The organism is Paenibacillus xinjiangensis (assembly GCF_059686975.1).
In genome coordinates this window covers 1-57,671 of the sequence record NZ_JCAALS010000036.1, presented here as the reverse complement: position 1 = coordinate 57,671, position 57,671 = coordinate 1, and the positions used below count along the sequence as shown (strand labels likewise).

Sequence of the window (57,671 nt, the reverse complement as noted above, 5' to 3'; positions counted from 1 at the left end):
CACTCTAAAGATCATTGCTCCAACAGACTGAATGATTAAGATCAAGAGGACAACAACCCCTCCTCCTATAACGGAGCCAGCAGTCGCATAGCCATACTGTGAGAACTCGAATGCTTCATCGATTACAAGAGGCATAAGAACATAATTGGCTGGGTGCAGCATGGAGGCTGTCGCCAAATCAAACACGCTCGTACCGAATGCAGCTAATGTAGCGATTAGCAATGATTGCCTCACAATAGGCAGAACAATCGTAAGCATACGGGTAACGGGTGATGCTCCTTGAACGGATGCCGCCCTCAGCAGGGAAGGAGATAAATTAGCGAAAGCCCCAAGCTGAACCCGAACAGCATAAGGAATAGCTCCGGCAACTGCCGCCAACACAAGTAAGGCTGGAGTTCCATATAGATGTAAGCCGATTGGCTCCAGCCATTTCTGATTCCAGATGAATATATAACCGATGCCAAGCACGACACCGGGAACAGCTAAGGAGACGACTGTAAAGATTTGAATTGCGCCCTTCATCTTAAAATTAGTGAATGTCAGCACATAGGCGATAACAAATCCAAGAATCATACTGACTACTGCTGCTGAACCTGCAATCATGAGCGAATGCTTCAGTCCCTCCATAATAGAGAGCTTCGCGTGATCCAGCCTATCGCCGCCACCCAGAATACTCGCGTAATGGTCCAATGTAAGGTTGCTCCAGGCAAAACCGCCTCCTAGCCTCTTCATGAAGGAAACCCCGGCACTGGTTCCTATAGGTACTCCCAAGCAAAGAAGGAGAAACAGTACAGTTGCTATATTGATTAGCCACGGTCTTCTCGGCTTCTGCTTCACGATTCGAACAGCACGGCTATTTAGAAAGTCGACCCGTGATTTACGAATTGCGATAACGAGGAGCATCATAGCAAGTCCTAATATGAGCACCAGGTATAAGGCCAGTACGCCTGCCATATCGAATCTGACAGGTGACTGATTTATCGCGGAATAGATCGAATAAGGCAATGTCGGATAACGATACACGGTCGCCAGAGCAGCCGGCAGCCCAAAGTCACCTATCGTATCAATAAAGACGAGTGTCCATCCGGCCAAATAAGCGGGTAAAGCAAGTGGAAGCTGTATGGTGCGCCAAACAGTAAACGGTCGTGCGCCATTAAGCCGAGCGGCATTGCCGAATTGAGACACGTTCCACTCCATGGCGGCCATGACCGCCAAGTATGCCAGAGGGAACTTCGTCAGAGCCATAATAAAGACAAGTCCAGTCGGTTGAAAAATAAACGAGCTGACCCATGACCAGCCAAACCAGCTATGTGCGAGTCCTCCGGGGCTAGCGAACAATACCCAGCCCTGCGCGATCATAAAAGAGGGGGCAATGAGTAAGATCCAAACCGAGATATCCAGCCACCTGCCCGCTGCATAATCCCATTGCGAACGAATGGCAGCCAGCAAGCCCCCCAGTATGGTGCCTACAGTAGCCGCACCTAGGCCAAGCACGAGTGAATTTATTAATGAAGCCTTCCACAGCGGACGTTCAAAAATTTCAAGCAGGATAGAAAAACCGTTAAATTGCGCTTGTCCGAAGAAGATTCCGGGGACTATTGCATTAACAATAACGGCCAACAACGGTAAAAAGATAAAAAGAAAGAGGAGGAGGGTAATTCCCCCTCCCATGCGTGCTTCCTTATTCATATGAACTCCCCTAATTTACATTTTGATCGGCAAACCAGGCTTTAATCTCAGTTTCATACTCGGCAGCCCATTCCGCCGGAGGAAGGATAAACACTCCATCCTGTTCCCTTTCCTTGCGCATGACTGCGCCTTTGCTTAACGGTGTGAAGAAACTGGCATTCGTGCTTTCCATTGTCGTCAGGTAGCTTTGTGTTTCCGGCTTCAGCATATACTCAACGAACGCCTTGGCTGCTTCCATATTGTCCGTATACTTGTTAATTGCAATAACACGAAGGCTTCCTGGAGCACCTTCCTCTGGCCATATGACACCGACTGGTTCTCCATCCAGCTGCATTTGATATGAATTATGCTCCTGCAGTGCAGCGACATGAATCTCCCCGCTGATTAAGGCATTGCTGACAGGACCATTCTTCGGATACACATACAAACGATCCGCAAACCGTTTATTGTAAATGTCCTTCCCCTCTTCTACCCCCCACTTATAAAACAGTGCTGATACTAACGGATAAGCAGGAGCTGCGACAGCTGGGTCAGCATGTCCAACAGGCCCTTCATAAGCAAAGAACTCTTCCCATGTCTTCGGCGCTGTTTCCTCTGTCAGGATATTCTTGTTGTAGGCAATAAGCGCTGAAGCGTGAATGCCGATTGGTGTATAGGCATAATCCTCCGGCACTAACGCTTGCCCGTATTCATTCAGGTTGCCAATATTCTCAGGTACCCAGTCAGTTAGTAAAAAACCGCGTTCAGCCAAATTGCGAATAGAGCCATGTCCATCCATCATGAGCACATCCCATTGAGGGTTGCCCTGTTCTGCCTCAATCTTCGCGAGGGCCGCCCCGCCGCCGTAGTGGACCGCCTCCATACTGTAGCCGGTAGCCTCCGAAAATTGAGGTGCGATTTCGTCAACGAAATCATTGCCGTACAGTTGAATCGTCGATCCCGGTGTGAACTCCTTCTCCACTGCCATTTCATTCGAAGTATTAGTCTCTACAGCATTCGACGATGTCTCTGAAGCCATTGTAGGAGAATGACCTCCCCCGTTATTTCCTTCTGATGCACAACCTGCCGTAATCAATGCCAACACAGTGAATAAACAGATGAAGACAAATGACAGTCTAATGTTTCTATTCCTCATAATAACCTCCGTAAAATTTAATTTATGCCTGCATCCCTTAACCTTACGCCTCTTACTTTAGTGAAGTACAATCATCCTGAGATTATGCGTGAGTAAAGGGATTATCAAGTATTATCTATCGTATTTTGTATTCCATATATATAATCTATAATTAGACACAGTTCATGGAGATGGGGGTTGTATCGATGAATTTACAACAGCTTAAGGTATTCGTGCTCGCAGTCAAGCTGCAAAAGCTATATCTCGTTGCCAGCGCGCTTGGCATTCGCCAGCCTACCGTTACGTTTCATCTAAACAAGCTGCAGGAAGATCTCGGCGTACCATTATTTGTAACAAAGTCATATCACGTTATTAAATTGACAGAAGCCGGAAGAGCATTGTTTCATTACGCAATAAGTATTACATCGCAAACAGAGGAAATTAAATCGTTGATGGAAGAGTTCCGCGAGCTGCGGGGAGCGCGTCTGTCGATCGGCAGTACACATACACCTGCCACCTATATTCTCCCGCCTTTTCTCGCGGCATTGAAGAGGGAGTATACCAACTTGTCCATTTTGTTAGACGTTAAGCCAGCTCCTTTCATCATCGATAAGATCAAGCAATTCGAGTTGGATTTCGGTTTTATTACACATGTCGATTTTGAGGATAAGGATTTGATCGTGCAGCCGTTAAGGGAAGATGACTTAGTCATTGTTGTCCATCCTGAGCATCCCCTTGCCCGAAAGAAGGATCTTGTTCCTAAAGATTTAGCGGGGTATGCGCATGTTTCGCACGAGGAAGGCTCAGTCAGCCGCAAGCTATTCTGTCAGTGGGCCAGTCGGAAGGAGGTAAAGCTGTTCATTACGATGGAAGTTTCAGGCTCTGAGGCCATGAAGGAAGCCACTAAGCATCAAGTTGGCTATGCGGTATTATCCGAAAGCTCGGTTCAGCGCGAGGTGGAGAATAGAGAGCTGTGTACGGTTCCGATTCCGGAATGGACGTTTCATCGGCGAATTTATTTAATCAGAGAGCGTAATAAGCTTCTCAGTCCGGCCATGGAGATATTCCTGGAAAGGGTCGTTTCACAGATGATTTAGTAAAAATTGGAGCACCAATCTGAATAGTAACGTTTGATCAGATTATTCACTTCTACAATCATTGGTAAGCCACCATCACACTTTCGAATACATTATTAGTAAGCGAATTCGCTTCTCTATCTTAGTGATGGAATAATAATTCCCTATGCCATTTGTCATCACTTTTCAGCGCCCAGCAAGCGATTAATGCCAGAAATTTCACCGTCACTAAGGCGAAAAATAAGGGCACCGCAATAGGGGTGCCCTTAACTAAATGAAAAAAGAATTATTATAAAGATTTCTGTTCCATCCCCACTTCAAACTGCCGACCCCATTGCTCCAAAAAATCCATAAGCGGCTTCAAACCCTTCCCCAGATCGGTCAATTCGTATTCGACCTTCGGGGGGATTGAGGGATACTCCTGTCGCAACAAAATACCAGCTTCCTCAAGCTCTCTGAGTTGTTCCGCAAGCACTTTATGTTGAATGCCCCTAAGCTCTTTCTTGATTTCTCCGTATCTCTTTTTCCCTTCCAAAAGACGACAGATGATGGTCAATTTCCACTTGCCAGAGATCGTGTGAATAGATAATTCAATGGGACATTGAAACTGTCTTTGATTGATTCTGTACATACTCTGCATGATCCCCTTCCTAACCATCCGGTTAGTAGTAAACAAAAAAGTGCGTACTTCTCTAACGAAACTATAACGATTATGATGGGATATGTAAACTCAACCTGACCGGTCGAATGGGGAGCTGAACAAAGGAGAACAAGATGATGCCAAATAAAACAATGAATGCCGTTGGTTTTTATAAATATTTTCCGATTGATCATCCCGAGAGTCTATTAGACGTCACGCTGAATAAGCCGATTGCTGTCGGGAGCGATCTTCTTGTCCGGGTAAAGGCAGTATCGGTCAATCCGGTTGACGTCATCGTCCGAGCCCCGAAAGATACCGTCGAAGATAAACCGAAGGTAATTGGATGGGACGTGGCCGGCATTGTCGAGCAGACGGGACCAGATTGCAAAATCTTCAAACCTGGTGACGAGGTATATTATGCTGGCAGTTATATAAGGGATGGAGGTAATAGCGAATTTCATCTGGTGGATGAACGAATTGTCGGCAAGAAGCCGGCTTCGCTCGATTACGCTGAAGCAGCGGCGCTTCCGTTAACGACAATCACCGCGTGGGAGTCTCTATTCGATCGTTTGGGCATCCCAACTGACACCGAGCGAAATCGCGGCAAATCTCTGCTCATCATCGGAGCTGCGGGAGGGGTTGGTTCCATTGCCATTCAGCTTGCAAAATGGGCAGGACTTACTGTAATCGGAACTGCGTCTCGTCAGGAGTCGTCCGAGTGGATACTCAGGATGGGAGCCGATCATACGATCAATCATCGACAGCCATTGTTGCCGCAGCTGCAATCGATGGGTCATGAACATGTTCATTATATTTTCAACTTAAGCAGCACAGATGTTTATTGGAACCAGATGGTTGAGTCGATTGCTCCACAAGGCAAAATCTGCGGAATTGTGGATGCCTTAAGCCCAGTAGATTTAACTCAGTTGAAGTTCAAAAGCGCGACGTTCGTCTGGGAGATGATGTTCACCCGGCCGATCTATCAGACAGAGGACCAGATCGAACAGCACAAATTGCTGAATCGAGTGGCAGAGTTGATTGACGCCGGCATCTTACAGACTACACTTACCCAACGCCTGAAACCAATCGATGCAGTTACGATGCGACGCGCTCATGCTATTGTTGAATCAGGGTCATCCATCGGCAAAGTCGTGGTTGAACATTTCCAGTCTTGAATGCTTAACCTATTGTGGTACGTTTATCAGCACTGTCTGTAACGGCAAGATTGCAAAAGGCCATCCTATGCGGGATCCTATGCGGGATCCTATGCGGGATGGCCTTTTTTTGCTCCAATCTCTATCTTCTATTCTGCCAACACCACTTCATAAGAAAAATTTCTTAACTTAAGTCAATGTGGTCTCCTTCAATTGAGCTTATAGTATAAAAAAATCATGGAGGTTTTCACAATGGATACAAAGCAACAAAATATTCGAAACAAATCGGCTATCATTGCAGGACTTTCTTTGCTGCTCATGACCATAGCCGCAGCTTTCTCTTATGGATATGTCCATCGTTCATTAGTTGTACACGGGAACCCTATGGACACTTCAAAATCATCCAATCATCCGGTTCTTTATTTCATATGGGCATTCTTGGGTGGCTTGTGATTATCTAATTACTACTGCTCATAAAGCACCTGACGTCTGTACGAGGCCACCTGAGTAACATTCTTACCATCAGGTAACCTACGACTTGTTGATTCTGTCTTGAATCGACTCACAAGTAGAGATAGTCATGGTACGGAATGTAGGCACTACTTCACATCGGAGTTCATGGAGCCAGCCTTGACTCCGTTTTGCCTTCGACGAACCCGAGCACAACCCAAAGAAGTACATCGCCATATGAGCGATGTACTCCAAGCTACATACTGCTGTGCCGATTAAGCCTTCTCTTCGTCGCCCGTTGCAACTGGGTTCCTACTATCCGAACTCCAATCGCTCCAGCTGTCGGTTATGCTCTGGAAGTGGTTGCATTAATTCAATAAATACGCTCCTTGCATACCTTTATTACAATCCAAGCATTGGAAGTTGTTTTCGGGAATGATAAGTGAGAGACAATGAAATGCATTGTTTTAATTCATCTATCGGTATTTCCTCGTTATCATCGAACACAATTGCCCGATTGCCCTCATAGTTGAATATATCACTAAAAACTTCCTTGAATGTAGCAATAAGCTTTGTTTTACAGTTAAAATACATGGCATACTGCTGTGGATTTGACTCTTTCCAAGCTATTCTGATCGTGCTTCCACGTTTTGTGACATAGCTAGGCTCACCCCATTTCAAAGTCTCTTCCAGGTGATCAATGCCTTCTATTGCTAGTGCTGTATCCAGAATTAATTGGCGTAGAAACAACAACCTCTGCTGAATATGGTTCGGGTAATGTTCGAACACGGCTGCTACCTTAGCGTTTTCAATCACACCTATGGTGATCAGACCTTTCCTAAAAATTTTCAAGAAACGACAACTCTGCCCGATCCCTTCCCCTTTTTTTTGAGGGTGGACGGTGCAAGGGGCTACTGGCGTATGGCGATATATATTTCCGCCTGCCCGTCGTTCGGATTGATATTCGGGCCATAATACTCAAAATCGCCTGTGAATGCCCGGGCATTGCCGAGTTGCTGCGACCATTGCCAAATATCGGCCCAAGCCCGCTGCACCACCTCTATAATCGGTCCCCGCTCCGTGACGAATACTGCGTATTTCGCAGAGGGAACTGTGAACGTCGAGACAGACTCGGGATATTGACCCTGCATATTGTCCCGTACATGTACGCCGACCATCACTTCATATTGTCCAGCATCGCCTTCTTTGTAGTTGAAGTAACAGCTATAATGGCCAGATTGTTGTAGATGAAGGGCCAGATGTTCGCCAATATGTTGTGAGTGGAATTGTTCAAACAACTTACCAATCTTGCCTTCGCCGCTTAATTCGGCTGCATTTGATGTGACAGTGCTAATTCCGGCCAGCGTGAAAGAGGAATGTTCCTCGAAACGGGCAGGTTCAATTTTTCTGCAATTTGCCTCGTCTGCGGGCAGCGAGCTTTCAGATGGAGTCGTACTGCTCAGTGCCATTGACTTGAATTCGTTTTGTTTCATCCCTAATCATTCTCCTTATAGTTGAATGAGTTTAGTATAAAACATCTAACATGACAACTATTTGTCATGTTTCTTTATTAATTCTATATATTATTGCAGCTTGTTCTACGCGACTAGCGATGATCTCTCGCAGATGGGGAGGCTCAAGCACCTCCGCATGATGGCCCAGGCCGAGAATGAATCTATACAACCATTCATCTTCCGGATAAGCCTTCCTCACTTGCCAGCTGCCGTCATCTAAGGGCAAAAGCTCCTCGACACCAAACCATTCCTCCGCTAAATGACGAGAGTCAGCACGGAAACGCAAGACGAATTCTGTCGCCTTTAACGGATTGCGCGGGCTCTGACCAGTGGTACCCTCTTGCATTGGGAAATCTCTTCGAACGAATATCCTCTCCGGAACGATCTCCAGCTCTTTCATTCTTTTTAGCTTGAACAGCCGGAACTGCTCTTTCGCCTGGCAATAGGCTTTCAGGTACCATTGTCTTCCTTTCATGATGAGCATATGTGGTTCTACAATTCTGTGTGATATCAGACCTTCGGCATTGGAATAGATGAATCCCGCTATTCGGCGGTGATCTACCGCTTCTTTTAACAGTTGTAGTTTAGGACGCAGCCTCTCGTTGCCATCCCAGGGCGAATAGTCGATCAGCACACGGCTGGCCTTATGTTGGAATTCCTCGGAATATTGGGGCGGGACAACGCTATTGATTTTCTCCAGTAGCTGTAGATGCTGTTCGTTACCATATGAGGTGGAGATACTTCGCAGGGCGGTGACGATGGTAGCGAGCTCGTCGTTAGTCAGCACGTTGCGGTCCAATCGGTAGCCTTCCGCCAGCCCGATACCTCCGTTCATTCCCTGGTAGGTGACGATGGGAATTCCGGCCCCATTAATTGCTTCGATATCCCGATATATCGTCCGTACGGACACCTCGAACCGTTCTGCGAGCTCTTTGGCCTGCACCATACGACGATTCAGCAGCAAAATAATGATGGATAAGAGTCTTTCCAGTTTCATTGTATGTACCCTCCATCAACAATGGATAAGTAATTGTAAAACACATTTATTCTATTAATATATTTGAACTTGAAACTTCATTCATTTCAACAACTACAAAAGGATTATATCATGCCAGTGGACCTATACAGAGAATTAATAAGGTCCCTTTCACCCTTGGCATTCATTGGCTAGCCCAATTTCACCAGGTTATCCGCGGTGCGGAAAGCTAAGGCCATAATCGTCAGCACCGGGTTAACACCGCCGTTGGTCACGTGAACGGATCCATCACTCACCCACAGATTGTCGTATCCGTGCACGCGGCCAAATGGGTCGGTGACGGATGTCGCAGGATCGTTCCCCATGCGCAGTGTACCTGCCTGATGCTGTCCTGCGCTTAACCCTTCACCCGGCTTGGTTTGCCAAACCTCACGCGCTCCGGCAGCCCAAAGCCACTTTTCCGCCTGCTCTCCCAGCACAGCCGCAGCTCGAAGGGACTCGGGATGAACGCTGCCCGAAAGGAAAGCGACCGGTATGCCAAAACGGTCCTTAACCGACTTCGACAGCAGCACCCTGGACTCAGCGTTTGGAATCTCCTGAATCGGGCCTTGAATTTGGCTCGTGCGCAAGTAGCTGTCGCGCATCGTTTCCTTGCCTTTAATCCCCCATCTTGCCGCATTCTGCGAAAGCGCCCGATACCAGTGAATAAGAGGCAGCCGAGTAAACTCGTTTGCGAGCAGCCCTCCGCCGATAATTCCCATATTGCTATGTTCAGAGTTGAAAGTCGCTATGCTGACCCCTGGACCAAAGCCGTCTAGAACCAGCTCGTCAAAAAGCCCATAAGCGCCAGAATAAACATGGCCTTGAAGGTTTCTTCCAACTTGGCCGTTCCGATTGCCGATTCCGTCTGGCTCCGAATCGCTTGCGGAATTCAGAAGGAGTCGCGCACTTTCGATCGCTCCCGCGGCAACGACAACATGCCCTGCCTGTATTAGCCGCCGATGGATCGAACCCTTCGATTGCTGTACAAGTCGGACTGCGGTCGCATGCCTTCCTCCTTCAGTGTCGATGTGCTCCGCCATCGTATCGCAGATCAGATCGCAATTGCCTGTAGCTATCGCTCTTACCAGCATAGTGTTATGCCCACCGTTTTTGCTGTTCGTCGGACAGGCAAATCCGACGCATTGACCGCATCTGCAGCAAGCCTGCCGGCCATCCCTTTCAACGGAGTTGATAAGGAGCGGTACCGCCCCGAATTGCCATCCCAGCTTTTGGGCAGCGCGGGCCAACCGTTCAGCTTCCAGCGTCAGAGGCATAGCCGGCATGGGATAAGCATTTTGACGCTTGCCTCTCCCAGGATGGGCATTCCCATCACCGGATACCCCAACCTCCCATTCTGCACGCTCGTAATAAGGTTCAAGATCTTCATAACGGATCGGCCAGTCACTTAACGAGCTCCCTTTTGGTATCCCGTAACGGCTTGCCATACGGAAATCATCCGAATGAAAACGCCACGCCTGCGCCCCATAAACCCGCGTTCCTCCCCCAACCGTCATCGCATTATTGTGGTAATCGCCTTCAAAAGGCAACGTAATTCGCTCGCCACCATTCGCGAGTGCAATCGTGCGAGGGTTACCTTCCAAATCCGGTCCTGTATTATGCCCATACTTGCTAAACCGGTGATTCCGCAGGTGATCCCTGCCAACCTGATCGTAATTCAACCAGCTGCCGCGCTCGACGACAAGCACCTGCATTCCCGCTTCGGCTAGGACAGCCGCTGCTATCGATCCCCCTGCTCCGGATCCGATCACGATAGCATCATACCGGTCCCGCAGCTGCTCAAGTGATTTTTGCGGCAAATCGGCTTCAGGAGCCGGCGCAGCCATTCCGGCCACATGGCCGGGACGAAAACCTATCATTTCCCATGACTGCCCTTTTATATTACCTCCCGCTTCCGGGCTTCCATAATAACCTTCTGCTGTTATATTCAATAACGTATCAAAAAATAGCTTTGACGAAACAGGCCAGTCCCGGTAGGCATCAAGCTCCGCTTCCTTGAGCAGTTGATCTTGCTCATAGTCCCGCAAATCTGAAAACGGCTTCCCATGAAGCGTTATTGCTTCCTTCTGCAATGAGCGGAGTCCGGGTTCAATCACCTTCGTCCAGACAACAGCATCTTTCGCGGCATAAAGCTCCAAATAGGTTAAAACTCCCCCTCCGCTTGCTGACTGCCAATCATCCTCAGGAATCATTCGGTCCGTAATCGCTTTCAAAAGAGTATTTGCATGAAATTGACTCATTCCCTTAACCCCTCCCTGTTTCTAGCTACCTCTTCATAATAATCTGTTCTGCTAGCTTTTCAAAGCCTATCTCTAGCTAATATCCACGTTCACTTCTTGCCCAACTGCTCCTGCACAAAAGCTCCAATTTTAGAATATGAATCTCGCTCTTCCGAATAAGCGGCATTGCATGATGTAACGGAGGAGCTTATCGCGATATTCAGCAGCATGGACAATGAACTTATGCAAGAAAGATGTACGGACTTTCACGATATTCGCACTCGGGTATGGTCATACTTGACCGAAACGCCAAGACCCGATCTGCTCGCAATCACAGAGCCGGTAATCGTTATCGGCACCGATATTACTCCTTCGGTAACCGCCAAGCTGAACCCCGCACATGTGCTCGGATTTGCTCTCGAGAAGGGAGGAAAAACGTCCCATTCCGCCATTATAGATGGCTGCGAAGGCATTCTCTATGTGAATCCAGAGCTGGAAACTAGCCAGTATTATGAACAATTGATTAGAAAAGATACGGAACGCTTAGCTCTGTTCCAACGCTACAAGGATGAGCCTACCGTTACCGCGGATGGCCATACGGTCGAGCTCGCCATTAATATAGCGCGTCCGCACGAAGCAGCCGCAGCAGTCCATATTGGCGCAGAAGGCGTCGGTCTGTACCGGTCTGAATTCTTGTTCATGGATCGGCATGCAAGTCCAAGTGAAGAGGAACAGTTTCAAGCCTATAAGGCAGCCGTACTGGCTGTGCGCGAGGGCCAACCGGTCATTATCAGAACCCTGGACGCCGGCGGTGACAAAGCTATTCCCTATCTGCAGAGAAACAAAGAAGAAATCCTTTTCTCGGCCTTCGCGCCATTCGACGCTGCAGGAGCTTCGCGAGGCGAATCTGCTGCTGAATGAGGCAAAGTCCGAACTGGACAGCCAAGGCATCTCTTATGCTGCCGATATAGAAGTCGGCGTCATGATTGAAATTCCTGCCGCAGCGATGATTGTCGATCAATTGGCTAAGGATGCCGACTTCTTCAGTATTGGAACCAACGATCTCGTCCAATATATGATGGCGGCAGATCGAATGAATGAACAAGTCGCCTACTTAGCACAACCTATGAATCCAGCTATCCTGTGAATGATTGACTATGTCATTCGATCCGCTCATCAAGCAGGCAAATGGGTAGGCATGTGCGGAGAATTGGCGGGGCAGCTCTCTGCTATCCCAATTTTACTGCGACTTGGTCTAGACGAATTGAGCATGAGTCCTTCCATGGTGCTGCCTGCCAGAGAATTGATTTCTCGGCTCAGCTATGTGGATATGCAGGTGCTCGCACAGCATGTGCTGCAGATGGAATCCGCCGAGGACATTGAACGTTACGTAACCGCACAACTGGAGACATAAAGAGAGCTTAGTCATGATCTCTGCAATAATGAAGATTTCTGCCGGAGCCACGAGCTTGGGGCCGTTGCTTCTGCCGTGAAGTCCAAAAGCTCAGCATTGTGCACGCGAAAATGGGATGCGGCTCACCACCAATACGTGAGCGCATCCCAATTACTATAAAAGATTTCTTAATCTGCACAATATGCAGCTGATTCCTTCTCTTCCGGCTGAAACCGAAGGTCTTGCGTATGCACGAGGGTAATCTCGTCTTTCGCCTCCAGCCATGCCGTAGGCAGGCGTGGCGAATGAAGTGAGCACGTTGACTGTCACGCCAACCGTGATGGATGCAGGAGCATTGGTTAAGGTGAACGGCACGGCTACGCCTAATATGAGCCAAGCACTCTTCGTTCGAAGGACGAATTAGCACCATAGCTAACCCTTCTTTCACTGTAGTTGCATAATCTCCTAAACAAATAAAAAACCGCCGAATGGCTTCGGCGGCTTACTTAAACATACGCATGATGACGCCCGATCGGTACGATCAGCGGAGAATTGGATACGGGATCGCCGATGACCGTGCAATCGAGTCCGAAGACATCCTTAATTAAATCGCTTGTGATAACCTTAGATGGTTCGCCTTCCGCTACCAGCTTACCTTCGCGGAGCGCGAAAATATGATCAGCATAGCGTGCGGATAAGTTGATGTCGTGCAGAACCATGACGATCGTCGTACCGTGCTTCCGGTTCAGATCGGTGAGCAGATCTAGTATCTCGACTTGATAAGTAATATCCAAGAAGGTCGTCGGTTCGTCAAGAAACAAAATGTCAGTCTGCTGGGCCAGAGCCATCGCGATCCAGACGCGCTGGCGTTGACCGCCCGACAGCTCGTCGATATTGCTATTAGCCAGCTCTGTTATCTTCATAATCTCCATCGCTTCCGCGACGGCCTCATAATCCTTTTTGGTCCAACCGCCCAGCCAACTCTGGTGCGGGAATCGGCCTCGACCGATCAGATCCGCGACACTGATTCCTTCCGGCACAATGGGGGATTGCGGAAGCAATCCGACAATCTTGGCTAACTGCTTGGGCGGGTATTGATCAATGGATTTGCCATCGAGCAAAATGCGGCCGGATTCCGGCTTGATTAGTCTTGCCATAGTCTTGAGCAGGGTGGACTTCCCACAGGCGTTGGCTCCGATTATGACGCTTATCCGATTGCTTGGAATGGAGATGCTTACTCCATGGACAACCCTTCTATGTTCATAGCCCGAGACGACATGCTCCGCCTGGAACTGATGCTTCGGCTTCATGTTAGAAATCCCCCTTTCGATTCATTCGGATAAGCAGATAGATTAGATAAGGCGCTCCGAGGATTCCGGTGATAACGCCTACAGGGAATCTGGTCTCGAACGCAAATTGTCCAATTAAATCGGAGGCCAAAACCAAGATAACGCCGACAAGACCAGCCGGAATTATGGTAGAGTAGCCCATGCCGACCAATCTTCTTGCGATCGGTCCAGCCAGGAAGGCTACGAAAGCAATTGGGCCTGTGGTAGCCGTAGCGACGGCAATCATGCAAACTGCGCCAAGGATTAGAGCTATTCGAGTTCTGTTTGTATTGATTCCAAGCGAAGTGGCCGCTTGTTCGCCCAGCTCAAGCAGACTAAGATTCTTCCCTAACAAGACAACGATAGGCGTACATAGGAGTACCGTTATGATAATCGGCGGAAGCTCATCCATCTGCGATCCGTTGAGGCTGCCGCTTAACCAACGATAAGCGGTACCGATGTCATGCTCAGCGCTTATCCGCAGCAGATAAGAGATAACAGCTCCGAGCATCGCATCAAGGCCGATACCAATCAGAATCAATCGCCCGAGCGCAAAGGATTTTCTTAGGGACAACAGGTAGAGAATCATAACCGTAGCCAACCCGGCAAGGACAGACGCGATGAAGATAACGGTTTCGCTCGTATGTAGAATCACGATACAAAAAACAGCCGCCACACTAGAGCCGGTAGTAATACCGAGTACGTTCGGGTTCGCAAGCGGGTTGCGCAGCATGGTCTGGAAGACACTGCCGGACAAGCCAAAAGCGAAGCCGGCGAACAGTCCCGCCAGCATTCTAGGGAGCCGAATCGTTTCAATCGCGAATGATGCGCCTTTAATTTTCTCTCCCGCCAGTACCCGAATAATCTCGTCCACTGAATAGATTGTATTTCCAAAATAGAGCATCAAACCGCAAAGTATACAAGAAATGGCCGCAAGAATGCTCGTGACCAGCACATATCGACGGCGTCTCTGACGTCTGCCCGACATAATCAAATTTATCGTATTATTCATCATAAGGTACGCACTTTCGATCTCATCGCTAATAGAATTAGAATCGGAGCTCCGACGAAGGCGGTGACGATGGCCACCTCAAGCTCCCCTGGTCTTCCGAGGATTCTGCCTACGACGTCGGATCCCGTTAGTACAATAGCTCCAACCAGCGCCGACATTGGAATCAGGAAACGCTGATCAGGACCGAGTATTAACCGAATCAGATGTGTTGAGAGCAGCCCGACAAAGCCGATTGGTCCTGCGAGGGCGGTTACCGTACCACACAACACAACCCCAGCCAACGACGAGACTAACCGCAGCATACCCGTCCTCACACCCAAGCCGGTCGCCGTCTCGTCACCCAACGCCAATGCATTCAACGCAGGAGCCGTGATTATGGCAATTAGAATACCGAGCAGGAACAAGGGGGAGAACGTCGCAATATCACTCCAGCTAGATCCCCCAACGCTTCCCACCTGCCAACGCCGGATTTGGTCCATGACGTTAGAGCGTGGAATGATAATGGCGCTTACAAGCGAAGAAAGAACGGCACTGGTGGCCGCCCCCGCTAACACAAGCTTGACAGGCGTAGCTCCGCCTCGTCCCAACGAACCTATTCCCAGCACGAATAATGCAGTAATCGCTGCCCCGATACAGGCAAATATGATGTACTCATTCGCCGTTCCAATATTTAAAAATGCGATTCCGCCAACAACAAATAAGGATGCGCCTGTGTTCACGCCGAGAATGCTCGGATCTGCAATCGGATTGCGGGTGACCGCTTGCATCAAGGCGCCTGCGACACCGAGCGCGCCGCCGCATAAGAGACTGAACACAGTCCGGGTCATGCGTTGACGAATGACTTCGGCATCGTAGGAACTAGTGGACGGGCCCAACAACCCATCCACTACATCCTTAAATGCAATTATTCGAGAACCGAATGCCAGCGATGCAAGCACGCAAATACCGAGCACGAGCAGACAAACAATCAGAACAATCGTAAAATAAGTCGGCGTAATCGTTGCCTGCGGTTTGGCGGTTAGAGACGATGGATTACTCATTGATCTTCTTGGCTGCTTCTCCGATCAATCCCAAATATTCATCGATCGTATACGCAAGCGATAGTGGATTCGGGTTGCCCGCAGCCGCAAGCGGCGTATTGTCCTCGATCAATACAACGGAGCCTCTTTGGATTGCTGGAACTTTACCTAGCAGCGGATCTGCTTGAAGCGCAGCAAGCAGCTTGTCGTCTCCGTAGGCGATGATTATATCCGTATCATTGAGCGCATCAGCGTTCTCGGCACTAAGCTGCAGGTAAAAACTGTCCGAGACCAGACTTGCCAGACCATCCGGGAATGGCATGCCAAGCTCGATCAAGAAGTCTCCGCGAGGATCGCCAGGAGCATAAATGGAAAGCTGTGACAGATCGGCAGGGCTGATATAAGCGAAGGCGGCCTTCTTGCCTTCAATCTCCGGGTAGGCAGCAGCCTTCTCCTTGATGAGGTTCTCAGTGTCCTTAATGAGCTGCTCACCTTCGGCTTGCATACCCATTCCCATAGAATCATATAGAACCTGTTCACGCCAACTGGCTACCCACGGCGCCGTCTGATAAGCGACAACCGGTGCGATCTGAGACAACGTCTCATATTCTTCCTCGGTGATGCCGGAGTATGCGGCCAGAATGACATCAGGATTCGCGTCCGAGATCGCTTCGAAATCAAGACCGTCCGTATCCTGGAACAAATTAGGCTCCGATACACCGAGCTCTTCGAGCTTCGCTTTCGTCCACGGCAACACTCTGGAACCATCCTGAACGCCGTAGTTAGCTTCAGAGAAGCCGACAGGCACTACACCAAGGGCAAGAGCGATATCATGGTTCGCCCACGAAATAGAAACGACGCGTTCCGGTTTCTCTTCAATTACCGTTTCGCCGAGCGCATGTTTAATCGTAATTGGATACTGTGTTGCAGATTCTTCCGAAGCTGGCGCGTCGCTCGCTGCAGGTGTCGCGCTTGGGGCATCAGTAGGCGATGCAGCGGTATTGCTGTTGTTGTTGTTCCCGCCGCATCCTGCCAGCACAAGCACAAGCGCAAGTGCGGATAGAAGCATTGGAATAGTCAATTTATTTCTAGTTTTCATAGCAGACCCTTCTTTACTTTTGAATTTGTTGATAATGATTATCAATCTCTTGAGAATTATATAATCAGGTTGTTTTGTTGTCAATGTCTAATAATGTAAATGAGCTAGAATGATTGGAGATGCAGCATTTCTCCTCCTCCCAACCGCAAAAAAAGCCGAAAATCCAATGGATTAGCGGCTTTTTTTGCGGTTGGGGAAAAGGAAGGTCAGGCTGCGATTGCATCCACGATTGTACGTTTAAAGCGTATCATCATGGCTGGAGCAGCCAACGATGAGCCTCAACAAACAACGGTCCCCATGTGGATTCGTGATGCTTTCCGCCCGGAATGAAGTCGAATCGAATTCGACTCTCCGCTACCCCTGCTGCAATCAGCGTCTGTCGGACCATCGCAACGTGTTCATGTGCAATTCGATTAAAGTCGGCATTATCGGTCTCCAGTTCTCCGATGCTCAGGTAGAGGCGCAGTGCAGGAGACAAGACCGCCTGCTGGATTAGTTGAATGATCGCACCGTTGTCATGCCACATGACGAACGAAATGCCGCCCACTCGGCCGAACTGAGCCGGATAACGAATGGCGGCGTAGAGCGAAATATATGCACCGAACGAGCTGCCACCAATCATCGTATGCTCCGGTTCGGGGAGCGTCCGGTAGCAGCTGTCGATATACGGCTTGAGCGTCTCTGCGAGGAATGCGGCGTAAGCATCGCCTTTGCCTCCGAACCCATACTCTGCATTAATCGTGAAGTTATACTCATGGTTGCGCTGATCGCCCCCATGATCAATTGCGACCACGATAGCCTCGAGCGCAGGCTCATTAATCGCCATTTGCTCCATCGTCTCATCGACGCCCCACTCGCTTCCCCATGAAGTCGCTTGATCGAACACATTTTGCCCATCATGCATATAGAAGACGGGATAACGGCGAGCGCCTTCGTTATAGCTTCTCGGCAAGTAAATCCACACTCTGCGCTCCGTCTGCAGCTGCGGAATCGGGAACGCTTCGATTACCCTAACATCGCCGGTAATGGTATGTGTCGTGTCGCCAGACAGAACATCTTTCCATGGCAAAGCAATATAACTCGTCATAAATTACTCTCCTAGTAATGCGTTTACTAGAATCTTAACGTGCGGCCCGACAGGAAGCAATATACAATACTCAATAACCTTAGATGAAGTTTTCTGCACACAAATATACAAATAGAGAGCCTTGCTAGCCGCTATACGATGTTTTCGGCCATACGAGTGAACGCTCAGTCCGGGATTGCCTGTAAGTATTTTCAGATAGCGAGCGTTGATTTCCGGTTGATCGTTCTACCCTGTGCCCCACGCAAAGAAGTACACCGCTATATGAGCAATACTTCGAGCAACAATATTGTTATCCTAAACAATAAAACCCGCAAGACGATCATCTTTTCAAAAGTATTCATCATGCGGGTCAAAGTTCAGATCTCTGAGTGCTATCAATGGACTCACATCCAACTAGTCTAACCAACCACTACTTCAGTACGAGCTTCCGTTCCTGCTGCATCGGATCGAAATTTGGGGTTGAACAAATGGAGACCCAGCGCTTTAAAGATTTTATCTACTGTGTCCAGTTTTATGCCACCAAATCCTGCTTCGATTTGAGATATTCGCGCTTGCGTAGTGTCAGCACGCTTGGCCAATTCAGTTTGCGTCAAGCCGGCTTTTTGACGATGCATCATTACCAAATTCCCAACAAAAACAGCGAGACTGTCTAAGTACTCCGCTATCTCTGGGTCTCTTCTAACCTCTATCATAAAATCTGCGAAATCTTGTCCTGGCGTTTTTCGAGATCTGTTTCCTCTTATTTCGCTAAAATTCCTCTAGGAGTTCATAATATCCTCAGAATAATTTGCTTTTCCAAAGCCAGAAGTAGTATTGTCAGGAGGCTATCGGGTTATCTTGCCAAGTGATCCAATCACTCCAGCTATAGAATTAATTTGTGATACGGTTCAGCGTAACCCATCATACGGCGAAAAAGACACTCGCGCTCGAGTGCCTTTTCACTTTCCCGATTCTATTAACACAGAACTTTCAACTATGAATCCTCCAGGTGCTTTTTACCTAGAACGTTTATTCATGTGAATGTTGTGGGGACTCTACATCAAGACCGACTAGGTGGCATCCTGCTGTTCCAGCCATCTCAAAATCGCTTGGTTTGTTTCTTCCGGCATTTCTTGCTGGATCCAATGACCGCAATCCAGATTGACCACTTCCACATTGGGCACGAACTCCGTTAGTTTTTCGGACTTCGGAATCGCATCCTGATCGCCATAGATCATAAGCGTGGGCTGTTGGATGATTGGGTTCACCTCCGCCAATAAGCGCCAGTTGCGGTCAAGGTTCCTGTACCAATTTATGCTGCCCGTGAACCCTGATGTTTCAAAGGCGGAGACGAAAACAGCCAGTTCGCTGTCGCTCATCAAGGGCTCACCCAGTGGTGTTTCCGCGTTGGCAAGATTGATCATCGCCATGCCTGGCTCAGGTGCTCTGAGAGGCTCGTTCTTGCGGTACAGGTTGCGAAGAAACCGAAACATATTCTTATCCAATACGGCGTCCGCGACGCCCGGCTGTCGATTAAAGTGAACAAAATAGTAGTCGCCGCCGAAAATTTCCTCCAAGAACTCGATCCAGGGCTTTTCCCCGCGCTCTTGGTAAGGCAAGCTCAGATTTATCACTTTATTGACGCGGTTTGGATGCAACAAGGTCAGTCCCCAAATGACCATTGCACCCCAGTCGTGACCGACAAAGGTAGCGTCCTCGTATCCATAGTGATCGAGAAGGGCGACGAGATCACCCGACAGGTGCGCAAGGTCATAGTCTGTTACTTCGTTCGGGCGGGATGAGTTGCCGTAACCCCGCTGGTTTGGGACGATGACATGGTATCCCGCTGCGGCAAGCGCGGGCACCTGATGGCGCCAGGAAAAAGCATGTTCAGGCCAGCCGTGGCAGAGTACAATAGGTTTTCCTGCATTTTCTCGGCCTGCTTCAAACACTTCGAGTTCCACACCGTTGACTGAAATAAGGGTGGGCTTGGGAAAATCGGTTGGATTAAACATTGAATCAAAACCTCCTTCTTGTGATACACGTAGTATAATGGATAAAAGGTGACATCTTGTTGTCACCATTCTGAAATCATGTAAAAAAAAAGAGGGCAATTATGGACAAAGTGGAGAGACTCATTTCGATTATCATGATATTGCTGAAAAAAGAGGTTGTTGCTACAACGGAATTCTCACAACTATTCAATGTCTCCAAAAGAACGATCCTTCGCGATATGGAAACATTGAGCTTATCGAACATCCCGATCTACTCTGTCAATGGGGTCAAAGGCGGTTACGGCATAATGGCTGAATACAAGGTTGATAAACACCTTTTAAGCAGCTCCGATTTAGAGAATATATTAACTGCGCTCGGCGGATTGGAACAAATCCTCCTTACTGAAGAAGTTGAAAGAACGATAAAAAAAATAGAGGCAATGGTCAGTCCCTTGTCTCTGAATCGTTCCATTCAACTGTCGTTTTACGATTGGGAAGGTCGGTCCGAGATTCTTGAAACCTTAAAGACATGTCAAGAATCCATTTCAAAAAAGAGGCTGGTTTCGTTTGATTATATAGATAAAGACGGGGCTGTAACGAATAGAATGGTCGAGCCCTATGAGCTGCATTTTAACGAATCGAGTTGGTACTTGAAAGGATTCTGTTTACATCGACAGGGATATCGAACATTCAAGTTATCTCGGATCGATCATATTACTATGGATGAACGCACGTTTCATCCTAGAGACGATTGGTCTGAGCAAGGACACGAAGCAAGTTATCTACCGCAATTCGTCACGATTAAAGCATGGATATCGCCTAGCATAAAAGATCAAATCATCGAAAGGTATGGTCGAAGAAGTATTGAAGACCATTGTTCTGGACTTTTATTAGCAACTATTTATGTCCCACAAAATCATATGGGATTTCAATTTTTAGCAAGCTTCGGCACTCATCTAAAAGTTGTAGAGCCCAAAACCTATGTTGAAGACTTTCGAAATTATTTATATCAAATGATGGAGAACTATTCCTGATAAAGGTCTCATCTCGGCATATATGACCGATTCCACATAAGTTGGCTCTTTACGCGCTTCTTCTTAGAGCTAGCTCGATACTGCCTTATTTTTATCATTGACACACATTAATCATGGAGGAATGATGACTATGACGAAAATATCTTTTAGCGGTTTAAAATATGGAGAAAGTGCTGTGGAGATAAAATTATTGGTGGATGTACAAAATGATTGGTTGGAGATAACACACACCAAGGAAGTGTCTCAAGTAATGAATAAATCAACAGGTGAATACATCGTAGTAAACCGAAACACCTTGAAATGTGAGGCTGCTTCATAACGCAGTCGTATAGAGGCATTGAACTGTAATTGACGAGAGACGTTGCGACAATGTCAGATCCTCGCAGCCCCCTCCACCAATAAAATGGACGGGGCTTTTTTCTTTGCCCAGGCAAAATCGATCAGTTGAGCAAAATCCCAATTCTTCATTCATGTGAGTTCCTGCCACTTTTTCATAACCTAATAGATTCACCGACAAATAAAGGGACGCAAACATCACATACATGTTTGCGTCCCCATTATTTAAAAGAAAATATTAGATTTCCAATTATTATAGACCATTACTTTACTCAGGCCTTTCCCTCAGACCGGTGCAGTGCCCCGACTAGCTCGACAAAGTGACGCCCGCGCTCTTCGAAATTTCTGTATTGGTCATATGCGGTGCAGGCAGGGCTCAGCAGCACAGTGTCGCCCGGTCTGGCCAGCTTGTGCACTTGCGCTACTGCCTCGGCCAGGCCCTCGCAGCGTACAATGGGTGGGCAATTCGGCACTCCGCGCGCTGCAGCCTCGATTTGACTTGCCGCTTCGCCGATCAACAGCAACACCTTGACATGATCAGGAAGCAGACGGGCCATATCATCAAACGGTACCTTCTTATCTCGCCCGCCGGCGATCAGCAGCACTTGGCCCATGTGCGCATGCAGCGTTGCAACGGTACGGGCAGGACTGGAGCCGATGGAGTTGTTGTAATAATGCACATCGTCTACAGTTGCCACCCACTGGTTTCGGTGTTCCACGCCGACGAAGGTGCGCACAGTCTCCAGAATTGCCTCGTCCGACACGGTTCCCCGTACGGCGGTCATGGCAGCCATGATGTTTTCTATGTTATATCACCCTGGCAGACGAATGTCACGAATAGGTACGAGCCCGTCGATTACATCATCGTAGATCGTGTGTTTGCCAAAGTACTTGGTCCGCCCCCGCTCGCGCAGTGAGGCGGTCGCAGGGTTGTCACCGTTGAGGACAGCAAGATCGCCCTCCTTCTGAAACTCAAGCAGGCGGCTCTTGACGGTGATATATTCTTCCATGTCGTGATGCCAGTCGAGATGATTTGGCGAGAGGTTGGTAATTACCGCCACATGGGGAGAGCGTGTCATGTCCATCAGTTGGAAGCTGGACAGTTCAACCGCGCATACGTCCTGCGACGACATCTCAGCAGCGCGCGTCAGCAGCGGCGTGCCAATATTGCCGCCTGTAGGGGATAATACCAGATTGCGGGTTTTTCCTTTTGCTACGTATACAAATAAAAACGAAAGCTTAACCCTCTTCCCCTGCAGCCACCGGATTCTCGGTATAACTAATTCAATCGGTCCAGTTAATCACTGTCTTCGATGCAATAGAAACTGACAAAAATGTATCCCAACCTTATAATTGTTTAATATATCCTATAGCGGTACTGATCAGGAGGAAGGCATGCAACTTGAACCCGTGTATGAAGATGGAGAATTGTTTCTACCGAAGATCGAATTAAATATGACATCGAACGAATCGATTGGCATTATAACGGACTTGAAGCGAAAGCACCTTTTAATGAATCAATTGACGGATCGTTCCCTATATTACATCTTTCGAGCGCAACAAAACGAGTACCTGCATTTAAAGGTGGAAGAATTAATCACTTTTCTAATCAATGTAACCGAGAGGAATGAGCGTGCCGCCCGGTTGTTGGAGTATTTTTCCGTAAAAGAAGAACGAAAAGTAAAAATCAAAAATCTAAGCCCCTCGAAAAGGATGTATGTAACCTTGCTGCGCGTCTTTTTTGCGCATCAGCCTACACTCGTACTGGAGGAACCGTATTTTTACCTGGAAGAACAAGATCGTCGTCAGTTTAAACGCATACTAGATGATCTTTCGAAAGAAAAGCAGATTTTAATTTTAACTGCGAATTTAGAGGATGCCCTTATTTCCTGCGATGCCATTTATCGCTTGAACGAGCTCGGCTTGCATCAATTGGATATTCGGGACTCGGATGAGGATAAACAAGAAGTGCAGGAACAAGATCAGGCCAATATAACCTTGCAGAAGATTTATACGAAAAGAAATGGCAAAGTCATTTTATTTAATCCGCCTGAAATCGATTATATAGAAAGTGTAAATGGTTCGATTCTCGTTCATGTGGATGGAGAAAATTATGACTGCGCCCTGACGCTAACCGAGCTTGAACAGAGATTGGCGAATTTCGGATTCTTCAGATGCCATCGATCCTACATCGTTAACCTGCAAAAAATAAGAGAAATTATTACATGGACGAAGAATAGCTACAGCTTGCGATTGAATACAGGCAAAGATACCGTGGTTCCATTATCTCGATCAAAATTGCAGGCATTAAAAGCTCTTCTTAACCTTTAATTCCAGGGTAACGTCGGATCAAACAAGCATTCCATGGTACCATTCAGCCGTTAACAGCTACATTTCGGCGGATTTTGATGGCTGGAAGCCTGCAATCTTAATATAGTTAAGCCATCAACTGAAAGGAAGTGAGCTGCGATGAGTATCTCATTGAAACGTGTGCAAGCGATATTCGTGAAGGATTACATAGAGTTTTCACGCAATTATGCGATCTCCATTATGTTGATATTTCCAATTCTGTTAGCAGTGCTCTTTCGCAATGCAGGCTCGTCTTTGCCTGGAGCCGCCGGTTTTCTTCTCAATATTTCGTTTGTGCTGCTAACATGTTTTGCCCAAGCATGCTTGATTGCGGAAGAAAAGGAGCGCAACACTTTACGGTCATTAATGATGACTCCTGCTACGACCATGGATGTTTTAATCGGAAAAAGCACTTTAGTCTTTATCATGTCGGCTGTTGTTCTTGCTATTGCTATATTTATATTCGGCTATGAGCCGGCTAGTATATGGGCGTTCGCGGCAGCAATTATTCTTTCGATTATTCTATACACAGCAGTCGGAACGATATGCGGTTTATTCTCCAAAACGTTACTTGATGCATCATTATCGATCATTCCTGCAGCGATGATATTTGCTGGGCCTCCGGTTGCAACGTTACTATTCGGTGATTTTCCGATTTTCAAGATGCTGGATTATACGCCAAGCATTCAACTTGTGCATTTGCTATATATACCACACACAGGCTTTACGACGGGAGACTTATTCAGGCCCCTCCTCATTATTTTGGCATGGACGGCTGTATTAACAATTGTGTCCGTTGTTTTGTATCAAAGACGCTACAAGGATGAGTAGAAAAAGGAGGGAATAAATTCCGATGAATGTAGCCGTCAAGTTGCTTCAACATTTCAAAGCCCGTGATGCCCAGCTTAGGCTGAAGGGCTATAGGGACAAAATTGAACGCATCCGACAAAGGAATTTGGAAGCATGGGACGATAGGCAGCTTCAAGCGGAATCCCTCCGACTGAGGGAGGAAGCACAATCGGGTGCGCCTTTGGATGAGCTGCTGATCGATGCCTATGCGCTAGTCTGCGAGGCAGCGAAGCGAATGCTCGGATTACGGCCTTACGATGTGCAGATTATGGCTGCCATCGCTCTGCACGAGAGATATTTGGTAGAGCAGCATACCGGTGAAGGAAAAACGCTCTCTGCCGTTATGCCCGCTTATCTGCATGCACTAACCGGCGAAGGCGTTCATGTACTGACTTTTAACGATTATTTGGCAAATCGGGATGCGAATTGGATGGGTCCGATCTATCGCTTCCTCGGGTTAACGGTAAACGCGGTTCAAGCCGGCATGAGCTTGTCACAGAAACGGGAAGCGTACGCCGCGGATATCACCTATGTTACGGCCAAAGAGGCGGGATTCGATTATTTGCGCGATACGATCGCGCTAGACGAAGCCGATACCGTTCATCGCCCCTTCAACTACGTCATCGCCGACGAAGCGGATTCGCTGCTTCTCGACGAAGCCCGGGTGCCGCTAATCATCGCCGGTGAGCCAGAGTCCTCCGGCAGCGAGGGCGATCATTTCGCAGCAGTGGCTAGGCAGCTTCGGCAGGATGAGCATTACGACTTCGATGAGTTCAAGCGGAATGTTTATTTAAATGAAGCAGGCTCGGCGATAGCGGAATCGCTGCTGGGATGCGGCAATTTGTACGAAGACCAGAATAGTCATTTGTTAATGTCGTTAAATTGCGCGCTACATGCAGAATTGTTATTGAACAAAGACGTCGATTACATTGTCCGGGACAGTAAAATCGAGCTGATCGACGAATATACCGGCCGCGTGGCGGAGAATAGACATTTGCCCGAAGGGCTGCAAGCCGCGCTTTACGCCAAAGAAGGGCTGCAGTCGAGAGCCAGCGGGAAAGTTCTCGGCACGATTACTCTTCAACACTTCCTTAGTCTATACCCTAAGATTTGCGGAATGACGGCTACCGCGCACGTATCCGCAATAGAATTCGAAGACATTTATGCGCTGCAAGTCGTGCAAATTCCGCCGAACCGGCCAGACATACGAATCGACCATCCGCACCGCATTTATACCCATAAAGAAGTCAAATTCAAGGCGCTTGTACAAGAAATCTTGTCCGTCCATAGAACGGGGCGTCCGATTCTCATTGGTACGTCAAGCGTCGAAGAGTCTGACATGCTGGCCGAAGCGCTAGCGGCTGCGGGTGTTCCCTGCCATGTGCTGAACGCAAAAAACGATGAAGAAGAAGCTGAGATCATTGCCAAAGCAGGAGAAATTGGTGCTGTGACCGTATCGACGAATATGGCGGGACGCGGCGTCGACATTCGGCTTGGGGGCGGCAACCCGGCACAAGGTGAAATGGTCGCCAATCTGGGCGGGTTGTACGTGATTGGCACGCATATGCACCAAAGTGTGCGAATCGACAACCAGCTGCGCGGTCGATCCGGTCGCCAAGGCGACCCGGGAGCTTCCGTCTTTTTCGTTAGCTTGGAAGACGAGTTGATGGTTCAATTCGGCACTGATATAACGAAACGCGGCCTTAGGCAGAATGAGGCTCTCGAAGAGTCGGCACTCCGTGACCACATAGACCATATTCAGCGTACTATTATGGGCCAAAACTTCCATATCCGCCAAGAGCTGAACAGTTATTCGGATATGGTGGAGGATCAGAGACGTATGTTATACGAGAAGAGGCTCGCAATTTTGAAAGGCGAGACACCGATGAGCCCTTCGGAGCAGCGGGTACGGCTTTTTTACATCGACAAGTTCTGGGCTGAGCATTTGGCCTATGCTTCTTATATTCGGGAGGGCATCCATCTGACGAGCCTTGTTAAACGTAATCCGATCGATGAATTTCATGACCAAATCATCCAGGCCTACGAGCAAATACCGGCTGCAATAGATAGAGAGTCGGCGGATATGCTCGCAAAGCTCGGAGGTTCCAATGATCCGGCGGTGTGGGAAAAGTTCGGGCTGAAGAACCCTACTTCCACTCGGACTTATATGATCAACGATCAATACATGCAATACTTGCAGAATCCCGGTTCATGGACCCCAGGGACGATAATCGCATATTGGATGCGCAAGATTTTGAGGCCGGTATTCGGCTGGTCAAAATTTTGATGCAGCGTAGCTTTTTCAAGGATGATTGCGTTGCCGCCCGATCATCGCCGCCATAGCCTTGGCGGCCTTTTTGAATTCATTTATAGAGGATTGATTCGTATGTCAACGGCAACAGCAACACGCGAACGATTGACTTCCGCTGCAATCATCTTAAATCACCATTTTGTTAACTCCATGTTGAATAAACACTATTGACTTTCGAGCCGTTGACTTGGCTTTATCAATTCCATTTAGCGCCGCTACAAGAGCGGAAACTGCCGGCCTTCTTCATGTATATACATGGCGCTCTACGATGTTTTCGGCCATACGAGTGGACGCTCGGTCCAGGATTACCTGTAAGTATTTTCAGAAAGCGAGCGTTGATTCCCGGTTGATTGTTCTACCCCTGAGCCCAACGCAAAGAAGTACATCGCCACATGAGCGATGTACTCCGATTGACATACTACTATCCCGCCTAAGCCTTCTCTTCGTCGTCAGTGGCGACGGGGTTCTCAGCCCGGGAACTCCAATCGCGCCGGAGGGATACGCTTCGAGCACCTTGCCTAGGAAAGTCAAAAACGTTTCAGCGTTGTAAACCTCATCTTCGTGCCAAACAATCCGGCCGCTGTCATAATCGACCGTCGACAGTAACTTCACGCCGCGGTTTTTGCCGGTGGTTCGAATGATGCGTTGTTTGCCTTTCTCAAACCATGTTCGCTGGAGTGCTTGATAGTTCCGAACACAAACTGTTGTTGTTTGATCGGGTCAGTTGAGGCTAGCGTATAGGTTGGTTGTGTAAGGCTCATATTCATGCGCTCCATAACCTTTGATACGCCGCGTAGTGAGTATCGAAGTCCGTTGGTACGTTCGATATAGTCGGCAATAAGCTGCAACGTCCAATTGAATTGGGCAGTGAAACCCACGTCTGCCGGCACCTGATTGACAATGACTAGCTTCAACTCCTCTTGTTGTTCTGGAGTCAGTCGATCCGGATTCTTACGATATCGGTTCGACAATGATGAGAAAATACCTTTCTGTTTTGGAAATTCAATGATTCATTCTATATAGTTCCGTAATTTAGACGTCGGTTGATTTTCTGTTGAACGTAAATTTATACAACAAGTTGATGTGGTATTAAGACTATTATACGAGCGCACGCTTAGTATAGAATATCTTGGAAGAAGTAGCCCGTAATTATCAAGTTTTGATATTTACGGGCTATGCAGCGTGAAGTATACGATAGGTACATCGTTGCCAGCAATAGCAGTTTACGAAGTGGCTTGCCGCGGTATTTCAGCTTCACCAAGTGAAACACCACAGGTATGGATACGATCATATACGCTGCGGCAAACGTATCGTAGAATTTTTCGGATTAGGTCGTTGCCTTTCGCAGCAGTTCCACGCCAAGCTCGTAATTTTTTCGTTCGATAGGCTCATTATTGATCAAGCCGATCAAGTAATCCATCGCCGTTTTGCCGATCAAATAGATTTGTTGGGATACGGTAGAAATTTCAGGGTACACCATATCCATTCGAATTCCGTCGAAGCCGATCAGCTTCACTTGCCCCGGAACAGCCGCCCCAAGCTCTGTCAACGCCCTTAATGCTCCTGCGGCCATTAAATCATTGCCCGCAAATACGCCATCCACATCATGATGCAGCTTATAGATGTCCAGCATCGCCCGGTAGCCGCCCGCAACGTTGAAGTTACCGTAGCCAATCAAGCTTGGCGTAAACCACGGCAGTTGTTTGCATGTTTCTTCATAAGCAAGCGTCCTCTCCCTCGAAGCATGCACATGCGAGGGGCCGGCAATATGAGCGATCTTGCGGCAGCCGCTATCGATCAGATGGCGAACGGCCATTTCGCCGCCATGGTGGTTGGCAGCCGTAACCGAAAGAATCGGGTAGTCGACGAAAGATTTATCGATGGCTACGATGGGTATGGAGCGATCCTGCAAGGCAATGATCTGCTCCGGCAGCACGGTATACGAAGAAATAATAATGCCGTCGATTTGTTTATTAATAAGCGTTTCGATATACTTCTTCTCTTTATCCGGATTATTATCCGTATTGCACAGCACGAGCGTGTAGCCGTGAGCGGCTGCGGCATCCTCGGCAGCCCGCGCAATTTCGGGGAAAAAGGGATTTAAAATATCCGGCACCATTAAAGCGACGGCAGCGGTCTTCTTGCCTGCCAGACTTCTCGCTATATTATTGGGTTTATAATTCAGCTTCTGGATCGCGGACATGATGGCGACTTCCGCTTCCCTGCTGACATAGCCGCTTTGATTAAGCAATCGGGAGACGGTGGCTACCGATACGCCGGCCAGCTTGCTTACGTCTCGAATCGTAGTCATAGATACAAAGTCCTTTCTTGAATCAACCGCGCCTTGGTTTCAAGTATACGGAAATTCCGATTTAAAAAACAAGTGAGTTTACGTTCGGGGGAACGTAAACTCACTTGCTTGGTCTCAGGGCTTATCTCTACTTATTAGCGAAATCTTTCGTCAACAACTCAAGCTCGACCGGAATCGATTTTTCCACGGATTCGCCTTTCGTGATCTGGATGGCTGTTTGTACGGCCAGATTGCCCATCATATCCGGCTTTTGAGCTACGGTCGCGCCCATTTTGCCGGCGAATACTTCCTTCGCCGCATCGTCGGTCGCATCAAAACCTACGACAAGGATGCCGGTTGCGCCAGCCGCTTCAATCGCTTTGAGAGCGCCGAGCGCCATTTCGTCGTTATGTGCGAATACGGCTTTGATGTCCTTATTGGCTTGCAAAATGTTCTCCATGACAGTCAAACCTTTGGCGCGGTCGAAATCGGCCGGTTGCTTGGCCGCGATTTCAATGCCGCTCGAGTTGGCGATTTCCTCGTTGAAGCCCGCTCCGCGCTCGCGAGCGGCGGAAGAGCCAGGGATGCCTTCGAGCTCGACGACTTTGCCGCTGCCGCCAAGCTGCTCAGCGATAAACTTTGCAGCGAGCACGCCGCCGGCTTTGTTGTCGGAAGCGATGTGAGTCATTACATCGCCCCCGTCGGATGTCCGATCGACCGTAATGACCGGAATGCCTGCCGCATTGGCGGATTCCACCGCGGGAACGATTGCGGCCGAATCTGTAGGATTAATGATAATGACATCTACTTTCTGTTGAATGAGATCCTCAATCGATGAAGCTTGTTTGGCGGCATCGTCTTGCGCGTCGACCGTAATCAATTTGGCTTCTCCCGCCAAAGCCGCTTTCTCAGCGCCTTCTTTCAACGTGACGAAGAAGGGATTGCTCTGCGTGGATACGGACAGTCCGATCGTAATATCTTCCTTTTTTGCAGCGTCCTGTTCCGTATTTTGAGTTCCGGATCCGGGAGCCGTGGTTGAGCAGCCTGCAAGCAGCAGCGAGGCAATCATTGCAATGCTTACGAATTTCGTCGTCTTCTTCATGTTGTAAACCACCTTTTTTGTTTGATATTTTATGATTTAACTATTGGCTTTCTTGCGGTCCAGCAGTACGGCCAACAGAATAACCATCCCTTTAACGACTTGCTGATAGAACGATGAAACGCCAAGCAGGTTCAAGCCGTTGTTCAAAACGCCGATAATGAGCGCTCCTACAAGCGTGCCAACGAGCCAGCCCCTTCCGCCGGATAAGCTGGTGCCGCCTAACACAACGGCAGCAATCGCATCCAGCTCATAGCCGACCCCCGCGTTGGCCTGAGCCGAGTCAAGACGCGACGTTAGAATAATGCCTGCCAGCGCCGACAGCAGACCGGTCATCGTATACACGTAAACTTTAAAGCGTCCGGTCTTGATGCCGGAAAGCAAGGAAGCTTCTTCATTGCCTCCGATTGCGTAGATGTTTCTGCCAAACGTCGTTTTGCGCAAGACAAAAAATAAGAAGGCAAAAACAAGGATCATGATGATAACCGGAACGGGTACTCCAAAAAAGTATCCGCCGCCAACCAACGTAAATAATTCACTTTCAAAACCGGTTATAGGCCTGCCATCCGTATACACGAGCGCAAACCCCCGATAGATGGTCATCGTCGCCAACGTCGCGATGAACGGAGCTATTCTTGCCTTCGTAACCAAAAGGCCGTTAACGGCACCCATTGCTCCACCTGCCGCCATGCCGATAATGACGGCGGTCATTGGATCCATGCCTCCGTTCATTAAGCCCGCGGTTAATGCCGCCGAAAGCGCAAGCGTCGCGCCTACCGACAAATCGATGCCGCCGGTCAATATAACGAAAGTCATTCCGAAAGCGATCAAAGCATTAATGGAGACTTGGCGGAACACGTTTAATATATTGTTGACGGTCAGAAAGTTCGGACTTGCCGCTATTAATATGAGGATAATGATAAGGAGTCCGATGAGTGGACCCAGTTTTTGCAAAGTGGATGATAGTTGTTTTCTGTCAATGGCCATTGCTGCTTCCTCCTGTCGCCGCATGCATGATTGCTTCCTGATTCATTTGCGTTTTGTCCAATACGGAGGCTATCCGTCCCTCATGAACAACGATAACGCGGTCGCTGACGCCCAATACTTCGGGCAAATCCGACGAAACCATAATAATCGTGACACCCTGCTCGCTAAGCTCGTTCATCATGTTATAGATTTCCTTCTTTGCCCCCACGTCGACCCCTCTGGTCGGCTCGTCCAATATAAACACCTTAGGCAGCTCGCCCAGCCATTTGCCGATGGCTACTTTCTGCTGATTGCCTCCGCTTAACGATTTAACCGTCTGCTCGGGATCGCGCGTTTTGATATGGAAACGCTTAATCATTTGATCCGAAAGCTTGTTGTCCTTCTTGGAAGAAATAACGCCGGCGCTGGCAATTCGCTTATAGTTGGTCAGCGACAAATTTTCCCGGACGGACATGCCGAGCACCAATCCCTGATGCTTGCGGTCCTCCGTCACGAACACGATTCCCGCTTCAATAGCCTTGGGTGGGCTGCCCACCGTAACCTCGCGGCCATCGATATAGATTTTTCCGTGCTTTTTCTTATCGGCCCCGAACAACATTCGTACAATTTCCGTCCGCCCGGCTCCCATAAGCCCGGCGATACCGACGACTTCTCCGGCCGCTGCGGAGAAGCTGATGCCGCTTAGCTTCTTGCCGTCGCTTAAATTTTCGACGCGCAGGCGCTCCGCTCCGATCTCACTGCTCCGCTTCGGATACCGATCGCCGATCTCCCGGCCTACCATTAAACGAACGATATGATCAACCGTCGTTTCGCTGATCTTCTCCGTTCCGAGGAACGATCCATCCCGCAGGACGGAAATACGGTCGCACATCCGAAAGATTTCTTCCATCCGGTGCGAGATGTAGACAATACCCACTCCATCGCCCCGAAGCCGATCCATGATCTTGAACAACGCTTCGATCTCGCGATCCGTGAGCGCCGCGGTCGGCTCGTCCATAATAAGGACCTCCGCGTTTTTAGACAGCGCTTTCGCAATTTCGATCATTTGCTGCTGGCCGATGGACAACGTATCGGCCGTTGCATCGGGATCCAGATCGACGCCAAGCCGCAGCAAATATTCGCGGGTTTTCCTTTTCATTTCCTTATCGCGTACGATACCGCTTCTGCCGTAAGTGAGCTGCCTGCCGAGAAACATATTTCCCGCTACGGTCAGCTTCGGAATGATGTTCAGCTCCTGATGAATGATGGCAACTCCCATATCCTCGGCCTCCTTCGGATCCGAGAATGCCACCTCCCGGCCCTTGACCTTAACCGATCCGGAGTCGGCCTTGTATACGCCTGTCAAAATCTTCATCAACGTCGATTTGCCTGCGCCGTTCTCCCCCATCAAAGCATGGATTTCGCCAGGCTTAAGCTGAAATGCGGCATTCTTCAAAACTTGCACGGAAGAAAAGGATTTATGAATGCCGGTCATCTCGATATAATATTCCATGTTTGCCACCCCTTTGCTGAAAAGCAGCTTTATTCAAGAAGAAACGTTTATCAGCGTCCGTGTCTAAGGACGCAACCGTTTCGCGGTGAAATATAAGCCCTGTATAGAAAATATACTTCCTTATATTTTGAAAAAAACGCCCGATTGAAGAATGATGTTCGCATAAGGTGTGGCTTCGCCGGTACGAATTACCGCTTTGGCCTGCCTGGTGAGAGATTTAAACTCCTCATGCGGCACTTGTTCGATTCGAATATCGCCTAATAGCAGTTTCGTGCTGTCATAGAGGCCTGCATTTTGCTCCGTCATTTCCATGGCGATGATAGCCGATTCAACCTCCATGTCGGGAAGCAACGCCTGCAGCGTATCCGTATAGGACGGAAGACCGGGTTTGACAGCCAGATCGATCCGTTTGACCGAGTCGGGAATAGGTAGTCCGCAATCGCCGATGACGATGCAATCGGTATGGCCCATACGGGAAACAACGGCTGCGATTTCACTGTTTAATATGCCATTTTTTATCATCTGAAAGTCCTCTCGAAGTAAATAAATTATGATTCCGTTTCCATAAACCGCTCTACATCGGTGCGTAAAGGCATGCCGCTCTGGGCGCCCAGCTTGGTGACGGATAATGCGCTGGCCGCGACCGCGAACCTTACCGCCTCTCCCAGCGTGGAGCCTTCGCTCAGCTTTACGGCCAACGCGCCGTTAAAGGTGTCGCCCGCGCCGGTCGTATCGACCGCCTCCACCCTTCTTCCCGGTTCCTGTTTCATCCCGCCGTCCTGTGTTTTGTAGAATGCGCCTTTACTGCCGCCGGTCATGACGATTCGATGCGGGTACAGCTCAAGCAGCTGCTCATGTGTCCGTTCCTGCTTGTCGTCTAGCCCCAGCAAAATGGCAAGCTCGTACTCATTCGGCGTAATGATATACAACTGCTCCAATAAATCTCGAGGCAGCTTAATGGCGGGCGCAGGATTCAGGATGACCGGTATGCCCAGCCCGCCGGCCAGCTTAATCGTTGCCTCTACTGTAGCGAATGGGATTTCCTGCTGCAGCAGCACCATATCCGAGTCCGCAATGATTTCCTTCAAGGACAAAATATCGTTCGGATCCAGGCAGTGATTCGCTCCGGGAATGACGATAATTCGGTTGTCGTTGTCGCATACGGTAATAGCAGCGACTCCCGTCGATGAATGAGGAACCGTTTTCACATATCGCGTTTCAACGCCTTCCTTCATCAATGCCTCGATAAGCTGCTTTGCGAAGTGATCTTCTCCGACGCATCCAATCATCCTAACCTGAGCGCCAAGTCGAGAGCAGGCTACTGCTTGATTGGCTCCTTTTCCGCCCGCAAAGCTCGTGAATGCGCTACCAAAAATCGTTTCGCCTTGATTCGGCATGATGTCCGTTTCTGCGACCATATCTACATTCAGGCTTCCAATTACCGTAATCTTTGGCTTTCTCATAATTGCACCTCTTTAGTTCGGCCGTTAATTGACCCTCATGTAACTTGTATGTGTAACCGGTTACACATTGTTTTTTTATTGTATATTCCATTTTGGCGAATGTCAATAGCATTAATTTCAACAAAAAGAGCCTCCAGTTCCACTTTTCCAGTGGATTGGTGGTTCTTTAGAAGGGATTGTATGCGGTTATAATTTTGATTTGATATCCATCAAATACTTGACGACTTAGCCAAAGTCTTCAAGCTATCAAAGCTGACCGTTACCTCAAAGGTATAGTCAACCTTCGTTTGATGACCCGCCATGTCCTCCACGGAGACCGATACTGTATTTTGACCAGGGGTTAACGTATACGCTTTGGCCAAAACAAGCGGCTCTTCGCAAGGTACACCGTTTACGCCCGAGACGGCGTCGGTCGCACTGCAAGTTACGTTCACCATTTGGTCAATCGTATATGACTCTTCTCCCGTCATTTGCACCGCAGGTGCTATCAGATCGATTTTGAACTCCAGCCGGTCAGTCTCAGCCTTATCGACGCTTTCGACCTGTTTTATCGTCTTACAAAACCTGAAGCCCTCCGAACGTTGAACAACCACAAAAGCCACTATCGCTACTTGCAATGTGGTTGGCGGAACCCCATCCGACGCTCAAATAAAAGAACTAACCGCCGACTAATATGTCCAACTGAATAAACCTTGTACACTAGACAACTAATGGTGGAAATCCACAAAAGATACTCTCACACTTATGGCGTGGACTACAAATCGGCTGCAGAAATCGATTCGTTATTGGCTAGCAGCCTGCACTAAGTAGGATAATCCATACATACTTGTTGATCCTCCGTTGATCAACCCTTTATAGCGTCTTTATTGTTGACTCATTTATTCGAAATATCATTATGCAAGAATGAATGTATCATAATGCAAAAAGACCGACACAGTTACTCAATAGAGTGGCTGATCGTTCTTTGATTTGTCTGTACAGAGGGCTAAACGTTGCATGAGCATGAATACGAGCGTGTACTCGGTTCGTGGCTTTCTGTAAGTGCTTTGTGAGAGTGTTCGTTGTTTCCCTGTTGACTTAAGCCGGTTTTGAATACATCGACCAGAGTACAGCCCCATGAGGCGATGTATTATGAGTCGCATACTGCTATACATCTTTCAGTTCTTACCCCTCACTCGTAGCAATCAAATTCCCTCCTCATAACTAATCCAATCGCTCCAGCTGTCGGATTGGCTGTGAAAGTGGTTTCAAGGCAGAAACTTTGGGCATGTACAGAGCAACGAGACCTTTTGGTTTCATTGTGCCGTTGATGACGGCGATCTTGGGGCGTTGCTTCCGCAGCGAAGTCTAAAAGCCCAGCATTCGGCACGCCAGCGCCAATGGTTCGGTGAGAGAAGAACACGGCTGGCGTAGGGAGTACAACTCCAAGTGAGCAGCGTGCGTGAGCGCGAGTGCCACCAGCGAGTAAACGGGCAAGCAAACAGAAAATACAGCCCCACCGACCGCCAACCAACAAAACGAAAATACAGCCTAGCAAGCACATACGCCTAAAATCGACAAACCGGAATAGATCGGAATAGATCCAGAATAACCAAAGAATATATATAAGAATAAATATATAAATATGTATAAATATAAGTATATAAAGGAACGAAGGCATGTATACATGTACAGAATATCAAAAACATAAGCATTAAAAAAAAGAGCAAATTGAATAGACAAGCTTTAAAACTGACAAAGAGGCTATTCTCATCTATTCCGACCGCACCCCCTCGTCGGCAAGGCACTCGCCAGAATCCATATTTATTCCGAATGTATTCTGCACCCATTCCGAGTTTATTCCGCGCATGAAACGACGCCTACACGCACCTTATCTACAAGTCCCTGAACCCTGACGCCATGTACGCAGATGCTCGCGCTCAGCTTGGGTTTGGTTGCGTGGTTGCAATATATCTGTTCAAAGGGCAATTGCCGATGTATTGTTCTCAAGGCTTCCTTCACTTTTCGGCTTCCAGATCTTGGCGGCTTACAAGAGCGTGTATTCTTTTCCCTCGACATAATGCAAGGATACACTATCCCCGCCGCTTTGACCGCCCACCGCCAGCGGCTACAAGCCAAAAGCTTGTCCAAGATCTTGCCAGCAAGGTGTTTTAACGTCGTTAAATTGGGTTTAACTGGGTTTAACTCCATTTACCGAAAATACTCTCGGCGTACTGTGGCCCCGAGTCTGTACAGCCCCTAGCTCTCCAGTTGGCTTGTAGGCTTGAACTGCTATAAAAATCTCAAGGAGAATATCATGCCTCAGCCGTCACTCGCTTCTCCGCAAGCTCCTTTGGGTTTCTCTTAGATACGGCAAATCTATTTAGCTATCTCAATATTTTGCGCTGTACAGAAGGCAAGAGAAAATGCTTACACTTTTGCCCTAACAAAATGAAGGCCAGTGCCGCGGGGTGTGTCAAGTCCCGTGCGCTGGCCTTCTGTATTTTAAGTGGAGGAGTGTGTTAAAAGCCTAAAATCAAAATGGTGAAGCAACTGTACAGCCAATCGGTGGTCGGATGCGACGAGCCTGAATATTTCGCCGGTGGTAGCATCCTTATGCACTCGAAACTCTACGGGCATTGATCTTTGAAGAGATGGACGATTTTATTCGTCACTAAGCGTTTATTCAATTTTTGAGTTGACTTCGTGTTGACTCTAAATAAAAAACACATCGCCCGAGGCACAAACCTCATATGGCGATGTATTCAAATCTCACGCACTGCTATACGTCTTTCCGTTCTTACTCCTTACCAGCCGCAACCGGATTCTCCGATTTCGCGCTCCAATCACTCCAGCTGTCGGATTTTCTATGAAAGTGGTTTCAGACGAGTGAAATGTGAGCAAGTGCAGGAAGTCGCTCGATCGCAGCTGCACTGCAGGAGGAAGACCACTCCGTGTCCTCCAAGACCCTTGAACGCTACAAGAAAGGGATGAACTCTCAGTCCCTTACATGCGAGAAATATATTGCAACAACCGACAACGAACTCCAAACATGCGATTCCTGTAATGAAAATACCCTCAATCAACAATTTACAGTTCTGGCCCCTATCAAAGTTTGGGTGACCGACATTACTTATATTACAATCAGTGAGGGCTGGTTGTATTTAGCTAGCGTCATGGACTTGTTCTCACCTAAAATCGTTAGATGGAGCATGGGAAATGTTCAGTACGAATATAGTGTCTTAGGTTCGAGGTAGTTCCTTAAATTTGTGCCCACTATATTGACGGCACTCCATCTTTCTCTTGAATTGGTTGGTCAACCTGTTGCTGTTCCTCTTCCCCCAGTTGCCAGATCAAGTCCACATACAAAAATACGGTAGATACTGTTTATCAGTACCTACCGTATGCGTGATAAGTGTTTACTAGCCTATGTCTAGTGAATGACCAAGACTTGCGTTCAACATCCGTAGAATCATAACTAACGACTCCGATCTCGTAGCATTCGCATTCGGTTTGAATGAACCATCCGCTGCATTCGTTCCACGCTGTATGGGAACGGCGCAGCTTATTGCTGCAATGTGGACAATGTATGAATTCTGGTCTAAACCATATTTTGGATGTGACACTCAATCGATTTTTCGCAAGCACAAGGGACAACTCCTTCTATAATTCGTACCCTTATAACTTCAACGAATGAATGGAAATACCCGCTAGTTAATCTTGCTGTCGTGGTTTGTCATCCCTTATTCATATGCTTCTGTTGGTTGATCGGAAATACCGGTATCGAACACGGGCATTTCTTGTACGGAGACGCCCTTCAGTCTGTTCGGCTGTGCCACGGAGTTGCTAACCGTGAACGACCTCATCGTACCCGACACTCGTACCTCGTAAGACGTTTTGTACGCGCTGTTCTGAAGATCATACACTTTTGTTCCGGTCAAGCTTGCTCCCGTCCAGCTCACGGTCGTTCCTTGGTCGATAGGCGTCGTGATCCACAGCGCGTCGCCAAGATTATTGATCGTCACATGGCTTGCTAGCTGCTCGGCGAGGTACGTTTTGTCCGCGTTAATCCGAATAACCGTTTTTTCGCCGTTCTTCAGCGTAAGCGTCACCTTTGATGCTTGCTCCGTTAACGGAATTGAATACACGGTCGAAGTGCTTCCCTTCGAGAGAGTGGACTTCATGCCCGTTGTTGCCAAATAGTTCGTATGCTTGCCGTTCCGGTAATCGGACTCCAGGCGGATGCCGGCTACCGGTTCTTCGTTGCCGTAGACCAGAACTTGCTTCACTTGCTTGCGGTTTCTCTGATCCGTCACAAGGGGCATATGCTTAACGCCGGTAACTCCATAGACCCGCGTGTTTTTCGTCCCGACCGGGAAGGTCAACGTCCCCTTGCTGCTGAACTCGGGAACCGTGCCGTCACCGCTCACGTAGAGAGGCACGACGGGACTGCCGTTGGATGCATATTCCCGGACGTCATTAACGGATTTAACATACGTATAGCTGCTAATCGTATCCATTCCGTATCCCGATATGATATACAGCGGAATATCCGTTTGCGGAAGATCGTATATCGTTTGGTGCTTTTTAAGAGCTCGATCTATCAGGTCCTCCCGGAAATTCAAGTAAGGTTCTACTTGCCCTTCGTTGACGTTGGAGAGAAAATCTGCCATTTTCTGATAACTATCGATGGAAATAATTTCATGATCGTTGCGGACCTCGCTTCTCTTCTTGAAATATTGAAGCACGGGGCCATACAAATGATGATAGCTAGGTGAAGGAATCAACCCGTGAGCCGTTGGAGAATGTATGGCAAGCTTTCTGCCTACTGCGCTGCTCAGAATCGGAATGTCGAGATCGTAGCCGTCGATCCAAGACTTCAAAGATGTCGGCGCGCCGAGGAACGGCGTTCCGAGCGTTATCCATTTGCTTACCTTGCTCGCATAATTCGAATCCATGGCCGCCTCTTTCACGATCAGGCCGCCATTGCTGTGAGAGATTAGCATGACTTTGCTGGAGCCGCTCTTCTCGATCGCCAAATCGATTCTTTGTTTCAGCGCTTCGGATGCTTCCGTATTATCGCGGATGAAATTATTAGGAAGGCCGAATAGCGTTCGACCCGGAACATACCCTTCCGTCTTCAGGTCCGAGATCATTTCAGCGAAATACATATCCTGACCGAACATCATATCTTCAGGCGCCACGTCGGAGATATCCCACAAACCGTAATCCCTATCTTTATAGTGAAGGCCGATCTTGGCCTCTGTCGCATCATTGTACAAATCTTGGTACATAAGCGAAGCCGTGGCCGTTACGGCAAAGTTCATCCATGCGTTAACGGGCAGACCCGTCGTAGGATCATTTCCATACAATGCGGTGCCTCCAAACCCCGGAACGATAATAATCGGAACGCTGCCGTTATTTTTAAACGTAAGTTTATAGGAAGCATTCATATCGAATTTGCCGTCCGCGGCGTACACTCCGATGTAGTACGTTTTATTTTTCGGAATAACGACCGCGAAGCTTTCGGCTTTGTTCCCCGCGTTTTTGGAGCTTGCGACCGTATTGCCGTCTTTGTCGATTACCTTCACATCGTAATTGGTTCCCTCCGGGATGTCCGTCAGCTCCAGCTTCAGATCGTACGGCAGAACCTCGTTCGAAACCTTGTAATAGTCCACATCGTTTGCGGAATGAATCGTTCCTTTCAGGTTCTGGGCATAGGATGCGACTTTGAGTCCCGTCGCCTTCTCGGTCGTATCATTAGGTTCATTCGTGTCAACTGGGGTCGCATGGCTCATAGCCTTCAAACGGTACGTCGCATCGGTACCCGTCCTCGCCCCGAATGCAGGATACACCATAACATAATACGTGCTGTTTAGGACTGGCAGATCAAGTGCATAATCCGTGGCATTCCCCGGCATGCTGGATTCCGCGACCAGCTTTTTGGACTCATCGAAAACCTGAATATTGTAATTATGGAATGCGGAAGGCACTTCCAATGAGAAGTGGAGCTTGCCCGCATCCCTGGATATATATCTGTAGTAATCCCTGTCCGTAGATGAGGAAATGGTACCCAAAACATCTACGCCCCGAGCGATCCCGTTCGCTTGATCAAAGCTGTCGTTGCTTTCCCCTTCATTCGCCCATAGACCGATATGATCAGCGTTCATGAGAAGCTCGTAAGGGCTGTTGCTGCTTGCACCGCTGGCCGAGAACACCTTCAAATAATAACGGACGCCTTTCTTCCCGAATACTTCCTCGATCATCGATTTACCGTTAAAAGTAGTCTGGGCAGCGATTAACTGCATGTTCTCGTCGTAAAGCTCCATCTGATAGCCGTCGACCGGCGCCTGATTCATCATAATTCCAAAATAACCCGGCGTATACGGCGAAACCAGATACCAATCCACGTCGGACGCGCTGTGCAGCGTCGCGGACAAATATTCGGCATTCGAATCGCCTAGTGTAGTCGACGTGTACATGTCGCTTGTATTGTTCGGCTCATAGATGTCTCCGCCGATCAGCGTTACTTCAAATTCGTAATCCTCGTAGGGAGCGGCATTGCCTGCCTCCGTGAACACTTTAACATAGAACACGTCGCCTTGGGCTCCAAAGTGAAGCGGAAGCTGCTTCGGTTCATGCTCCTCATAATATTCGGTCGAATAAAGGGAATCTCCGTTCGCTTCGTACAAAGCGATATGGTACTCTTGCGATGGCGCAAGCACCAATCCGACTTGGAAATTGCCAGTTTGCGACAGCTTAACGGCATACCAGTCCTGGTCCTCCGGCACATGAATCGTACCCGTTCCCACGTCCGATGTCGACTGGCCAAGCGTGGTCACGGTAGCCGTCTCCAGATTGTTATTCCACTCGTGGATGTCTCCTGACGAAACGTCGTAGCTGGACGTGAATGTCCTCTCCAAAACATACGTATCATTCAAATCATAACCACCGGAAGAATACACCTGCACATAGAACGTTTGGCCTCTGCTTCCATATACGTTGTGCATGATTTTCCCCGGCCGGTTCTCCGTGGAAGAGAGAAGATCACCGTAGGAGTTAAACAATTTAAAATCATATTCCGTTCCCTCGGGGACGTTACGCAGACTCAAATTGTAGAAGCCCGTCTCGGCCGTCTCGAACCGGTACCAATCCTGGTCATCGGCAGAACCGATAACTCCTTCGAGCTTCGCGGATGGCGATGCTCCAAGCGTAGTAGTTGCGGCCGATTCCTTGTTGTTATTCGGCTCGTAAGCGTCTATGGGAGTCTGCTGGACATGAAATCCGACCTGAAGACGGTAATGGAAACCGCTGCCGACCATATCTTCGCGTGCCGACACCCGGAGGTAATATTCATTGCCTTCTTCCAGCCACACGTCATCCTTCTCGTAGAGAGGATTCGGATTGTCATCTTCCATTTCATTACCGGAATCGTCCAGAATAGCCACCTGCGTCAGATTCGCCGTCGCCGTTTCTTGCAGCACGACGCTCATATAGCCTGATTTCGTCACTTGGAAAGGATAATAATCGACCGGATCGTCGAGATAGCCCCGCCCGCTCACATCTCCCGTGAAAACGATATTTTCGCCGCCCGCGAGTGAATAACGCTGGTTATCCTCCGGCGTGTTGTTGGGCTCCTGCTCTTGGTAGGAGATCGCGTTCGACGACTGCCCGCCCGGCAAGGCGTGAGCGCTAGGCAGCGCCGTTTGAACCAGCAGTGACGTACTTAATAACAATGCGGATAAAACACGTTTCATAATTGCCTCCTTGATCGTTTCGTAATTTTCGGCAAAGCTCAGAACTTTACTTCCGTTTCGGCCAACCGTTCATCAGTCGAGGTATACAATGGCGCCTTCAAAGCTGAGGAGGTTGAGCGTTCCTCACCGGGGTGAGAAAGGCTCAACCCCTCGCCTGTTTCAGGAAATGTTTTCCTGCTTAGAGCTCGCGGACGCTTGCTCTTCCTGTACGGACCGTGGCGTCATTCTGCCGGTTAAAATGCAGAAGCCCAGGCTGGCGTAAGCGAGTCCCCAGAAGAAAGCGAAGTACACATTGTCGGCTACCGGCAGGAACATGCTGACAATATTGATGATGAACAGGACGGCGACCCAGCGCGGGAATACTTTGGCCCGTAATGTCATAATGGCGAACAACAGGGTACCCACAAGCAGGCCGAACATGCTTACGATTCGCGTAATCACCACTACCGGACCTTCCGGCAGCGGCGCAGCCGGATCCTTGACAAATACGATGAACACGAGAGCCGCCGTCAGCGCATTGCCGATCGCCATACCGAGCGCGCTGAGGAATCCGAGCATGCCAGTCTCCTTCGATTGCGCCAGAAATCCGGCGATCGTTCCGACCGCCATCAGGATGCATGCGATGAAGCCGAATGTTAACTCTTGCGGGCTGTCCGTGCCCCAGACAAGAGCGGTCGGTGTCATGCCCATTCTCGCGATTCCGGCGAGCAGGCAGACCATGCCTAGCCCTTTCAATACCTTGTAATCTTTCATTTTCTTCACCTCGTCGATTGCATGTTTTCCATACCTTTATCCTACTACCGCGGGAATGATGGACGGCAGAGCATGAATTTCCTCCGTTCCCGGGAAGTTCCGGTTCCCGAATTCGGGATTAACGGGAAATACGTTCATAATTGCACTCTTCACTTCTCATATTCAAAACTGTCTTGCGCCGCTATAATTAGAGTCATGAGAAAAATTAGAGCCTATCAACTTCTAATCGGATTGTTTTTTGTCGTGACGGCTGCTATCTATGCCAGCTGCATCCCCGTCTATTACGACAAGCTCGTGACCGTATGCATCGAGAGCGGATGCGGCGTCTCGGTCTCCCCCTTGATCCTTGAGCCGGGCGGACTCACGGTAATCGAGATCGCGATCCTTCTTGTCGCGATAGACTGCTCCATAACAAGCGTGTTCTATTCCGCCGCCATCATCTTGCTATGGAAGAGCCCTCGAGAGCCAATGGGGCTGCTCGCCGCGCTCGCGATGATCGCCTTCGGCACTTCTTTCCCCTCGCTGGTCGCGGTAGGATCGGAGGATTGGCAGTTCTCGCACTACTGGTTCTTCGGCGTGGCGGCTATCGGATGGATCGCCATCTCTCTGTTCTGCCTGCTGTTCCCGAACGGCAAGTTCGTGCCGGCTTGGTCGAAGTACGCCATGCTGGTCATCGCGATCGTGGATATCGCCAATATTTTTTTTGAAGGGAGTATATGGAGAGCATTTAGCATTCCTCTAACCGTTCAGCTCGTCTGGTACGTATCGACCACGCTCCTGCTCATCTTTGCCCAGATCTATCGCTTCAGACGAATTTCCTCGCCTGAGCAGCGACAGCAGACCAAGTGGGTCGTCTACGGCGTGGCGGTCTGTTTCCTCGGATTCGTGATCATCAGCATACTGTTCAGTCCCGACTTCTTCAAAGGCAATGCCGTCTCTTATCTCTATCTGAACGCAGCGCTTCACTTCTTCCTGTCGGCTCTTCCCATTACGCTGACGCTTGCCGTTCTTAGACGAAGACTGTGGGATATTAACCCGCTCGTGAACCGGACGATTGTCTATGGCGCTTTAACGATCTGCATCGTGCTTCTGTACACGGGCGTCGTTCTTTATCTCGGCAATCTGTTCGTCACATGGAGCAATTATTTCGTCTCGCTCGTAGCGACGGCGCTCGTCGCCCTTGTATTCGCGCCTCTACGAGAATGGCTTCAACGGCAGGTCAACCGACTGATGAAGGGACGTCATGACGATCCATACGCCGTGCTTCTGGAGCTGGGCAGCCAAATGATGCAGCCGCTGGCGCCCGATGCGATGCTGGCTGCGATCGCCCGGCAGGTGCAAGGCGCTCTGCAGCTGCCTTACGGCGGCATCGCGATGAATATCGAAGGCAGGGAGACAATGCTGGCCGAGGCAGGCGAGCGCAGAGACGAACTAGAGTTGCATGCCTTCCCCATCATTTACCGGGGCAGAGCGATCGGTACGCTGTATGCGGCCAGCCGTTCCACGGGAGAAGCCTTCTCCTCGGAGGACCATATTTTCCTAGAGGTACTGTTGCAGCAAGCGGCACCGATCGTTAACAATGCGGATTTGCTGCAAGGAATGAGGCGGCTCGCGGAAGATTTGCAGGAATCCCGGGAAAAGCTCGTCCTCGCCCGGGAAGAAGAACGCCGGCGGATTCGCAACAACTTGCACGACGATCTTGCGCCGCGGCTCGCGGCGCTGGCAATTAACGTAGCCGTCGCCCGCAAATTCATCGACAAGGAACCGATGGCCGCGGTCGCCAAGATGGATGAGCTCGGGCAAGTCATTCGTTCGGCGATCCAAGATATCCGCTCCCTCGTCAACGATTTGCGGCCGCCCGCGCTTGACGAACTCGGATTAGCGGGAGCCATTCGCGCCCGAATGAATGAGATGTCGATACCCGGTCAGATTAGCGAGGATGGCGCGGCTGGCCAACTGCTGAATATGCGAATCGATGCGCCGCAGGAGCTGCCCGCTCTCAGCGCGGCCGTCGAGGTCGCGGTTTATCGGATCGTAACGGAATCGATGGTTAACGTGTTGAAGCATGCGAAGGCAACGGAATGCCGGGTCATGCTGGCCGTAACGGAGGACCGGCGGCTGCGAGTGGAAGTAACGGATAATGGCATCGGCGTCGGGACGACGGCACGCCCTGTTCTGATGGGAAGGACGGGCGGAATCGGACTCCTGTCCATGCGCGAGCGAGCCGCCGAGATCGGCGGAGAATGCGTCATCGAACGGCTTGACTCCGGGGGCACGAGAGTACGCGCCATGCTGCCATTACAATAGAAGGAGGCACTTAATGATGAGAATTATATTAGCCGAGGATCACCCGATGTTCCGTGGCGGAGTGCGGGCTTTGCTGGCGATGACGGATGACCTGGAAGTAGTCGGCGAAGCGGCCGACGGGGAAGAAGCGGTAAGGCTGGCCGGCGAGTTGCAGCCCGATCTGATGCTGATGGATATACGCATGCAGGTCATGAACGGCATCGAGGCGACCGAGCGGATCAAGCAGCTCTACCCTGCCGTCGAGGTGCTCATTCTTACGATGTACCAGGATGATCAGTCGGTGTTCACCGCCATGCGGGTAGGAGCCAAGGGCTACGTGCTGAAGGATGCGGACGAAGAGGAGCTGCTGCAGGCCATTCGCATGGTCGGCAACAGCCGGGCCGTGTTCGGCAAGGGAATCGCGGAGCGGATGATGCATTTTTTCGCCTCGCAGACTCCTCAAGCCGCGTCGGCGCAGCCATCGGCCGAGGAACCTGAAGGACAGTCGGTCGGCGGGCACGAGCTGCTGCGGGAGCCTGCCTTCGCCGAGCTGACCCGCCGCGAAGCGGACATTCTGGCGCGCATTGCAAACGGAGACACGAATGCTCAGATCGCCGATTACCTTCACATCAGCGCCAAAACCGTCGCCAATAATGTGTCGAACATTCTGAGCAAGCTCCAGGTAATGACGCGTCACGAAGCAAGGAAGCTAGTGGCGCAGCATCGACAACAATGAGCGTTAGTTGGTCAGTCGAAGTTTTATTTGCTTCGCGTGCCCGGATCAATCGATTATCCGTGAAATCTCGTCCGCGATCATACGCGGCTGGGAGTGCATGACCCTATTCATGGAGCGCGGGTCTCGACCAGCCGTCCGGCTTCCCTCCCATCCGGGTAATTAGAGTACCAGAGATTAGAGATGACGCCCATGCTGGGCGCACCCGCAAAAAAAGGGAGCTGCCATAACGAGGCAGCTCCCTTTCCTTCTCATCTACGAATCTACTTTTCCTCGGTCAGCAAGCCTGCGTCCTGCATGATCCGAACGAGCACGACCGCCGTCTGAGCGCGAGTCGCGGATCCGTCCGGAGCAAACTTTGTTGTCGAGATTCCTTTCATCCAGCCGAGTTGAAGCATCATCGTAACCGATTTGCGCGCCCAGGTCGAGACGTTGCCGGCGTCGGTGAACGAGTCAAGCTGATCCACCTCGTCATTGGACGGCGCCGGGATGTTCAGCAGAGCCGCAAGACGCACCAGCAGTACGGTCATCTCCTCGCGGGAGATAACGTCAAGCGGCCTCATGCGGCCACCCGATCCCTCGATTAGGCCGTAATCTAGGCCTGCTCGGATATAGGACTCATACCAAGCGTCTACCGGAACGTCCGTGAACCGGATTTGGGCCGAATCGGACTTGATTGGCCCTCTGACCTCCAACCCGCTCTTGTGCAGCAACTCGACTAGTAGCTTGACGGCTTCCGCCCGCGTAATGGCGCGATCAGGCTCGAATCGGCCGGGTGACACGCCGCTCGCCATATGCCGGGCTACGAGCACCATAACCTCCGCCCGGCTCCAATGCCCGGATAGATCCGCGAACTTCGGCGCGTACACCATGACGGCATATTCGCCCGGCTGCGTTATAAATGTGCTGACCGCAGCTTCGCTCCTATTCGTTATACCTCCGACATAGCGCCATCCGCCTGGAGCGGACGCGTCTTTACGATAAATGCCGTACGAGCGCGGGTCTTCACCTGCATCAGAAGATGCCTGATAGGCCAGCGTCATTCGAATCGGTTTCCACGACGCGCCTCCTTCGCTCTCCAGAAGGTAAGAAGGAGAATACCGGGCATAGCCTACCGGTACCTGCGCATCGTCTTCCTGGCCTATGCCGTAAGCGAGCTTCGTATCACGGCCGAACGTACCCGGAGCAACGAACAGCTTCAGCCGTCTCTCGAACGCTTCGTAGGTTCCGCCGGCCGTGTTCACTTTCCAGGCTCCGGCATCGTCATACTGCTCTCCAGGAGGTGTCTGGCCTCCTCCTGAGCCGCCGCCGTTATTGCCCGGATGTCCTCCCCCGCCTGCGAGCGTCTCAGCTACGACATTGGAGGCAAAAGATTCATTGCCGCTCGCGTCGACCCCGATCACTTCGAAGATGTACTTGGTCTTGGCCGACAAGGAGCCGGCTGTATAGGCTTGAACGCCCGGCAGCACTTCCTTCGACTGCGCCTTGGAGGCATCCGCCTCAGGCCACCATTTGACGATCAGCTTGGCGATATCCGGAGCAGCGGGATCCTTCCAGGTTACGCTTACGCCGTCGACGGCAGCGGACTGAACGGCCAGCTCCGCCACGGCGGAAGGGGGCGATAAGTCAACTCCAGCCTCGCTGTCTGCAATCCAGCGCCATGCGACGCCCGTCGATTCGTTTCCGTATTCGTCTATCGTCGTTACTTTGAAATCATAGTTCTTCGAGGCATCAATGCCGGTTACCGTCGCCCACATCTGCCCCTTGGCCGCCTCGACCTCCCCGGCATACGCCGATTCCGTCGCGGTCTTCCATTGCACGCGCACAGCTTTCAGATCGGCGTCCCGAGGGTCGTTCCAAATCAAGGTGGCCTGATCTCTCGTCATTCCCCCGATCAATGTATCCACCTCGTCCGGCGCCTCATAATCCGTCCCCGTCACGAGAACATCTTGCGTCGTGTCCGCTTCCAGCCCTATTCCCGCATAGCTGACAAGACTCCCTCCGATCGTAACCCTGTAGGTTTCTCCCGCAATCAGCGGTTCGGCAGGCCGGAAGGCTATCACCATGGCAAGCGGGCTGCCGTCCACCCCAGGCTCCAAATCGATCGGCCCAAGCGCGCCTTCTACGGCTTCGCCATTCAGGCCTTCGACTTTCATAACGCCCTCCGCGATGGAAGCGACTGAGATCGGTTTCGTGAAGCTGACCTGTACTTCCGTGCCGCCCGGGAGCGCTCTAACGGTCGCCACTTCGGGGGCATTATAGGAAACAAGCGGTATGTTGACATTGAAGTGCGGCGGCGGAACCTCCAGCTCGTCGCTGTACGCGGTCACATAGCCATCCTTCTCGACCTTCACCTTCCACATTCCAGGCGGAACGTCCCAGCCGTAGCGTCCTGCGGAATCCGTCTGCTGCGGATTGATCTGTTCGTACCATTCCGCATTCCATGCGTTCCAGGACCCGATTGCCGAATCAAGCTGTAGCACGGTAGCCGTCGCTCCCTCCAACCGGTTGGCGGTCAACCCCTCGTACACGAACCCGCTCGGATCATAGATGTAAGCCGGGTTCGCAACGGGCGGCTTCTTCAATGGCTTCTGCGGGTACGGCTTAACTTTACAGTCATACTTCTTCAAATAGTGTTCCAGCTCGTTCATGCTCTCTTCCACGATGCTGTCCAGCTTCTTGCCCGCCCAATAAGACTCGGCCCAGAAGATGAGCGCGTGCGGGCCTTCGAACGTTTTTCCACCGATGACGTTAAGCAGATTTTTAACATACTCGACGAACATAATATCAAATATGATGCCGTCGGCCATTCTCGTGTAATATTCCGCCGCCTGAGGGTCGCATAGCTTCTGCGCCTCGTCCCTAAGCGCATAGATGCGAGTCGTAGCCCCGGGATTCATGAAGGAATCCAATGTGTTCTCCAAGTCAAAAACCTTCGTCCCGTTATTCAGCATGTCGATGACCATTTTTATCTTGGCCATGCCGCCCGACAGACTTGTTCTGCCGCCTGGATTCCGTTCCGGAACATAGGCGGTAATGACGGCCTTGGCCCCATTCGCGCTTCTTGAAATGCTCATCGTTGTCCCGTACACGGGAATGCCGGTAGCCGCTTCTTCCCTGAGATCCTTGTCCGTAGGCACATACGCGTCTTCCCGCATGCTGCTGAACTGTATGCTGCCGCTGATGTCCTCGTTAAACTTGACCGAAGAGGTCAGCGTGTCGGCCGGAAGTTCTTCGCCGTCCGGCGTCTCCTCGCCCGGCGCCGTTACGTTCACCACTTCGAAGCTTCGCATGGCTTCGGGCAGCGTATGTCGCAGTTCTTCCTCTGAAGGCGGGCCGGCGATCGGCTCATTCGGATCGGCCTTCTGGCTATAGGTGACATAGACGGGACCCGGATCCTTCGTCAAGGTCATCGTCGCGACGAATTCTCCGTTCTGGAGCGCCGCATCGGTTACCGTGTCTCCCGTCCATACCTGCACATTATGAATCCGTTCGGGATTTCGGAATTTCAAATGATAGATGAACGGGTTGCCGGGCACGTATACGAACGGGAATACGGCAACCCCGTTCTCCGGCCGAATCGTGTGCACGCGTCCGCCTGGATGGCCCATCGTCATTTCCTCCAAACCGGGGTCATGCTCATCGTAGAGTACGATCGCTTCCTGACCGATCAGACGAATGCCGTTCACCAGCGCTTCCGTTCTTATCCTATGCTTCCGCGCTTCCGTGTCCGCGATCTCCGCGTCGAGCTTCCATGATCCGGCAGGAGACGACTCCGCGGTGCCGATCAGCCGTTCCCCGTCATAGACGTATACGGTCGATCCACGGGGAGCGGAGCCGCTTAATCCGAACTGCTGCTTGACCAGCACGCCCGGCACCCTCAAGGTAACGGCAAAAACCTGTACAAGCGCGGTGCCGATCGTCTCTTTCTTCACGAGCCCGCCGGTATAATATGCAATTCGGGCCGCTAGCGGCAGCGTCGGTTCCGCGAGGTCGTCATCGACTCGAAGTCCGAGCTGGACGCTCCCGCTTCCCTTGGCTGCAATATTTCCGATTCGAACCTTCAACCCGCCGTCCTGCCATTCCCAATCCGCATTCTGCCCGTTCGCAATGACCGAGCCCGGAATAACCGTGGTCCCCTTCGGAAGATCAAGCTCGATGCTTGCATCGGAGACCGCCGCACCCGCGTTGGCGTACAAGGCGCGCACCGTTATTCCTCCGTCCTGGGTCGTCTGCTCGGACGATACGCTCAGACTGTTGCCGGCACGGCCGCCGAAGCTTCCGCGCTCTTGCAGCCTGATTTCGCCAAGCGGAATGAGTTCGGACGCCTTGACGTCGAAATCGACGGTCGCCCACATTCCGTTGCTGCCGGAAGCCCTCAGCCGGTACGAGCCCGGCGTTTGAATATCGATCAGATATTCATCGCCTTGCTTCTTCACGGTGTACGCTCCGTACACGGCTTTGCCGTCTACCAGCCGGTCCAGCTCCAGCGCGACGTTGCCCGGATCTTGTCCGTCCGGCTTGACGAATTGCGCCGTTGCTTGCGCCCCTTTTCCTTCCAGGCGCAAGTTCAGTTCCGCCTGATTGTTGTCCCCGATTACGGTCTCTCCGCATAGGGCGGGCAATCCGGCCCTTCTTCCGTCCACGCATAGACGGAACGTATCTCCCTTGACGGCCGCTACCGAAACGGGAGAGCCGTATTTCTTAATCGAGTGGGAAGGCTGGAACATAAGGGACCATGCCCATCCCGAATCCGGCTTAAGAGGACCATGCCAGTCGCTCCCCAACTGCTTCGTATAAATGTTCAGCTGCACTTTGGCGTAATCCAGAAGCTGAAGATCCAGCGTTGCCGGGCTTCCTTCGACCATATCCAAGGTTTCGAGGCGGGACATTATGCCGATCGATTCACTGCCGGCCGCCCGAATGAACACTTGCCCCTCGGGCAGTTGAAGCGTATAGTTCCCGTTCGATGCCGAGTTTGCATAGAACACCTTGCCGTTTATGGCAGCCGTTACTCTTGCCCCGGCCGCCGGCTTCCCAGCTTTGGTCAAAACTTTGCCCTCCAGCTTCTGCAAAGCCTTTTCTTCCAAAATAATCGGCGTATTCATCGTCAGCTCGTTTAAGGCAAGCTCCATGCTGGCGCCTTCGTAGAGCGGATCCTTCGACACGATGTCCAGCTTGTAGATCTCGTCCTTAAATCCTTCGAGCCGCATGTCGTAGGCGCCGTTCCCCGTGCCGCGAAGCAGCAGATTGCCGTTCCCGTCCGACAACGTATAGGAAATCGGAACACGCGCGTTTTTGCCGTTTTTCACGTCGCCGTTCAGCTGGAACCGGAATTTCGGCTTCAGAGTCAACGTTTCTTCTCGCCCCGGCTTCATGACTGCCGACAATCCTTGAACGGGCATAACGGCATAATCCGTGGGCGAGAAAGCGATCGTATACGGAACATCACCGTAAGGGACGTTCAGCGTATATTTCGTCTGGCCCGCCGTCGTCTTCACGAAACTTCGGTAGTGCTTCCGCACGTCCTCCGTCTGATAGACGTTCAGCGTGCCTCCGCCCAGAGTGTTGCCCCATGTCCCGCCTTCCGGAATATCGAAGACGACCGCGACCCGTCCCGCAACGGGCGTCTCGATCGGATAGGCGGCGGCGCCTAAGTGACCGTTAACGGCGATCCGCGTTTCCTTCAGATAGGAAGTCCCCGTCGTTATGCGATAGGAGCCGGTATAGATGCCTGGCTCCGACTCCGTTAACGGAACCTCTGCCGCTGCCTCCCGCTCTTCATCCTCTTCCCAGCGATGAATCGTCAGCTCGGCCTTGAGCTCCAGCCCCGGCTTGGCTTTGACAACCAAAACCGCGTCGCTGTCTTGAATCGGCATATTGTGGTAATCCACCTTGCCGTCAAAATTCACTTTAACGGAAGTAACTGCCGATGACCCGGAAGCTATCCGGAATCGCGCCTGATTCGCCCCGATCAGAAGCACTTTCTCCTGAGGCTCTACAGGGAGGTAGCCCGGAGGAGGCGTGACGCTGATTTTGATCGTCTCGCCCGCTTCATGCGTTCCCGGCAGCTTCGCTTTGCCGCCCGCATCGGTCTGAACGCTGTCCAGCAGACTGTCGTCGGATGCTTTCGCGAACCGGACCGTAGCCGGCTCCGCCGGAATGCCGCCTTCGTACTCCAGCGTGACTTCCAGCTCCGACGAAAATGCGGGCTCCAGCACGATGGGTACGGATAAACCTTTGCCCGCCGCAATGCCGGTACGGGAGGCGAGAATGACGTTGCTCGCTTCGTGGCGAAGCTCCAGCTTATAGCCTGTGCCGGATCGAACCGGCAGCGTATATTCCGTCACCGCCGGATTGACGGGTATGGATTCGGTAACTCCCTTGCTATCGGACGCGTATAACATCGTTCCCGTCAGCAACTCGGATTGCTCCGTCTCGATGCCAATGGACAATTGGCTGGCCACCTGGATCGGCAAGCCGTCCACCGGCTTCGAGCCTTCGCCCTCGGCAAGCTTTGCTTCAATAGAGGAGATTGTCGCGATGCCAGCTCCAATATCCGTATACCCCCGATAAATCCCTTCGGCCGCTTCCTCCAGCTCGATCGCAACCGTCCGTTCTTCGCTATCCGCTCCGGCCGTCCAGTAGTGCATAACGGCCTGCAGATGCTGACCCTTTTTGCCCGTCGCTTGAATCGTCAGCCTCGTATTCTGCTTCAGCTCTCCGGACAGCCATGCCGTCTCGGGTAGCGTCAAGGAAGCAGAATGAATCGAGTCCGTCGGCTCGGGCGTATCGCAGTTCGGCGTGCAGTACGTATACAGAGCATTGTTTCTCACGTAAACCAGCTTGTTGCCTGCTCCGCTCATGTCCGCCGCAAAATGATTGAACGCCGGATTACCGACCGCCGCGGGTTGTCCCGGACGATTCATATCGAAGCGTTCGCTGTATCGATTCGGGAGATAACCGTCCGCGTGCATATCATAGAGAAGCGCCAGCACATATCTTCCGTCTTCGCTAATGGAGAGCTTCTCGTAATATTTGCCCAGCACCTCGTCTTCGCTGCGCCCTCCGTTCAAATAGACCAGATCGCCCGTCGCCGTATCCAGCACGTACGGCTGCGCCGGGGCTCCCGACTCAGACGAGTCATTGTAGGCCAAATACCTGCCATCCTGATTAATTGCCAGATCGCTGTGGACGGTATTGAACACATACCGTTTGACGATTCGGCCTTCCACTGTGTCATACATATAAATGGCCTGCTCCGAGGAGGATATCTCCATTCCCTTTAAGTTCGAGGAATCGGACACGAAGGCAATCATGCCGCCATTGCCGCTGATGACCGCGCCATTGCTCGTGCCGTTCTCCTCTTCACCGTCGGCCGTCTCGCTGACGAGCTTCCTCGTCTCCTTGGCATAATCGTACAGGTAGAGACGTCCTTCCTCTTCATAGACGATCCACCTGCCATCGTCGCTTATGGACGGGCGGCCAGCCGCGACGCCCAGCGACGAGATTAGCCTCATCGTCTTATGCTCCAGATCGTAGACGTAGACATGCTCGCCTTCCTCGCTTGGCGACGCCAGCAGGTTGCTGGCGTCGGAGACGAATACGACCCGCTTGCCGGAACGGTTGAGCGCGATTCCGCTCACATAACCATCCAGCTGCGCAAGCTCCTTCGTTACGGACGCCAGAATTCTGTGCCTGTTCGTCGTATTGAAGACGAACAAGCTGCTTTCGGCCGCGCTCTCCGTCAACAGATCCGTATATGCAATCATGGCGCCGTCTCCACTCATCGCGGAAGTCGTCATTTCCTCGCTCGCATGCCTCGATAACTCCACCAGTTTCATCTCGCCCTCCGGCGAGGCGCCGATGACCGTTATCATACCTGAAGATTCGTTCCCGGCATGATCGATCGCGGTAACTAGAAGCACGTACCGCTTGCCCGCTGTCAAACCCGGAATTCGGATGAAGGTTCCCGGCGTTGTCCCCAGCTCCTCGTTCGTCGTTCCGTCGTACACAACATACTTCGCCACGTCCAGGACCGGCTCGCCGGTATCGCTGGCGGGTCGTGACCAATTCAGGATCGCCATGTTGTGGCTCAGCAACTCCCATCGCAAATCCTGCACGTCATACGGTGCCGTCCAATCGACCTTTACGCTTGCCGGAGAGGATCGATCACTCCAATCCCCCGACTTCCGCGAGGCCGCGTAGAAGAGATACTCTCCCTCCGCTTCGAGGGTCATGCTCAAGTCGAACCGGCCGAAACCGCTGCCGTCATCCGCCGCTACGGCCGGTGTTTCGAGCTGCCGTTCCTCTCCTCCATCGATCGTATACCAGATCATCACCTCGGAGCCCGCTTCCGCATAACCGGACAGCTCCGCGAAGCTTTCCCGGCTCCATTCCGGCAAAGGATTCAAAACCGGAACTCCGGCAGCCAACGAATCCAGTTGGGCTTCCGACGGGCCCGTCAAACCGCCATCCGTCACGGTTTCATAAAAAGACAGATCCTCTGCGGCCGAAGAAGCATCCAGGGGAGACGCCCCCGCATATTGCGCCGTGCCGGTAAGTAGCATTACAAAGGCTAGAAAGCCGAATAGTACTCGCCTCATTCCAGAGGCCTTTCTCCCAATAATAAACACGCCATACTCCTCCCGCTCCAATTATTGCCGACTAACAGCTCCAGTGCATCCTTTATATTACCTGTACAGGAATGGTGTCAGACAGAGTAATGGCTACCCTAATTTGCGGGATATTTCCGTTCCCGAAATCGGGAATGCAGCATTCCCGGATTTGGGAAAGACGGAATTATAAGTGAATCTATTATTTTCGAAACGCAAATAGGCCATCCCGCCCAATCGGGGAGCTTCTGCAAGCCCCAATGATTGAGGAACAGGCGGATGACTTCAGTCAAGTCCGAGGTCGAATAGCTGTAATGCCGAAAGGATCCGTCCGCATGATCCATGCGCAACTCGACGCTGTAACAATTAGACTTCGTATAGACACCACAAGTCACCATTGATCGTCTACTTCTCCAGATATGAATCTTTTCAGATTAATTTACTGAATTGACCAAAGGATGCTTGAATTGGATATACTTGAGGATTTTGGACTACGATTAAAAGAACTTCGGACACGAAGTGGGATGTCGCAAGACATGCTATCCACACTTTCCGGCCTAGACAGAACTTACATCGGAGGTGTTGAGAGAGGAGAAAGGAATGTTTCTTTGAGAAATATCGAGGTCCTGTGTCGGGCTTTGGATGTTGATATCAGTTATTTCTTTGATGATGAACGCTTTTCCGTACATACTCCATTCTTGAAGAAAGAGTTCAACAGACCTCTAAGCGAACGATTTAACTTCAATGTTATTCACGTTCAAAACATAATCAGTTGGCGAGTAACCGGTGTTCTCCATCCCGAGGATCGTCGTCGTGCATACGGAACCAAAGAATGAAGATATTTACCAAACGATCGTTTCTGACGACTTAACCAGCTTTAAGGCTTTACTTCTGAAAGGGGCAAACCTCGGAACTGCTTTTAACTATGCCATGAATTATCAAAAGAATACAGACTGGGTAAAAGCAGTATTAGATAGAGGACTGCAAGTAACTAGTAAAGGCAACTATTTCAAAATAGCAGTCCAATATAAGAGAACCGATGTTGTTAAACTAATGTTGGAGAGCGGTGAAATGACCGCTAACAACGTTCCCTCTCCTGGAGATAGTTGGCAATCCTATATTGGACTTGCGCTAAGCAGTGTTGATTTTACGGTTAAGTATCCTAATGAGCCGAAAATAATAATCAAAACACAAGCGTCCATCGAACTCGCAAATTTACTATTCGAGCACAGATTCCAGCCAAATCCCACAGATGCATATACCGCTCTTTCTTATCGGAAAACAGAAATTTTAGATTGGCTGCTCAGCCATGGTGTAGATATTAATAGCGATACTACCAAGTATGTTTACCTTGATGAAGTCAGTAACGGCATTCATTTCTATGCACCTGGTACAGAGCCCGATTCTCAAGTTCGACAACAGCTAATCATCTCTGCATATGCAGTCATTAGTTGGAATCCAAGCCCCGAGAATATGCAAAATCTTGATTTAATAATTGTTAAGTATAAGGCTGATCTGTCTCCACTAACGCAATCGCAAAAAGACAGATTGCTGTATTTAGCTAATATGAATCAGAACACTCAACTAATTGAGACATTAGTGAATGCTGGTGCAAGATAACGGTTATTTTCAGCTCTAAATGTTGACTTTACGTTGATTTTCCCAAGATAATCTTCAATTGTTGATTCATACATGTCTCTGTTCGAGGAAAGTTGATATTTAGAAACTGCAAAGTATTAAAACATACTCCATGAGATCAAGATGTAAACAATTTCTCCAACCGTTTGTTGACTCCGTGTTGACTTGAGCGCATAAAAAATACAGAGCAACGGCAACCCTTTAGCCGTGCTCTGTATAGATCTTCACATTCTACTATGCACTTTCCAGCCCTTACTCTTCCCCGGTCGCTATCCCATTACCCTCATAACTAATCCAATCACTCCAGCTCCCCGCATATAGCTTCACATTAGTGAAGCCATCATCCTCAAAACAAAACAAGACTGCAAACAAGGATCACTTATCACCATAATGTGTTCGAAATGCATAAAATTCGATCATTCCATGATTTCTCCTACACACCAGTTACACTTTATGAACCGGGAACCAGAGCTCGATATAGTTAAGGCCATTTTTTGTACCGTACATTTCGAACTCTAGCCCTTCCACCTGCTCGTAGCCAGCCGTAGGGAGCCATTCGGTATAAAATCGGCGGTAAAGCGTTTCGATCGTCTCACCGAACTGATCCCACTGATGCGGCTCCGACGGAAAGATCGCCCATGTATGCGCGGGAATAGTTACCGAGGTGTACTCTTCCGTGTTGCTGGCTCCTTCCTTGAATGCGCACAACATGTAAGGAAACGTGTCCTGCCCGGTCTTCCTGTAGCTGCATACCGCATGCACAGAATACAGGTCCTGGCTAACGAACGATGGCAAAAACGCCCGTACACGCTTCAAGTCGCTTCACATCGCCGTTCGCATGGCTCTGCTCCCAAAGCTTGGCCGGCGTTTGCGGTGCCTCCCCGCCCCCATCGGTGCGGAATACACCTTCAATACCGAACACTTCAAAACTTTCCTTCGTCTCGATCCGATAATTCATCGCATCTGCCCCTCTGATCGTGATAAGGAAGGACAGACGGGGGTAAGCTTTGAGTGCAATCCCATCTTGACGAGCTATAGCCGGGGTGATCCCGTGTAGTGCATGGAAAGCCCGTGCGAACGAGACCGGAGATTCGTACCCGTATTTAAGCGCGACATCAATCACCTTCGCTGCTCCGACGTGCTGTAGCTCCAGCGCAGCAAGCGTCAGCCGTCTTCGCCGAATATACTCCGCCAGCGTCACGTCCGTAATGAACGAGAACATTCGCTGGAACTGGTACGACGAGCAGCAGGCCATGCGGGCCGCCTCGCTAAGCTCGATCTCCCCGGTTAGGTTCTCCTCAATGTAGTCTATCGCCCTGTTCATCCGATCCAACCACTCCATCTCATCCCCTCCTCTCGAATATAAGTATAGTCGGGGCAGAGAATCGCTTCGCAACGATTTGTGCCCAAAGAAGTTGCTTCGCCTCGATTGTGCTGAGCCGCCGTGGTATCCTGCCCTTCCGTAGCTACCTTTCTATTCTACGTAGATATCTTGTCCGCTTGGATTTCCAGAATTTATAATCGTCACCATAGCCTCAGCGGCTTTTGCACTCATTTTGAGAGGTGGCTTGAGGCCCCGGACGCTGAACGACCACAAAAAAAGAACGCCATTTGCGACGTTATTGTTGATTTTGTGTTGGCTTCATATTAGGATGTTCTTTACGTGTTGACTTTGTCACTGTTCCAGAGTTGCCTTTAAAAAAAATGCGTATAATCTAAATATGAAGATAAGGTCGGATAGCCTCTCGAAACATATTGCCTTCGAAATGAAAAGTGACCCGCAAGAGCAATGTCATTAAGTTAAACTCAGAGACAAGATCGTGAATAGAAAATGAATCCGAAACGGCATAGGAAATAGTCCTATGCCGTTTCGAATTTTATACAAGCAAGAAAAATG

Annotated in this window: 42 protein-coding genes and 4 pseudogenes (1 of these 46 running past the window's edge); 15 read left to right on the top strand and 31 right to left on the bottom strand. The window is 50.2% G+C overall.

From position 1 onward, the window contains the following. Window positions 1-1,689 carry the 5' portion of an ABC transporter permease gene (locus AC6ESP_RS26515; protein WP_497099743.1) on the bottom strand. The gene continues 87 nt to the left of window position 1, outside the view, so the window shows 1,689 of its 1,776 coding nt (coding positions 1-1,689); it begins with the start codon at window positions 1,687-1,689; the stop codon falls past the left edge of the window. 10 nt (window positions 1,690-1,699) lie between these two features. Beyond that, window positions 1,700-2,707 carry an extracellular solute-binding protein gene (locus AC6ESP_RS26510; protein ID WP_497099742.1) on the bottom strand — a complete coding sequence of 336 codons (1,008 nt, stop codon included), beginning with the start codon at window positions 2,705-2,707 and terminating at the stop codon, window positions 1,700-1,702. A 302-nt stretch (window positions 2,708-3,009) separates the two neighbouring features. Between AC6ESP_RS26510 and AC6ESP_RS26505 the strand changes: the two genes are divergently transcribed. Continuing rightward, the gene (locus tag AC6ESP_RS26505) at window positions 3,010-3,900 is read left to right on the top strand and encodes a LysR family transcriptional regulator (RefSeq protein WP_497099741.1); all 891 of its coding nucleotides are present in this window, start codon (window positions 3,010-3,012) and stop codon (window positions 3,898-3,900) included. A gap of 268 nt (window positions 3,901-4,168) precedes the next feature. Here the strand turns inward: AC6ESP_RS26505 and AC6ESP_RS26500 are convergent, their stop codons facing one another. Further along, window positions 4,169-4,510: a winged helix-turn-helix transcriptional regulator gene (locus AC6ESP_RS26500; RefSeq protein ID WP_497099739.1), complete on the bottom strand. Its 342-nt coding sequence runs from the start codon at window positions 4,508-4,510 to the stop codon at window positions 4,169-4,171. Between the two features lie 146 nt (window positions 4,511-4,656). On the opposite strand from AC6ESP_RS26500, the gene AC6ESP_RS26495 reads away from it, so the two are divergent. Both AC6ESP_RS26495 and AC6ESP_RS26490 read left to right on the top strand, forming a co-directional pair. Further along, entirely contained in the window at window positions 4,657-5,694 is a 1,038-nt protein-coding gene (locus AC6ESP_RS26495; protein ID WP_497099737.1) for a zinc-binding alcohol dehydrogenase family protein, read from the top strand. 231 nt (window positions 5,695-5,925) lie between these two features. Next, the gene (locus AC6ESP_RS26490) at window positions 5,926-6,126 is read left to right on the top strand and encodes a hypothetical protein (protein WP_497099736.1); all 201 of its coding nucleotides are present in this window, start codon (window positions 5,926-5,928) and stop codon (window positions 6,124-6,126) included. Between the two features lie 399 nt (window positions 6,127-6,525). On the opposite strand, the gene AC6ESP_RS26485 is transcribed toward AC6ESP_RS26490, so the two are convergent. The 4 genes from AC6ESP_RS26485 to AC6ESP_RS26470 all read right to left on the bottom strand — a co-directional run bounded on the left by AC6ESP_RS26485 (window position 6,526) and on the right by AC6ESP_RS26470 (window position 10,913). After that, the gene (locus tag AC6ESP_RS26485; protein WP_497099735.1) at window positions 6,526-6,975 is read right to left on the bottom strand and encodes a DUF1801 domain-containing protein; all 450 of its coding nucleotides are present in this window, start codon (window positions 6,973-6,975) and stop codon (window positions 6,526-6,528) included. Window positions 6,976-7,034: 59 nt separating this feature from the next. Then, complete coding sequence (locus tag AC6ESP_RS26480) at window positions 7,035-7,616, bottom strand: GyrI-like domain-containing protein (protein WP_497099734.1); 582 nt, start codon at window positions 7,614-7,616, stop codon at window positions 7,035-7,037. Between the two features lie 64 nt (window positions 7,617-7,680). Further along, window positions 7,681-8,634: a helix-turn-helix transcriptional regulator gene (locus AC6ESP_RS26475; protein WP_497099732.1), complete on the bottom strand. Its 954-nt coding sequence runs from the start codon at window positions 8,632-8,634 to the stop codon at window positions 7,681-7,683. Between the two features lie 170 nt (window positions 8,635-8,804). Beyond that, window positions 8,805-10,913 carry a GMC family oxidoreductase gene (locus AC6ESP_RS26470; protein WP_497099731.1) on the bottom strand — a complete coding sequence of 703 codons (2,109 nt, stop codon included), beginning with the start codon at window positions 10,911-10,913 and terminating at the stop codon, window positions 8,805-8,807. 165 nt (window positions 10,914-11,078) lie between these two features. Here AC6ESP_RS26470 and AC6ESP_RS26465 point away from each other — a divergent pair, with 165 nt between their 5' ends. Together AC6ESP_RS26465 and AC6ESP_RS26460 are read left to right on the top strand one after the other, a co-directional pair. Then, entirely contained in the window at window positions 11,079-11,813 is a 735-nt protein-coding gene (locus tag AC6ESP_RS26465) for a putative PEP-binding protein (RefSeq protein ID WP_497099730.1), read from the top strand. Continuing rightward, window positions 11,704-12,306, top strand: a pseudogene (locus AC6ESP_RS26460) (putative PEP-binding protein). Before AC6ESP_RS26465 ends, AC6ESP_RS26460 begins: the two are co-directional and overlap by 110 nt. Before the next feature lie 485 nt (window positions 12,307-12,791). Here AC6ESP_RS26460 and AC6ESP_RS26455 read toward each other — a convergent pair. The 7 genes from AC6ESP_RS26455 to AC6ESP_RS26425 form a co-directional block, all read right to left on the bottom strand. After that, window positions 12,792-13,595: an ABC transporter ATP-binding protein gene (locus AC6ESP_RS26455; protein WP_497099728.1), complete on the bottom strand. Its 804-nt coding sequence runs from the start codon at window positions 13,593-13,595 to the stop codon at window positions 12,792-12,794. A 1-nt stretch (window position 13,596) separates the two neighbouring features. Further along, complete coding sequence (locus AC6ESP_RS26450) at window positions 13,597-14,628, bottom strand: FecCD family ABC transporter permease (RefSeq protein ID WP_497099727.1); 1,032 nt, start codon at window positions 14,626-14,628, stop codon at window positions 13,597-13,599. After that, a complete protein-coding gene (locus AC6ESP_RS26445) occupies window positions 14,625-15,665 on the bottom strand; it encodes a FecCD family ABC transporter permease (protein WP_497099726.1) in 1,041 nt (346 codons plus the stop codon). The genes AC6ESP_RS26450 and AC6ESP_RS26445 overlap by 4 nt, the downstream gene beginning before the upstream one ends. Next, window positions 15,658-16,743, bottom strand: coding sequence for an iron-siderophore ABC transporter substrate-binding protein (locus tag AC6ESP_RS26440; RefSeq protein WP_497099725.1), 1,086 nt, complete (start codon window positions 16,741-16,743; stop codon window positions 15,658-15,660). The genes AC6ESP_RS26445 and AC6ESP_RS26440 overlap by 8 nt, the downstream gene beginning before the upstream one ends. Window positions 16,744-16,993: 250 nt before the next feature. Beyond that, window positions 16,994-17,830, bottom strand: coding sequence for an alpha/beta hydrolase (locus AC6ESP_RS26435; protein ID WP_497099724.1), 837 nt, complete (start codon window positions 17,828-17,830; stop codon window positions 16,994-16,996). 398 nt (window positions 17,831-18,228) lie between these two features. After that, on the bottom strand, window positions 18,229-18,522 hold the full coding sequence (locus tag AC6ESP_RS26430; RefSeq protein ID WP_497099723.1) for a helix-turn-helix domain-containing protein: 294 nt from the start codon (window positions 18,520-18,522) through the stop codon (window positions 18,229-18,231). Between the two features lie 357 nt (window positions 18,523-18,879). After that, window positions 18,880-19,824 carry an alpha/beta fold hydrolase gene (locus AC6ESP_RS26425; protein WP_497099722.1) on the bottom strand — a complete coding sequence of 315 codons (945 nt, stop codon included), beginning with the start codon at window positions 19,822-19,824 and terminating at the stop codon, window positions 18,880-18,882. Window positions 19,825-19,925: 101 nt separating this feature from the next. On the opposite strand from AC6ESP_RS26425, the gene AC6ESP_RS26420 reads away from it, so the two are divergent. Further along, a complete protein-coding gene (locus AC6ESP_RS26420; RefSeq protein WP_497099721.1) occupies window positions 19,926-20,837 on the top strand; it encodes a helix-turn-helix transcriptional regulator in 912 nt (303 codons plus the stop codon). A 130-nt stretch (window positions 20,838-20,967) separates the two neighbouring features. Then, complete coding sequence (locus AC6ESP_RS26415; RefSeq protein WP_497099720.1) at window positions 20,968-21,156, top strand: hypothetical protein; 189 nt, start codon at window positions 20,968-20,970, stop codon at window positions 21,154-21,156. 289 nt (window positions 21,157-21,445) lie between these two features. Here the strand turns inward: AC6ESP_RS26415 and AC6ESP_RS26410 are convergent, their stop codons facing one another. Next, window positions 21,446-21,967 carry a glutamate ligase domain-containing protein gene (locus AC6ESP_RS26410; RefSeq protein ID WP_497099719.1) on the bottom strand — a complete coding sequence of 174 codons (522 nt, stop codon included), beginning with the start codon at window positions 21,965-21,967 and terminating at the stop codon, window positions 21,446-21,448. A gap of 18 nt (window positions 21,968-21,985) precedes the next feature. Next, window positions 21,986-22,339 (bottom strand): Mur ligase family protein, encoded by a 354-nt coding sequence (locus AC6ESP_RS26405; protein WP_497099752.1) that lies wholly within the window; start codon window positions 22,337-22,339, stop codon window positions 21,986-21,988. A gap of 229 nt (window positions 22,340-22,568) precedes the next feature. On the opposite strand from AC6ESP_RS26405, the gene AC6ESP_RS26400 reads away from it, so the two are divergent. From AC6ESP_RS26400 to AC6ESP_RS26390, 3 genes are all read left to right on the top strand, one after another. Beyond that, the gene (locus AC6ESP_RS26400; protein ID WP_497099717.1) at window positions 22,569-23,504 is read left to right on the top strand and encodes a LytTR family DNA-binding domain-containing protein; all 936 of its coding nucleotides are present in this window, start codon (window positions 22,569-22,571) and stop codon (window positions 23,502-23,504) included. A gap of 138 nt (window positions 23,505-23,642) precedes the next feature. Next, window positions 23,643-24,353, top strand: a complete 711-nt coding sequence (locus tag AC6ESP_RS26395) for an ABC transporter permease (protein ID WP_497099716.1) — start codon at window positions 23,643-23,645, stop codon at window positions 24,351-24,353. Between the two features lie 22 nt (window positions 24,354-24,375). Next, entirely contained in the window at window positions 24,376-26,658 is a 2,283-nt protein-coding gene (locus tag AC6ESP_RS26390) for a preprotein translocase subunit SecA (RefSeq protein ID WP_497099715.1), read from the top strand. Window positions 26,659-27,003: 345 nt separating this feature from the next. Here the strand turns inward: AC6ESP_RS26390 and AC6ESP_RS26385 are convergent, their stop codons facing one another. The 9 genes from AC6ESP_RS26385 to AC6ESP_RS26345 all read right to left on the bottom strand — a co-directional run bounded on the left by AC6ESP_RS26385 (window position 27,004) and on the right by AC6ESP_RS26345 (window position 34,630). Next, entirely contained in the window at window positions 27,004-27,321 is a 318-nt protein-coding gene (locus tag AC6ESP_RS26385) for a hypothetical protein (protein WP_497099751.1), read from the bottom strand. Next, the gene (locus AC6ESP_RS26380) at window positions 27,291-27,653 is read right to left on the bottom strand and encodes a winged helix-turn-helix domain-containing protein (protein ID WP_497099714.1); all 363 of its coding nucleotides are present in this window, start codon (window positions 27,651-27,653) and stop codon (window positions 27,291-27,293) included. Before AC6ESP_RS26380 ends, AC6ESP_RS26385 begins: the two co-directional genes overlap by 31 nt. A gap of 356 nt (window positions 27,654-28,009) precedes the next feature. Next, complete coding sequence (locus tag AC6ESP_RS26375; protein ID WP_497099713.1) at window positions 28,010-28,993, bottom strand: LacI family DNA-binding transcriptional regulator; 984 nt, start codon at window positions 28,991-28,993, stop codon at window positions 28,010-28,012. Between the two features lie 127 nt (window positions 28,994-29,120). Then, on the bottom strand, window positions 29,121-30,074 hold the full coding sequence (gene rbsB, locus AC6ESP_RS26370; protein WP_497099712.1) for a ribose ABC transporter substrate-binding protein RbsB: 954 nt from the start codon (window positions 30,072-30,074) through the stop codon (window positions 29,121-29,123). Between the two features lie 36 nt (window positions 30,075-30,110). Beyond that, window positions 30,111-31,058 carry an ABC transporter permease gene (locus tag AC6ESP_RS26365; RefSeq protein WP_497099711.1) on the bottom strand — a complete coding sequence of 316 codons (948 nt, stop codon included), beginning with the start codon at window positions 31,056-31,058 and terminating at the stop codon, window positions 30,111-30,113. Further along, window positions 31,048-32,550 (bottom strand): sugar ABC transporter ATP-binding protein, encoded by a 1,503-nt coding sequence (locus AC6ESP_RS26360; RefSeq protein ID WP_497099709.1) that lies wholly within the window; start codon window positions 32,548-32,550, stop codon window positions 31,048-31,050. The genes AC6ESP_RS26365 and AC6ESP_RS26360 overlap by 11 nt, the downstream gene beginning before the upstream one ends. A 120-nt stretch (window positions 32,551-32,670) precedes the next feature. After that, a complete protein-coding gene (gene rbsD / locus AC6ESP_RS26355; protein ID WP_497099708.1) occupies window positions 32,671-33,072 on the bottom strand; it encodes a D-ribose pyranase in 402 nt (133 codons plus the stop codon). A 26-nt stretch (window positions 33,073-33,098) separates the two neighbouring features. Further along, window positions 33,099-34,013, bottom strand: a complete 915-nt coding sequence (gene rbsK, locus AC6ESP_RS26350) for a ribokinase (RefSeq protein ID WP_497099707.1) — start codon at window positions 34,011-34,013, stop codon at window positions 33,099-33,101. Between the two features lie 209 nt (window positions 34,014-34,222). After that, window positions 34,223-34,630, bottom strand: a complete 408-nt coding sequence (locus AC6ESP_RS26345) for a hypothetical protein (protein WP_497099706.1) — start codon at window positions 34,628-34,630, stop codon at window positions 34,223-34,225. Window positions 34,631-37,060: 2,430 nt separating this feature from the next. Between AC6ESP_RS26345 and AC6ESP_RS26340 the strand changes: the two are divergent. Further along, window positions 37,061-37,213 (top strand): annotated as a pseudogene (locus AC6ESP_RS26340) (DDE-type integrase/transposase/recombinase); the annotation flags it as partial. Window positions 37,214-37,414: 201 nt separating this feature from the next. Here the strand turns inward: AC6ESP_RS26340 and AC6ESP_RS26335 are convergent. The 3 genes from AC6ESP_RS26335 to AC6ESP_RS26325 all read right to left on the bottom strand — a co-directional run bounded on the left by AC6ESP_RS26335 (window position 37,415) and on the right by AC6ESP_RS26325 (window position 42,502). Then, window positions 37,415-37,618, bottom strand: a complete 204-nt coding sequence (locus AC6ESP_RS26335; RefSeq protein WP_497099705.1) for a hypothetical protein — start codon at window positions 37,616-37,618, stop codon at window positions 37,415-37,417. Window positions 37,619-37,735: 117 nt separating this feature from the next. Further along, window positions 37,736-41,749, bottom strand: a complete 4,014-nt coding sequence (locus AC6ESP_RS26330) for a lipase/acyltransferase domain-containing protein (protein ID WP_497099704.1) — start codon at window positions 41,747-41,749, stop codon at window positions 37,736-37,738. Window positions 41,750-41,908: 159 nt separating this feature from the next. Next, on the bottom strand, window positions 41,909-42,502 hold the full coding sequence (locus tag AC6ESP_RS26325) for a hypothetical protein (protein ID WP_497099703.1): 594 nt from the start codon (window positions 42,500-42,502) through the stop codon (window positions 41,909-41,911). A gap of 195 nt (window positions 42,503-42,697) precedes the next feature. Between AC6ESP_RS26325 and AC6ESP_RS26320 the strand changes: the two genes are divergently transcribed. Together AC6ESP_RS26320 and AC6ESP_RS26315 are read left to right on the top strand one after the other, a co-directional pair. Beyond that, complete coding sequence (locus tag AC6ESP_RS26320; RefSeq protein ID WP_497099702.1) at window positions 42,698-44,809, top strand: histidine kinase; 2,112 nt, start codon at window positions 42,698-42,700, stop codon at window positions 44,807-44,809. 16 nt (window positions 44,810-44,825) lie between these two features. Further along, the gene (locus tag AC6ESP_RS26315) at window positions 44,826-45,524 is read left to right on the top strand and encodes a response regulator transcription factor (protein ID WP_497099701.1); all 699 of its coding nucleotides are present in this window, start codon (window positions 44,826-44,828) and stop codon (window positions 45,522-45,524) included. Window positions 45,525-45,784: 260 nt separating this feature from the next. On the opposite strand, the gene AC6ESP_RS26310 is transcribed toward AC6ESP_RS26315, so the two are convergent. After that, window positions 45,785-53,551, bottom strand: a complete 7,767-nt coding sequence (locus AC6ESP_RS26310) for an S-layer homology domain-containing protein (RefSeq protein WP_497099700.1) — start codon at window positions 53,549-53,551, stop codon at window positions 45,785-45,787. A gap of 1,052 nt (window positions 53,552-54,603) precedes the next feature. Here AC6ESP_RS26310 and AC6ESP_RS26305 point away from each other — a divergent pair. Further along, complete coding sequence (locus AC6ESP_RS26305) at window positions 54,604-54,972, top strand: helix-turn-helix domain-containing protein (RefSeq protein WP_497099699.1); 369 nt, start codon at window positions 54,604-54,606, stop codon at window positions 54,970-54,972. Continuing rightward, complete coding sequence (locus tag AC6ESP_RS26300; RefSeq protein WP_497099698.1) at window positions 54,950-55,756, top strand: ankyrin repeat domain-containing protein; 807 nt, start codon at window positions 54,950-54,952, stop codon at window positions 55,754-55,756. Before AC6ESP_RS26305 ends, AC6ESP_RS26300 begins: the two co-directional genes overlap by 23 nt. Before the next feature lie 270 nt (window positions 55,757-56,026). Here AC6ESP_RS26300 and AC6ESP_RS26295 read toward each other — a convergent pair. After that, a pseudogene (locus AC6ESP_RS26295) lies at window positions 56,027-56,113 on the bottom strand (sulfurtransferase); the annotation flags it as partial. A gap of 105 nt (window positions 56,114-56,218) precedes the next feature. Further along, window positions 56,219-57,116: pseudogene (locus AC6ESP_RS26290) on the bottom strand (AraC family transcriptional regulator). Window positions 57,117-57,671: the final 555 nt, after the last annotated feature.

Excerpts from the sequence above, each read along its gene's own strand:
- AC6ESP_RS26375 (WP_497099713.1), bottom strand. The coding sequence starts at position 28,993 with ATGACTACGATTCGAGACGTAAGCAAGCTGGCCGGCGTATCGGTAGCC.
- AC6ESP_RS26445 (WP_497099726.1), bottom strand. The coding sequence starts at position 15,665 with ATGAGTAATCCATCGTCTCTAACCGCCAAACCGCAGGCAACGATTACG.
- AC6ESP_RS26365 (WP_497099711.1), bottom strand. The coding sequence starts at position 31,058 with ATGGCCATTGACAGAAAACAACTATCATCCACTTTGCAAAAACTGGGT.
- AC6ESP_RS26330 (WP_497099704.1), bottom strand. The coding sequence starts at position 41,749 with ATGAAACGTGTTTTATCCGCATTGTTATTAAGTACGTCACTGCTGGTT.
- rbsB (WP_497099712.1), bottom strand. The coding sequence starts at position 30,074 with ATGAAGAAGACGACGAAATTCGTAAGCATTGCAATGATTGCCTCGCTG.
- AC6ESP_RS26360 (WP_497099709.1), bottom strand. The coding sequence starts at position 32,550 with ATGGAATATTATATCGAGATGACCGGCATTCATAAATCCTTTTCTTCC.
- AC6ESP_RS26475 (WP_497099732.1), bottom strand. The coding sequence starts at position 8,634 with ATGAAACTGGAAAGACTCTTATCCATCATTATTTTGCTGCTGAATCGT.
- AC6ESP_RS26400 (WP_497099717.1), top strand. The coding sequence starts at position 22,569 with ATGCAACTTGAACCCGTGTATGAAGATGGAGAATTGTTTCTACCGAAG.
- AC6ESP_RS26320 (WP_497099702.1), top strand. The coding sequence starts at position 42,698 with ATGAGAAAAATTAGAGCCTATCAACTTCTAATCGGATTGTTTTTTGTC.
- AC6ESP_RS26480 (WP_497099734.1), bottom strand. The coding sequence starts at position 7,616 with ATGAAACAAAACGAATTCAAGTCAATGGCACTGAGCAGTACGACTCCA.
- AC6ESP_RS26415 (WP_497099720.1), top strand. The coding sequence starts at position 20,968 with ATGACGAAAATATCTTTTAGCGGTTTAAAATATGGAGAAAGTGCTGTG.
- AC6ESP_RS26490 (WP_497099736.1), top strand. The coding sequence starts at position 5,926 with ATGGATACAAAGCAACAAAATATTCGAAACAAATCGGCTATCATTGCA.
- rbsK (WP_497099707.1), bottom strand. The coding sequence starts at position 34,013 with ATGAGAAAGCCAAAGATTACGGTAATTGGAAGCCTGAATGTAGATATG.
- AC6ESP_RS26440 (WP_497099725.1), bottom strand. The coding sequence starts at position 16,743 with ATGAAAACTAGAAATAAATTGACTATTCCAATGCTTCTATCCGCACTT.
- AC6ESP_RS26315 (WP_497099701.1), top strand. The coding sequence starts at position 44,826 with ATGAGAATTATATTAGCCGAGGATCACCCGATGTTCCGTGGCGGAGTG.
- AC6ESP_RS26435 (WP_497099724.1), bottom strand. The coding sequence starts at position 17,830 with ATGACGAGTTATATTGCTTTGCCATGGAAAGATGTTCTGTCTGGCGAC.
- AC6ESP_RS26410 (WP_497099719.1), bottom strand. The coding sequence starts at position 21,967 with ATGGCTGCCATGACCGCCGTACGGGGAACCGTGTCGGACGAGGCAATT.
- AC6ESP_RS26470 (WP_497099731.1), bottom strand. The coding sequence starts at position 10,913 with ATGAGTCAATTTCATGCAAATACTCTTTTGAAAGCGATTACGGACCGA.
- AC6ESP_RS26325 (WP_497099703.1), bottom strand. The coding sequence starts at position 42,502 with ATGAAAGATTACAAGGTATTGAAAGGGCTAGGCATGGTCTGCCTGCTC.
- rbsD (WP_497099708.1), bottom strand. The coding sequence starts at position 33,072 with ATGATAAAAAATGGCATATTAAACAGTGAAATCGCAGCCGTTGTTTCC.
- AC6ESP_RS26390 (WP_497099715.1), top strand. The coding sequence starts at position 24,376 with ATGAATGTAGCCGTCAAGTTGCTTCAACATTTCAAAGCCCGTGATGCC.
- AC6ESP_RS26420 (WP_497099721.1), top strand. The coding sequence starts at position 19,926 with ATGGACAAAGTGGAGAGACTCATTTCGATTATCATGATATTGCTGAAA.
- AC6ESP_RS26430 (WP_497099723.1), bottom strand. The coding sequence starts at position 18,522 with ATGATAGAGGTTAGAAGAGACCCAGAGATAGCGGAGTACTTAGACAGT.
- AC6ESP_RS26510 (WP_497099742.1), bottom strand. The coding sequence starts at position 2,707 with ATGGCTTCAGAGACATCGTCGAATGCTGTAGAGACTAATACTTCGAAT.
- AC6ESP_RS26495 (WP_497099737.1), top strand. The coding sequence starts at position 4,657 with ATGCCAAATAAAACAATGAATGCCGTTGGTTTTTATAAATATTTTCCG.
- AC6ESP_RS26395 (WP_497099716.1), top strand. The coding sequence starts at position 23,643 with ATGAGTATCTCATTGAAACGTGTGCAAGCGATATTCGTGAAGGATTAC.
- AC6ESP_RS26450 (WP_497099727.1), bottom strand. The coding sequence starts at position 14,628 with ATGATGAATAATACGATAAATTTGATTATGTCGGGCAGACGTCAGAGA.
- AC6ESP_RS26425 (WP_497099722.1), bottom strand. The coding sequence starts at position 19,824 with ATGTTTAATCCAACCGATTTTCCCAAGCCCACCCTTATTTCAGTCAAC.
- AC6ESP_RS26455 (WP_497099728.1), bottom strand. The coding sequence starts at position 13,595 with ATGAAGCCGAAGCATCAGTTCCAGGCGGAGCATGTCGTCTCGGGCTAT.
- AC6ESP_RS26500 (WP_497099739.1), bottom strand. The coding sequence starts at position 4,510 with ATGTACAGAATCAATCAAAGACAGTTTCAATGTCCCATTGAATTATCT.
- AC6ESP_RS26505 (WP_497099741.1), top strand. The coding sequence starts at position 3,010 with ATGAATTTACAACAGCTTAAGGTATTCGTGCTCGCAGTCAAGCTGCAA.